Annotated in this window: 52 protein-coding genes and 1 pseudogene (1 of these 53 only partly in view); 31 read left to right on the forward strand and 22 right to left on the reverse strand. The window is 37.2% G+C overall.

Annotation, left to right across the window (positions count from 1 at the left end; translation table 11 throughout):
• Nucleotides 1-79: 79 nt before the first annotated feature.
• Entirely contained in the window at nucleotides 80-418 is a 339-nt protein-coding gene (locus ABLB96_RS09585; protein WP_348898278.1) for a hypothetical protein, read from the forward strand.
• Between the two features lie 810 nt (nucleotides 419-1,228).
• Nucleotides 1,229-1,783, forward strand: coding sequence for a TetR family transcriptional regulator (locus ABLB96_RS09590; RefSeq protein ID WP_348898279.1), 555 nt, complete (start codon nucleotides 1,229-1,231; stop codon nucleotides 1,781-1,783).
• Nucleotides 1,784-1,848: 65 nt separating this feature from the next.
• Here the strand turns inward: ABLB96_RS09590 and ABLB96_RS09595 are convergent, their stop codons facing one another.
• From ABLB96_RS09595 to sbnA, 7 genes are all read right to left on the reverse strand, one after another.
• Nucleotides 1,849-4,083 (reverse strand): TonB-dependent receptor, encoded by a 2,235-nt coding sequence (locus ABLB96_RS09595; protein WP_348898280.1) that lies wholly within the window; start codon nucleotides 4,081-4,083, stop codon nucleotides 1,849-1,851.
• Between the two features lie 152 nt (nucleotides 4,084-4,235).
• Nucleotides 4,236-5,009, reverse strand: coding sequence for an aldolase/citrate lyase family protein (locus ABLB96_RS09600; RefSeq protein WP_348898281.1), 774 nt, complete (start codon nucleotides 5,007-5,009; stop codon nucleotides 4,236-4,238).
• A complete protein-coding gene (locus ABLB96_RS09605) occupies nucleotides 5,002-8,529 on the reverse strand; it encodes an IucA/IucC family protein (protein ID WP_348898282.1) in 3,528 nt (1,175 codons plus the stop codon). Before ABLB96_RS09605 ends, ABLB96_RS09600 begins: the two co-directional genes overlap by 8 nt.
• Complete coding sequence (locus tag ABLB96_RS09610; protein WP_348898283.1) at nucleotides 8,526-9,731, reverse strand: MFS transporter; 1,206 nt, start codon at nucleotides 9,729-9,731, stop codon at nucleotides 8,526-8,528. Before ABLB96_RS09610 ends, ABLB96_RS09605 begins: the two co-directional genes overlap by 4 nt.
• 3 nt (nucleotides 9,732-9,734) lie before the next feature.
• The gene (locus ABLB96_RS09615; protein WP_348898291.1) at nucleotides 9,735-11,375 is read right to left on the reverse strand and encodes an IucA/IucC family protein; all 1,641 of its coding nucleotides are present in this window, start codon (nucleotides 11,373-11,375) and stop codon (nucleotides 9,735-9,737) included.
• Nucleotides 11,376-11,446: 71 nt separating this feature from the next.
• Entirely contained in the window at nucleotides 11,447-12,460 is a 1,014-nt protein-coding gene (gene sbnB / locus ABLB96_RS09620) for a 2,3-diaminopropionate biosynthesis protein SbnB (protein ID WP_003652251.1), read from the reverse strand.
• 21 nt (nucleotides 12,461-12,481) lie between these two features.
• On the reverse strand, nucleotides 12,482-13,486 hold the full coding sequence (sbnA, locus tag ABLB96_RS09625; RefSeq protein ID WP_348898284.1) for a 2,3-diaminopropionate biosynthesis protein SbnA: 1,005 nt from the start codon (nucleotides 13,484-13,486) through the stop codon (nucleotides 12,482-12,484).
• A gap of 607 nt (nucleotides 13,487-14,093) precedes the next feature.
• On the opposite strand from sbnA, the gene ABLB96_RS09630 reads away from it, so the two are divergent.
• The 7 genes and pseudogenes from ABLB96_RS09630 to ABLB96_RS09660 all read left to right on the forward strand — a co-directional run bounded on the left by ABLB96_RS09630 (nucleotide 14,094) and on the right by ABLB96_RS09660 (nucleotide 18,603).
• Complete coding sequence (locus ABLB96_RS09630) at nucleotides 14,094-15,329, forward strand: mechanosensitive ion channel domain-containing protein (RefSeq protein WP_348898285.1); 1,236 nt, start codon at nucleotides 14,094-14,096, stop codon at nucleotides 15,327-15,329.
• Nucleotides 15,330-15,635: 306 nt separating this feature from the next.
• A complete protein-coding gene (locus tag ABLB96_RS09635) occupies nucleotides 15,636-15,887 on the forward strand; it encodes a hypothetical protein (protein WP_348898286.1) in 252 nt (83 codons plus the stop codon).
• A 411-nt stretch (nucleotides 15,888-16,298) separates the two neighbouring features.
• Nucleotides 16,299-16,768: pseudogene (locus ABLB96_RS09640) on the forward strand (hypothetical protein).
• 161 nt (nucleotides 16,769-16,929) lie between these two features.
• Nucleotides 16,930-17,304 (forward strand): hypothetical protein, encoded by a 375-nt coding sequence (locus ABLB96_RS09645; RefSeq protein ID WP_369029290.1) that lies wholly within the window; start codon nucleotides 16,930-16,932, stop codon nucleotides 17,302-17,304.
• A 185-nt stretch (nucleotides 17,305-17,489) separates the two neighbouring features.
• On the forward strand, nucleotides 17,490-17,768 hold the full coding sequence (locus ABLB96_RS09650) for a hypothetical protein (protein WP_348898292.1): 279 nt from the start codon (nucleotides 17,490-17,492) through the stop codon (nucleotides 17,766-17,768).
• Between the two features lie 177 nt (nucleotides 17,769-17,945).
• Nucleotides 17,946-18,329 carry a hypothetical protein gene (locus tag ABLB96_RS09655; RefSeq protein ID WP_348898288.1) on the forward strand — a complete coding sequence of 128 codons (384 nt, stop codon included), beginning with the start codon at nucleotides 17,946-17,948 and terminating at the stop codon, nucleotides 18,327-18,329.
• Between the two features lie 142 nt (nucleotides 18,330-18,471).
• Nucleotides 18,472-18,603, forward strand: a complete 132-nt coding sequence (locus ABLB96_RS09660) for a hypothetical protein (protein WP_263613965.1) — start codon at nucleotides 18,472-18,474, stop codon at nucleotides 18,601-18,603.
• Between the two features lie 61 nt (nucleotides 18,604-18,664).
• Here ABLB96_RS09660 and ABLB96_RS09665 read toward each other — a convergent pair whose 3' ends face one another.
• Nucleotides 18,665-19,369 (reverse strand): hypothetical protein, encoded by a 705-nt coding sequence (locus ABLB96_RS09665; protein WP_348898289.1) that lies wholly within the window; start codon nucleotides 19,367-19,369, stop codon nucleotides 18,665-18,667.
• Nucleotides 19,370-19,749: 380 nt separating this feature from the next.
• Between ABLB96_RS09665 and ABLB96_RS09670 the strand changes: the two genes are divergently transcribed.
• Complete coding sequence (locus ABLB96_RS09670) at nucleotides 19,750-20,181, forward strand: DNA breaking-rejoining protein (RefSeq protein WP_348898290.1); 432 nt, start codon at nucleotides 19,750-19,752, stop codon at nucleotides 20,179-20,181.
• A 68-nt stretch (nucleotides 20,182-20,249) separates the two neighbouring features.
• On the opposite strand, the gene ABLB96_RS09675 is transcribed toward ABLB96_RS09670, so the two are convergent.
• Complete coding sequence (locus ABLB96_RS09675) at nucleotides 20,250-21,833, reverse strand: ATP-binding cassette domain-containing protein (protein WP_348898152.1); 1,584 nt, start codon at nucleotides 21,831-21,833, stop codon at nucleotides 20,250-20,252.
• 265 nt (nucleotides 21,834-22,098) lie between these two features.
• A complete protein-coding gene (locus ABLB96_RS09680) occupies nucleotides 22,099-22,542 on the reverse strand; it encodes a universal stress protein (protein ID WP_348898153.1) in 444 nt (147 codons plus the stop codon).
• 286 nt (nucleotides 22,543-22,828) lie between these two features.
• Between ABLB96_RS09680 and ABLB96_RS09685 the strand changes: the two genes are divergently transcribed.
• The 6 genes from ABLB96_RS09685 to ABLB96_RS09710 all read left to right on the forward strand — a co-directional run bounded on the left by ABLB96_RS09685 (nucleotide 22,829) and on the right by ABLB96_RS09710 (nucleotide 28,170).
• Complete coding sequence (locus ABLB96_RS09685) at nucleotides 22,829-23,056, forward strand: hypothetical protein (protein ID WP_272339353.1); 228 nt, start codon at nucleotides 22,829-22,831, stop codon at nucleotides 23,054-23,056.
• A gap of 176 nt (nucleotides 23,057-23,232) precedes the next feature.
• The gene (locus ABLB96_RS09690; protein WP_348898154.1) at nucleotides 23,233-23,406 is read left to right on the forward strand and encodes a hypothetical protein; all 174 of its coding nucleotides are present in this window, start codon (nucleotides 23,233-23,235) and stop codon (nucleotides 23,404-23,406) included.
• A gap of 267 nt (nucleotides 23,407-23,673) precedes the next feature.
• Nucleotides 23,674-24,117 (forward strand): RDD family protein, encoded by a 444-nt coding sequence (locus ABLB96_RS09695; protein ID WP_348898155.1) that lies wholly within the window; start codon nucleotides 23,674-23,676, stop codon nucleotides 24,115-24,117.
• A gap of 301 nt (nucleotides 24,118-24,418) precedes the next feature.
• A complete protein-coding gene (locus tag ABLB96_RS09700) occupies nucleotides 24,419-24,577 on the forward strand; it encodes a hypothetical protein (protein ID WP_348898156.1) in 159 nt (52 codons plus the stop codon).
• A 101-nt stretch (nucleotides 24,578-24,678) separates the two neighbouring features.
• Nucleotides 24,679-27,435, forward strand: a complete 2,757-nt coding sequence (gene mgtA, locus ABLB96_RS09705; protein WP_348898157.1) for a magnesium-translocating P-type ATPase — start codon at nucleotides 24,679-24,681, stop codon at nucleotides 27,433-27,435.
• Between the two features lie 15 nt (nucleotides 27,436-27,450).
• Nucleotides 27,451-28,170, forward strand: a complete 720-nt coding sequence (locus ABLB96_RS09710; RefSeq protein WP_348898158.1) for an MgtC/SapB family protein — start codon at nucleotides 27,451-27,453, stop codon at nucleotides 28,168-28,170.
• Between the two features lie 74 nt (nucleotides 28,171-28,244).
• On the opposite strand, the gene ABLB96_RS09715 is transcribed toward ABLB96_RS09710, so the two are convergent.
• On the reverse strand, nucleotides 28,245-29,417 hold the full coding sequence (locus tag ABLB96_RS09715; RefSeq protein ID WP_348898159.1) for a benzoate/H(+) symporter BenE family transporter: 1,173 nt from the start codon (nucleotides 29,415-29,417) through the stop codon (nucleotides 28,245-28,247).
• Between the two features lie 187 nt (nucleotides 29,418-29,604).
• Between ABLB96_RS09715 and ABLB96_RS09720 the strand changes: the two genes are divergently transcribed.
• Nucleotides 29,605-30,078, forward strand: a complete 474-nt coding sequence (locus tag ABLB96_RS09720; protein WP_348898160.1) for an Lrp/AsnC family transcriptional regulator — start codon at nucleotides 29,605-29,607, stop codon at nucleotides 30,076-30,078.
• 52 nt (nucleotides 30,079-30,130) lie between these two features.
• Here the strand turns inward: ABLB96_RS09720 and leuE are convergent, their stop codons facing one another.
• From leuE to ABLB96_RS09735, 3 genes are all read right to left on the reverse strand, one after another.
• Entirely contained in the window at nucleotides 30,131-30,781 is a 651-nt protein-coding gene (gene leuE / locus ABLB96_RS09725; RefSeq protein WP_348898161.1) for a leucine efflux protein LeuE, read from the reverse strand.
• 73 nt (nucleotides 30,782-30,854) lie between these two features.
• Nucleotides 30,855-31,844 (reverse strand): transaldolase, encoded by a 990-nt coding sequence (gene tal, locus ABLB96_RS09730; RefSeq protein WP_348898162.1) that lies wholly within the window; start codon nucleotides 31,842-31,844, stop codon nucleotides 30,855-30,857.
• A 129-nt stretch (nucleotides 31,845-31,973) separates the two neighbouring features.
• Entirely contained in the window at nucleotides 31,974-32,867 is an 894-nt protein-coding gene (locus tag ABLB96_RS09735; protein ID WP_348898163.1) for a LysR family transcriptional regulator, read from the reverse strand.
• A gap of 90 nt (nucleotides 32,868-32,957) precedes the next feature.
• On the opposite strand from ABLB96_RS09735, the gene aceI reads away from it, so the two are divergent.
• The gene (gene aceI, locus ABLB96_RS09740; RefSeq protein ID WP_005135057.1) at nucleotides 32,958-33,392 is read left to right on the forward strand and encodes a chlorhexidine efflux PACE transporter AceI; all 435 of its coding nucleotides are present in this window, start codon (nucleotides 32,958-32,960) and stop codon (nucleotides 33,390-33,392) included.
• Nucleotides 33,393-33,455: 63 nt separating this feature from the next.
• Here the strand turns inward: aceI and ABLB96_RS09745 are convergent, their stop codons facing one another.
• Nucleotides 33,456-35,024 carry an acetyl-CoA C-acetyltransferase gene (locus ABLB96_RS09745; protein WP_348898164.1) on the reverse strand — a complete coding sequence of 523 codons (1,569 nt, stop codon included), beginning with the start codon at nucleotides 35,022-35,024 and terminating at the stop codon, nucleotides 33,456-33,458.
• A gap of 235 nt (nucleotides 35,025-35,259) precedes the next feature.
• On the opposite strand from ABLB96_RS09745, the gene ABLB96_RS09750 reads away from it, so the two are divergent.
• From ABLB96_RS09750 to ABLB96_RS09760, 3 genes are all read left to right on the forward strand, one after another.
• Nucleotides 35,260-36,651, forward strand: coding sequence for a 3-oxoacyl-ACP reductase (locus ABLB96_RS09750; protein WP_348898165.1), 1,392 nt, complete (start codon nucleotides 35,260-35,262; stop codon nucleotides 36,649-36,651).
• 74 nt (nucleotides 36,652-36,725) lie between these two features.
• Nucleotides 36,726-37,580 (forward strand): MaoC/PaaZ C-terminal domain-containing protein, encoded by an 855-nt coding sequence (locus ABLB96_RS09755; protein ID WP_348898166.1) that lies wholly within the window; start codon nucleotides 36,726-36,728, stop codon nucleotides 37,578-37,580.
• A gap of 71 nt (nucleotides 37,581-37,651) precedes the next feature.
• On the forward strand, nucleotides 37,652-38,911 hold the full coding sequence (locus ABLB96_RS09760) for a serine hydrolase domain-containing protein (RefSeq protein ID WP_348898167.1): 1,260 nt from the start codon (nucleotides 37,652-37,654) through the stop codon (nucleotides 38,909-38,911).
• A gap of 47 nt (nucleotides 38,912-38,958) precedes the next feature.
• On the opposite strand, the gene ABLB96_RS09765 is transcribed toward ABLB96_RS09760, so the two are convergent.
• A complete protein-coding gene (locus tag ABLB96_RS09765) occupies nucleotides 38,959-39,537 on the reverse strand; it encodes a TetR family transcriptional regulator (RefSeq protein ID WP_348898168.1) in 579 nt (192 codons plus the stop codon).
• A gap of 126 nt (nucleotides 39,538-39,663) precedes the next feature.
• Between ABLB96_RS09765 and amvA the strand changes: the two genes are divergently transcribed.
• The 3 genes from amvA (at nucleotide 39,664) to ABLB96_RS09780 (ending at nucleotide 46,028) form a co-directional block, all read left to right on the forward strand.
• Nucleotides 39,664-41,142: a multidrug efflux MFS transporter AmvA gene (amvA, locus tag ABLB96_RS09770; protein ID WP_348898169.1), complete on the forward strand. Its 1,479-nt coding sequence runs from the start codon at nucleotides 39,664-39,666 to the stop codon at nucleotides 41,140-41,142.
• 173 nt (nucleotides 41,143-41,315) lie between these two features.
• On the forward strand, nucleotides 41,316-43,475 hold the full coding sequence (locus ABLB96_RS09775) for a DNA polymerase III subunit gamma/tau (RefSeq protein ID WP_369029298.1): 2,160 nt from the start codon (nucleotides 41,316-41,318) through the stop codon (nucleotides 43,473-43,475).
• Between the two features lie 324 nt (nucleotides 43,476-43,799).
• Entirely contained in the window at nucleotides 43,800-46,028 is a 2,229-nt protein-coding gene (locus ABLB96_RS09780; RefSeq protein WP_348898171.1) for a phosphocholine-specific phospholipase C, read from the forward strand.
• 48 nt (nucleotides 46,029-46,076) lie between these two features.
• Here the strand turns inward: ABLB96_RS09780 and ABLB96_RS09785 are convergent, their stop codons facing one another.
• Nucleotides 46,077-46,511, reverse strand: coding sequence for a thioesterase family protein (locus tag ABLB96_RS09785; RefSeq protein WP_348898172.1), 435 nt, complete (start codon nucleotides 46,509-46,511; stop codon nucleotides 46,077-46,079).
• A complete protein-coding gene (locus ABLB96_RS09790; RefSeq protein WP_348898173.1) occupies nucleotides 46,511-47,668 on the reverse strand; it encodes an iron-containing alcohol dehydrogenase in 1,158 nt (385 codons plus the stop codon). The genes ABLB96_RS09785 and ABLB96_RS09790 overlap by 1 nt, the downstream gene beginning before the upstream one ends.
• A gap of 302 nt (nucleotides 47,669-47,970) precedes the next feature.
• On the opposite strand from ABLB96_RS09790, the gene ABLB96_RS09795 reads away from it, so the two are divergent.
• Together ABLB96_RS09795 and ABLB96_RS09800 are read left to right on the forward strand one after the other, a co-directional pair.
• Nucleotides 47,971-48,330: a YcgJ family protein gene (locus ABLB96_RS09795; RefSeq protein WP_348898174.1), complete on the forward strand. Its 360-nt coding sequence runs from the start codon at nucleotides 47,971-47,973 to the stop codon at nucleotides 48,328-48,330.
• 417 nt (nucleotides 48,331-48,747) lie between these two features.
• Entirely contained in the window at nucleotides 48,748-49,521 is a 774-nt protein-coding gene (locus tag ABLB96_RS09800; RefSeq protein ID WP_348898175.1) for a DUF4882 family protein, read from the forward strand.
• A gap of 87 nt (nucleotides 49,522-49,608) precedes the next feature.
• Here the strand turns inward: ABLB96_RS09800 and ABLB96_RS09805 are convergent, their stop codons facing one another.
• The gene (locus ABLB96_RS09805; protein WP_348898176.1) at nucleotides 49,609-50,082 is read right to left on the reverse strand and encodes a helix-turn-helix domain-containing protein; all 474 of its coding nucleotides are present in this window, start codon (nucleotides 50,080-50,082) and stop codon (nucleotides 49,609-49,611) included.
• Nucleotides 50,083-50,144: 62 nt separating this feature from the next.
• On the opposite strand from ABLB96_RS09805, the gene ABLB96_RS09810 reads away from it, so the two are divergent.
• The 5 genes from ABLB96_RS09810 (at nucleotide 50,145) to ABLB96_RS09830 (ending at nucleotide 54,458) form a co-directional block, all read left to right on the forward strand.
• On the forward strand, nucleotides 50,145-50,372 hold the full coding sequence (locus tag ABLB96_RS09810) for a tautomerase family protein (protein WP_348898177.1): 228 nt from the start codon (nucleotides 50,145-50,147) through the stop codon (nucleotides 50,370-50,372).
• Nucleotides 50,373-50,743: 371 nt separating this feature from the next.
• Entirely contained in the window at nucleotides 50,744-51,247 is a 504-nt protein-coding gene (locus tag ABLB96_RS09815; RefSeq protein WP_348898178.1) for a low molecular weight protein-tyrosine-phosphatase, read from the forward strand.
• 19 nt (nucleotides 51,248-51,266) lie between these two features.
• A complete protein-coding gene (murB, locus tag ABLB96_RS09820; protein WP_348898179.1) occupies nucleotides 51,267-52,301 on the forward strand; it encodes a UDP-N-acetylmuramate dehydrogenase in 1,035 nt (344 codons plus the stop codon).
• A gap of 4 nt (nucleotides 52,302-52,305) precedes the next feature.
• The gene (locus ABLB96_RS09825) at nucleotides 52,306-53,430 is read left to right on the forward strand and encodes a YdcF family protein (protein WP_348898180.1); all 1,125 of its coding nucleotides are present in this window, start codon (nucleotides 52,306-52,308) and stop codon (nucleotides 53,428-53,430) included.
• Complete coding sequence (locus ABLB96_RS09830; protein ID WP_348898181.1) at nucleotides 53,430-54,458, forward strand: alpha/beta hydrolase; 1,029 nt, start codon at nucleotides 53,430-53,432, stop codon at nucleotides 54,456-54,458. Before ABLB96_RS09825 ends, ABLB96_RS09830 begins: the two co-directional genes overlap by 1 nt.
• Nucleotides 54,459-54,516: 58 nt before the next feature.
• On the opposite strand, the gene ABLB96_RS09835 is transcribed toward ABLB96_RS09830, so the two are convergent.
• The 3 genes from ABLB96_RS09835 to ABLB96_RS09845 all read right to left on the reverse strand — a co-directional run.
• On the reverse strand, nucleotides 54,517-55,020 hold the full coding sequence (locus ABLB96_RS09835; protein WP_348898184.1) for a hypothetical protein: 504 nt from the start codon (nucleotides 55,018-55,020) through the stop codon (nucleotides 54,517-54,519).
• A 61-nt stretch (nucleotides 55,021-55,081) separates the two neighbouring features.
• Entirely contained in the window at nucleotides 55,082-56,137 is a 1,056-nt protein-coding gene (locus ABLB96_RS09840) for a linear amide C-N hydrolase (protein WP_348898182.1), read from the reverse strand.
• Nucleotides 56,138-56,348: 211 nt separating this feature from the next.
• Nucleotides 56,349-57,671, reverse strand: the 3' portion of a protein-coding gene (locus tag ABLB96_RS09845; RefSeq protein ID WP_348898183.1) for an FMN-binding glutamate synthase family protein. Its footprint extends 351 nt past the window's final position; 1,323 of the gene's 1,674 nt are visible here — the last part of the coding sequence; its start codon lies off the right edge, out of view; its stop codon occupies nucleotides 56,349-56,351.

Raw genomic sequence — 57,671 nt, forward strand, 5'->3', positions numbered from 1 at the left:
TAGACACTTGTAGATAATTATTATTTAATACGCCCGCAAAATTATCACTAATACTTTTAATAACTTTATCGGGGAAACAATGCGTAATATTTTAGTAACAGCTTTTACTTTATTGGTAGGAACATCAGTTTATGCTAATCAAGAATCTAAAAATCTTTTAGAGGAAACAAAATGCGAGAAAATCCTTGAACTACATGGCTTTTTAAGTCGTGCTCAACTTGATTGTAATTATCACTATTATTCAGAAGAGTTAAAGCATGCAGCTGCAAAATGTACTAAAAATGATCTAGGTGATAAATACGGTAGAGAACTCATGAAATTTGGTATGAATCATTTTGAAGAGCTTAAGAAAGACGATACCCAAGGTCAATTCTGTAGTAAGGTTTTAAAAGACTTTCCAAGTTATATTAAAAAATAAGATGGAATCTTAAACACCTTCTGCAAGTCAGCCGATAAAATGGATTTAATTATTCATTTTATCGGTGAATCAAAATATATAACTATCAGTACAATCCGAAACTAAACCTTAAGAAGCTGCCCCATATAAAAACTATCTAATTGGGGAGCTATCATAATGAAGTAAAATTTTAAGTTTTACTTATATTTTTAAATTTCCAAGAATAAAAGATAAGGTAAGGGATGAATAAAATAGTTTACTAAATTTTTTAATGCTTTATTTCTCGCCAATATCACATTGACACCCCAAATCTCTCCGATTATCCTTTGCGGGCTAGCCTACATTGCTAGCGGGTTTTAGCAGACCCTCAGCCAAAGTACACGAAAAAGTAGTAACTTTTTTGTGGAAATCCCTGCGTGCCCCCCTTTACGGTGGAACGGAAGGGGGACACCTCCGGGTGTGCTGGATTCTTTGGCTCCAGTCTGCTAACCCTCTTTCGTTTCATCACCATTATTTAGCAGTAATGTGGTGAAACTTCTTTATAGCCAAAGGAGTCCGCTATGCGTACTAATTCTTCTCAATTTTTGGCCTTTGCCAAACTCTCTCTACCCATACCACCTAACTGGTCTTTAAAACAGTTTAATCGACTCTAGGTTTTTTATGCCTTAAGAATCGTTACGACTAAAAAATCATAGCAACAATAAACCCGAGATAGGCGAGCACACCTTTATTGTGCTGATTTTGCATGCCTGTTTTTAGCGCTCAATTTAAGAGTGGCGGCATGTCTATCTCTTTTAGATACAACAAAAAATTATTTTAAACGGTACAAATATGCGACCTTTAGTACTTTCTACACGTGCTTTTAAAGTTGTGAATCAGGCGATTCATCTATTCCACCATCACGGGTTCCATTTGGTGGGTGTTGATAGAATTATTAATGAGTCTGAAATTACAAAAATGACGTTTTATCATTACTTTCAGTCCAAAGCGCGGTTTATCGAAATCTGTCTGCTCGTACAAAAAGAGCGACTCCAAGACAAAGTCACTGCAATGGTTGAATACGACCACAACACAAGCGTGACGGATAAACTCAATAAACTTTATGAATTACATACTGACTTAGAAGGGCTGTATTACCTGTTGTTTAAAGCTATTTTTGAGACTAAAAATACCTATCCCAACGCTTATCAAATTGCCATTAAATATAGAACTTGGCTAACCAATGAAATTTATAGCCAGCTAAGAATACTGAAAGCGGATGTTTCATTTGATGATGCCAAACTACTGCTGCATATAATTGAAGGCACTATTATCCAAAGGCTCAGTCATAACGATGTAGACGAAAAAGACAAACAGCTAGAGTGTTTTTTAGCAATACTTTCATAGAAATACTCTAAAAATAAAAGCCCCGAAGTTGGGGCTTTTACTGTATAGGTTTTTAACTAAAGTGCTTACCACTTATGGCTATAAGTCACTTTAAGCGTTATACCATTTGCAAGTAAGTGGCTGGTGTTATCGTTCGTTCTTAATAATTGGCTATAAAGCGGGTAGTACTTGCGGTTAAACATGTTTTCTAAACCAATGGTCATGGTGTCTTTCTTGTTCAGCGCAAAACTACTGATTAAATCTGCTGTGGTATAAGATTTTACATCGTAGCGACCGAAACTATTTACACCATTTAAGCGGTAATCTTCTGAACCGAAGTAAGTTGCTTGTAATCGGTTCGTCCAAGTTTCAGTTGGACTGTAAGAGATATAACCCGTGAGTTTTAATGGCGGAATACGGAAGCCCGTCATGTCTTGTTCACCACCATTTTGGGGTTTTTCACGGCCTTTCATCCATGTAACGCTACCACCAGTTCCCCAAACATTTGCATCATCAAGATAATCAAGCGTTGCTTCAACCCCAGTAACTTTTTCTTTGGTTCTTGCTAGTACTAAACCATTGTTGAATGATTGCACTGCGCCCAAGTCAGATGTTGAACGGAACACCGCTAAACTTGAAGAAATGTTATTAAAGTTACCTTTCCAACCGAGTTCATAATTATCAACCTTAACAGGCTCTAAGAATGACGAACCAAGGTTAAAACCTGTCCCTGCATTACGAATAATTAAACCGACATCAGGTAACTGAAAACCTTGGTTAAACGATGCATAAATCGAGTGTTGGTCGTTTGGTGAGAAAGTCACATTGGCATTGTATAACCACGCACTTGCTTTTACTTTTCCACCCGGAACCGTGTAAGGGTTGGTTTTGCCTAATTGTGATAAGGGAACGAAGCTATCAATTTGTGCATAGCTGTCTTCATAGCGTGTACCAGCTTCTGCTGACCATTGGTCGTTAAATCGGTGTTTTAACTGTACAAAGCCACCCACACTTTGCGTGGTGAGCTCAGGTAAATAAATCAGTTTGCCGATTTTTACAAACTCTAAACCACCAGATTGATCATAAATTTTTTGATCGAAAATATCTAAAGGCATTTCGCTTTTTTCTCGGCTAAAATCGCCACCCCAAACCAATGAGGTATCACCTAAAAACTCAAGAGGAGTAGTAACCGTTAAGCGACTACCGAGTACATTATTTTCTTGATAGATCTGGTCGACTTGTTTTCCGCGGTTCGCGTTTGAACGGGCATCAAACGGTGAAAAACGGGTAAAGAAGTCGCGGTAATAAATTTGAGCATCAACCTTATTACCAAAAAAGTCTTTATGGTTATAGGTTAAATTGTAGATCTGGTTTTCATTTTTATTTTGGTCTTTGAGCTTTAAGCCTTTAATCGCTTTGGCTGGTACAGTTCCAGCAGGGCTATTCTTAACACTTGGGTCAGATGCATAATCTGAGTCTTGTTCAGCATTATAGTAGTTTGCAGCAAACTGTAGATATTGGTTGTCATCAATGTGGTAACCAAGCTTACCGCCGATGCTATAACCATTTGAGTCGTAAAGGTCGCCTTGACTTGGTTCGGGTGCAACGCGGTTACCACTTGCATCGTACGGGCTACCAATACGTTGATAACCAAAGTCGAGCGCATAGTCAAAGGCGTTAAAACTGCCCGTAAAATATTGGTGAATATCGCCACTTAAAGCGTTAGAACGCAGATTTGTGAGAGGTGTTTGAAGTCCAACGACGGTTTTAGCCGTAGGTTCACCGCCCGCAGCTTTTGTGGTAATTGAAATAATACCGCCTGCAGCACCACCACCATAAATTGCGTTACTACCTCGAATCACTTCAATGTTGGCAATACTTTCAGGGTCAATTGCTGAAAGTCCTCTCGCTGTATCACGAGTGAGGTTCATTGGCACACCATCAACCAAAATAAGTGCATTACGGCCACGCAAGGTTTGACCATAGTCGGTAATGGTTCGGCTTGAGTCAGACAGGCCCGGTACGGCTTTGGCTAAAACAGTCGCAATGTTGCCAGACGATCCATTTTTTAAAAGCTCAATTTGTTTTTCATCGAGTTTGGTGACTTGCTTGGCAGACGTAGAAAGTTCATCTGCACGTGTAGCGGCAATTGTAATAGTAGGGAGGGCTTCAGGTTTCTTTTCTGTTTCTGTGGTGTCAGAAGTTGAAGCTGCAAATGCTGAGTTTGAAAGAAAAATAGCTCCACCAAGTGAAAGAAGTGGAATGATATTTTTAACTTCAGACTTCCTCGTAAAAAGTTTATTACTTTTTTTATTTCCCATTGTCTCGCCCTGAGAGTGATTTTAAATTGACAGAATTATAAATGAGAATCATTGTAATTAACAATATTATTAATTGCTTTAAAATAATATATTTGAAATTTATTCAATGGATTAGGGGAATGGGTTTTTATTCCCCTAAAAGATTTGAACAGTTATGAAATGTCTTTAAAGGCATTTAGATGGTTTTGATGGGCACGGCGAATAATACTTCGGTCATCACCGAGTACAAAAAGCTGAACAGATTGCTGTTTCCAAGCCGCAATATCTTCTGGTTGTCGGGGAATGGCACAGAAATGCTTTTGACTATTTTTAGTCTTTATATACATCTCTTGAACTTTTTCTTTCACTTTTGGATGGCTGGTTTGCCATGGCATTCCCATAGATTGAGAAAGGTCGGCAGCACCTTCAAGAATAATATCAATGCCTTCGACTTTTAAGATTTCATCTAGCTGTTCTAGTCCTTCTAAGCTTTCAATCATGGCAACCACAACCGTTTCATTTGCCGCTTGTTCAACAAAACTTGCTAAATCGTCCATGCCATATCGATTTAACCTTGTCGAATTTAGTCCTCTTTGCCCAAGCGGCATATAGTGACAATAGTTCACGGCTTCTTGTGCTTGCTGAGCATTTTCAATACGTGGAAACACAATGCCCGTTACCCCTGCATCGAGCAGAGGTAGTACGAGGTGGTTGGCGCTTAAAGGCACTCTTACAAACACATCGAGGTTCATGGTTCTAGCAGCTAAAATCATGGACTCGACTTGAGACGTACTAAATAAAGTATGTTCCAAGTCGATAATAATAAAGTCATAGCCCGCAAGTGCCAGTTGTTCAACATTAATCGGAGAAGCTACGGAACAAAATATTCCGTAGAGCGTCTCGCCATGTGCTATTCGTTTCTTAAAAGAAATCGAATGCTTATTCATATTCGATTTCCTTAATCAGGCTAAGCGGGTTTGGTGTAGTTTGTACTCTTAAGCGAATTTCCGGAAGGAAGCGGCGGCTTGCAAGCTGTTCAATGTCGATGGTGTCATCTGTAAAGTTAAACAATTCATATCGTTCGCTAAATTCTGGATGAGCTTCTTTATGTTGATTGATGATAGTTCTTAACATGGTCCAGAATTTGATTTCATCGAAGTCATAATGTTCATTTAAGAAAATCGCTAACTCGGCTAGATTTACAAACCACAGCGCATCTTGAGTAAAGTCTCTTAACTCATTTGGAGAGTGGGTTTCCAAGAACGAGTTCGGATTAATTTTGGCATGTTCCTTTGGTGCATCTTGCAAGTTAGGTAAAAGCTCTGGCTCACGTAAAAGATGACGGCTAAAACGGATTCCATCGTGGAAATCTTTCAAGGCAGCTTTAACGGGTAAGCCATTTTTATGAATCAGTACCATGTTTTGTGCATGTGACTCTAAAGCAAGACCGTGGCACCATAAAATATGCATGATAGGTAAATAAGCATTGGTGAGTAGTTTTTCTAACCAGAACTCGATACCGTACTCTTGAATCCACTCATCAATGAGAGGTTTTTGGTCGATATCGAGTTGCATCAAGCCCGTGACTGGCGTTGCCGATTCGCCTTCTTTTAAGTAGCTGTAAATACTTTCGCGCCAAATGCAGGCAAGTGCGCCGTATTGAACAGGCAGCGCAATTTGTTGGTTAACCGAAAGACCGCCAATCTCTCTTAAAATAACAGGCTTGCGCTGTTTTTCTAAAATAGGGTCTTGCTCAACAATGTTATACAGCCAGTCACTCATTTTTGCCGCATTTTGAACGGTATGTGGTGCTAATACACGAGAGGTCGAAGTATTAACCAAATTCATTGCCAACTTGAGAGAAAGCGCCGAGATATCACTAATATTTGATAAAGTTCGAATCGACTGCTGCGGTAAATAAGTCGGACCTTCAATATCTAACGGAATGATCAGTTGGTTGCTGATTGCATCTTGATAATACAGTTCAATAATTTTATCCCACTGCCACGGATGAATTGGGGTAAGGATATAATCTTTAAAATCTACATTTTTCTCTTTCAATTGACCGTTAATGGCTTGTAAATCTTTTTCTGAAAAATGCTGTTTATAAAGTTGCTCTAAATTAATCGTTTCGCTTAAAACCAGTTTGCATAAACTGTTATGAGTCGCTGCCCATTGAACCGTAAATCCTTCAGAAAGCTCGGGTGCATATTTTTGGTTTTCTTTTAAATCGAAGCCAATACGAGACTTAAAACTTGGGTGATATAAATGGGCGTTGGTAATTCGTGCTTCTTGTTCTAGGTAAGACAAGGTTCTTAAAGGTTGAACAGGTGCTTGGCTCAAAGTCTGCGCATGTTTAACGTAAGTTAAATTCAGCTCATCATTAAAGTTTTGCCATTTAACTGGGTCAGCTTCAATAATATTTTTGAGGTCAGCAAGTAGCGTTTTTAAGTTAGGGTGAGTTTCAGCGTCTAACGTAATATCAGAACGAACTAAGCTTGAAGGATCTAATTTAATTCGTTTAAAACTAAAGTGTCGTTTGGCCGCGCAGGTATAAAAAACAGTATCGGAAATATAGAATTTGATCTGACCTTTAGAAAACTCATATTTAAAAGTATTTTCAAAAATGAGCGCTTCTAATAATTGACTCATCACGCGATTTTCCGTGAGGGTTTTATAATTGGTTTGCTGAGTCGGTTGAAGAGGGCAAAGGTCTTCTGCACCGCGATATTTATAAATAGGGTTTTCAACTTCAATCCAGATCGGATTGCCACCGCTGTGGTAGAGCGTATTTAACATATTTGCCTTGATTGGTAATGTGTGTGAATGAATTAATAAATCGCGGTATTGCTGACCTTTGGCGCTAAAGTTTTCTTGTGTGAGCGTAAGGCGAGTGGCTTGCCAAAGTTCGGCTTCTTCAATGGCCGTAACGCGTGCAATTGCACTGATGAGATGAGCAATGTGATTGATCACGAGGTAATATTTTAAAAAGGTCCATGCATCTTTTTGAGAGAACCAAACAGTACTATCTTCAGAAATGGATGAGTCGTCTTCTATCATTTTTGGAACAATGCTAATGCCTTCCATGTCTCGAAGAATAAGGCGATGCGGATAGCCATTTTTAAATTCCATTAAGCTGTTTTGCATGTGCGCTTCTACGCTAATGCCTTTGTTTGCAAACAACTCAACTAATGGAATAAGCGAAACTTTAACGTACTGTTTCCACCAAAAAGTAATGAAGTCTTTCGCATCTTTCGATTGCAAATTTTGATTCGGTGCTGCTTGTTGAATAAAGCTTAAAAGTGGGATTTCATGGTTTTCATTTTCTTCAACTAAGCCACCGAGCATTCTGGTATTTTCTAATACTTTAGGTGTAAGTCCCGCTCTATAAATAATGCCAAATGAACTCTCAAGCTCAGGTATTTTGACTGTTTTTGCCTCTAACTCTGGCAGAATCACAAGGTCTGGATATTGCTCATTAATCTTGTGATTAATAATAATTTTGCTCGCATCAATCGCGCGTTCCATTTCATCCATTGGGTTATTACGAATGAAACTGGTAATTCGTACATCAATAGAGAGTTTTAAGAACAGGTTCGATTGAGGTAACCACACCGTGCGAACGGATGAGGTTGGCCATACGGTTTGACCTAAGGCTCCCAGATAGATCACGTCTTGGCTATCTAAATGTTTTTTTAAAGACGGATGTTGAAGTAAGAAATTGGCTTGCCACGGGTGGGTTGGCATTAACTCATAATTTGCTAAGCTCTCTTGCAAATGCTCTTTTGCAGCTTCTAAAACTTCATTTTCAATATGGTGAGAAGGTTCGGTTTCGCTGACCAGCTTTTCGATTAAAGAAGAATGAACCGCAAAGTAGTGGAGTTGGAAACTTGCGCCTAACTCAGGGCTATACTTTTTCATGTCTTCTTTAGAAAAACCTAAGTTGGCTTTAGAGGTCACATGAAAAGGGTGCCCATATAACATGCCTTGTTCAGTAGCCTGAAAACCGCTTAACGCTTTAGTTGATGTTTGGGAAGGCTTATTTTTTAAAAAGAATTTTGTGTTCTCGATACTATTGGCAATATCGGAGTACAGATTCTTATTTTGGTTTTTGTCTTTAAATAAGCTATTCAGTTCATCTGTAATCAGCTTCACTAACTGTTTAGGATCCGTGAGTGAGTCAAATGTATGGTCGCTTAAGTTTTGTAGGATAAAACCACGTTGATATCTATGGTAACCGGTGGTCGATAAGTGCTGAACTGCGCCATAAACAACTGTGTTAGATGCATTAAATGTATAAGCAAAATATAGTGTGTCTGGTTGCTCCGCATATAGGGTGAATAAAGGCGAGTCTTGAGAGGGAATAATATGCTCCTCAAGATTCACTTTAAGTTCACGAAAGAACGTGTTCAGGTACTGTTCGAAAAGTTTATAAGACCATGCATCTGTTGTAATAATTGAGTTCATTCTTGTGCCTCTTTTAAAATTGTATCCATTAAGAATCTGTTCAAAATCACCACTAATCCCGCACTGATAAAAAATAGTGAGGTGCAAATTAATGCTGCGGTGATATTGAAAAATGAGTAGGTGAGCGTGATGGTGATTGGGCCAATAAGCTGTCCTAAGACAAAGGCACTATTCGAAATGCCAATCACTTTTCCTTGGCTTTGAGCGCCAGCTTTTAGAGAAATGGTGTGTAGAATCGAAGGAATAAGGGCTGCAAAGCAAAAGCCTTGTATGAGTCGTAATACAAGAATGAGCCAGATATTCGAAACCCAGATCAATGCAAAAATCGTGATACCGCAAATTAAAGATGCGTAAACGAAGTTATTAAAAGAATCTCCTTTATCATCATTTCGTTTTCCCCAATAGGTCGCCGCAATAAAGGCTGCTCCCCATGAAAGCGCATGAATGGTGCCAGTTAAACTTGCAGCAGATAACGATGAATGAGTGCTTTGGCTTATTTCACTAATGTATAAAACGAAGCAAGACACTAAACCAAAGCCGCCCGCTTGAACCAAAATGCCAGCGCTTAACCATGAAAAAATCGTTCTATCAAAGAAAGCGGGAAGCTTGGATTTCTCTTTGGTTTTTTGCGCCTCGGTTTTAACGGGATTGGTTAGTACAAATGACGCAATCACAATGAGTGTCATCACAACAAATGCTGTTGCGTTGAGTAATAGTTCAACCCGCCATTGATCCATAAATATCCCGCCGAGCACGGGACCACATAGGCAAGCGAGCGCAACACTACTTTGTAGTTGCCCAAAAGCAGCACCTCGTTGTTGCTCATTAGAAAGATATGAAACATAAGCATTCAAAATCACTGAGAGACCGCAAAACCCAAGTAGAATTCGCGCGAAAATAAATAGATATAAATGCTGGGCGCTCGCCATAAGCAGGATTGAAATACAGAACCCAACCAGAGAAAGTAACAAGGCTTTTTTATGGCCGAATGTGTCAGATAGATGGCCCACAATCGGTGCTGTAAACAAACTGCCAATGGCAGGAGCTGCGAGTGCCAAACCTGCCCATATAGTGGGAGCACTCATATGCGCCGTCAGTTTTTCCATATAAAGCGGCATGATCGGAATAAGCACCATGAGCCCAAAAGTGGAAAAAAACTGACAGAGCAAAATAATGAAATGATCTAGGCGAGATGAGCGCATGATTTAGATGTCCATGGTCTCATAGCTAGAAACAGATAAGCTGTGATAAGGGTTTGGCGTGTTTCCGATTTTACTTGGCATACCTGTAGAGTCGCTTTCTTGCGCAAGTAAAGGCGTCAGTAACTGTTTGAATGGCCAAGTCTTATTGTCAAAAAGATAGGTTTGAATTTGCGATTTTGTTTGCTCTGAAATCGGTTGGGTTTCTACAAAATCATGAATAGTGTCTTGCACCATTTCCCAAAAATCGCTTTCTGTACGATCCGTATATTTCAAGGTCGCTAAAGCAATCGGATAAAGGTTAATTTGAATCCCTAAGGTAATGAAGTAGTTAAATAAGTCTTCATTTTTAGTAAAGATAAGATTATTCGGTGTGCTTGTATCAATGGTATAGATCGGAGGTGTAAAACCGCTTTCTTCAATGGCTGTGGTACATATTCTTAAGGTATCGTGGTCACGTAAAATAAAGCATTTCAACTTATTATTTTCATAACACACCATGGTATTTTGCCCGTGACATTCAGGCATAATACCTTTTGCCCAAAGCGTTAAGAATGTTTGAATAAAATAAACACTTAAGTCTTTTAATAATGTCCATTTATCTCCTTCAATGCCCAATGTTTCCCAAGGGTCAACATAGGTACAGCTTAAAGCTGACATGGTGATAGGCGTGACGTTTTTATCTTGGCAAAAGTCAGGTAAATGTCGAACTTGGCAACCGATTACTCCTAAATTTTTTACAATCGGCTCTCGTTTACCCAGTACCCACCAGTGCGTTTCATTACTCAAAAAGAGACGATTTTTTAATAAAGAAGTTTGATTAATAACGTCATTTAAAAAATCATAAGCCGTATGACCATTCATTAAATAACGGCCTGGCATAGAGCGGATTGCGCCTAATGTTTTGGCATTAGTCGAGAGTTTTAAATGCAGAGTAGGGTTTGTGTTATGAATAAGGGTTCTTAAAGAAGACGTCGGTAAACCAATGGTTGTGACATGGTTCAGGTCAATACCGCCATACTTATTTTCATCAAATTTTAAATAGCGATGTTGAGTCTCTAACAAAGGTAGGGCTAAGTAGTCATCTGAAAGCTCAGCCATTTTGTCAGCAATCAGACTTTCCTCAACTTTTGATAACAGAAGTTCTTTATGAGGAATTGACTCCATATTATTGATCACGTCATCTTTCTTAAAAGCCCACCAATACACCTCAATTTCTTTTTGAGTTGTAAGTGGTGCAAGTTCACCTTTTGAATGAGCAAACGGATGAAATGGACGGTCAGCTACCAGCGAGAGCAATTCACTTTTAATTAAAGGTGAAGAAAATGAAAGGGCAGACTGTAAAATTTGAGGAATTTTTTCAGCCGTTACTAAGTTGTCGAGCCAATAATTAACAGCTTTTTGATGGTGTGGTGAAGGCCACCAATTTGCTTGGGTTAAATAGTTAAAAACTTCAGAAATAGAAATTTTAGACGTCGCATGGTTTACGAGGTTATGAAGTAAAACGTCGGGTTGAGTGACATAGAAAGGATTTACACCATCTACTTTTAAACAACTGAAATAGAGCTCCAACTCATCATTGAGAGTAATTGCCAGATAAGGCTTTTTATAGGAAATATAATCTCTAAAATCTCCGTAATTCTCCATGTAGAGAGCATCTATCGTTTTTTGTAGTTGGGTGGTGTAAATCCGATCTAACATTTTAGTTATTCCTATTCTTATAAAAGCGGTAGAACCGTGCCAACGTTTTGTTCTTGTGCGGCATTAAAGAACCACTTAGCGCAGACAATGTCATCAATCGCCATGCCCATAGGGTTGAGCAAAATGATTTCATCTTCGTGTTCGCGGCCGTTTTTATGACCAATAATGATGTCGCCAAGTTCAGCATGTAGTTTTTCACGGCTGAATAAGCCATCTTCAACCAGTACGTTGATGACTTTCTTTTCTCGGTTTGATTGGTCCCAGTCATCTACAATCACTTTGTCCACTTTTAAGAAGACTTCAGGTTCAATGTCCATAATTGAAATATTTGAAACAAAGCAGCCTTTTTTAAGCCACTCAAATGGAATGTAAGGCTTATCTGAAACGGTACAGGTAATGAGGACATCAGCTTGCTGAATTGCAGACTTAGCACTGTCATGAATTTCAATTTCTAGATGTGGATATTCTGATAAGAACAACGCTTTGAGTTTTTCAGCCGCTTCAGGGTTCACATCAAATAAATGGATTTTTTTCACTTGAGCATATTGTTCAAGCACAGTCTTAATCTGCATTTGAGCAATTGGACCGCAGCCAATGACGGTAATGTCTGAAAAGTCTTTTTTTGCTAGATATTTAATTGAAACACCCGTAATGGCCGCAGTTCGCATAGCACTGATTAAGCTGCCTTCCATCACTGCAACCGGATAGTTTGTTTCTGAGTCATTTAAAACAATCAGTGCACTGGCACGTGGAATATTGAATTTTTTAGGGTTATGTTGTCTTGAACCAATCCATTTAATTCCGGCAATCGGGTCATTGCCACCTAAATAGCAAGGCATGGCAATAATACGGTCAGCAATATGGTCTGCACCTTGCCAGCGAAGGTACGGTTTTAAAGGTTGTACAAACTGTTTATTTGCATGCAGGGTTAGACCCTCAGTAATCGCTTCAATAAATGAATTACTATGATTTGCGCCCAGATTTAATAAATCTGATTGACTCAAATAACGAAGGGTAGCCAAATTGCTCATGAATATGTCCTAAGGAGAAAGTTAAACAACATTTTGTAAAGTAAGGTTTTCTTGGCGTCGTACATTTCGATTGAAGTGACGCTTCTTGATCATTTCGAACCATTCATCTTCATAAACCAGATCTAAATAACGGTCACCGCGATCGGGTAGTAGTGTTAAGACGCACGATCCATCAGGAATGGTTGGAATCAGTTTTTTGATGGCTGAAATAGATGAGCCGCTCGAACCGCCTGCAAAGATTCCTTCATGTTCAAGAAGTTCTCTGCAACCGAGTGCCGACTCATAGTCATCAACATAAATGACATCATCAATTTCATTGGGGGAGAGTAGCGGTGGGACTGTACTTGCCCCAATGCCAGGAATTTCGCGTGGACCAGACGTTCCACCGAACAATACGGAGCCGACAATATCGACTGCGATGACTTTTAATTCTGGAAATCTTTCTTTAAGACGACGAGAGACGCCCATAATCGTGCCGGAGGTGCTTGCTCCAATCACGAGGTAATCAATCTTGCGATCAATTTGATTTAAGATTTCTTCTGCTTCACCAAAGTAATGGCTTTTCCAGTTGTTTGGATTTGCATACTGGTTAATCCAAACAGCATTTGGTAGTTGTTGGCAGAGCCGTTTTACAGTGTCAATTCGGGTTTTTAAATAACCGCCGTTTTGGTCTTTCTCAGAAACCATTTCGATATTGGCTTTATAAAGCTTCAGCATTTGTAAGTTTGCTGAGGCAATTTTCGGGTCAATAACGGCAGTAAATTTTAATCCATATATTTTGCAAGCCATTGCAAGTGCAATCGCTAAGTTCCCTGAAGAGCTTTCAACAATGTGACTATCTTTATTGATCACTCCAGATTTCAGGCCTTCTTGTAGCATGAATAATGCTGGACGGTCTTTAATACTTCCTCCTGGGTTTAACAATTCCATTTTCGCAATCACTGAGACTGATTGATGCGTGAATAGCCTTGATAGTTGTAATAGTGGCGTTTTACCTATGCATTCGAGAATATTTTCATGGATCATGGCAGATCTTCTCAGGTTTTTATGTGTTGTAAATGATAATTATTATTAATTAAATTATTATTACGATTTATGCCAAGATTGTTGCGGTTTGTAAATCAAAAGCATAGTGAGTTATAGGAATTTTCACTAAATTTTTTCGTCTAATTGTTTGAATAACAAAATGTATATTTTACTAAGAATTAAATTAATAAAGTTTTTACATATAAGCAGATAGGCAGAAACTTACTAACTTATAAAAATTGATCACAACGAAAAAAAGATTAATTTGGCTTAGAAAATGAGATAAATAGTTTATGAGTAACGTTTTTTGAACAAGAAACTCTCTCTTAAAGACAAGTTTATTGAAACAAAAAAGCTGCAATTGAATAAAACGAAAACGCCTGATGAGTGAGCCAATAGGTGAAAACTGCATTGAACTATTCGTTTTACCTTTTAAAAAAGGAGCTTTACTTATTGCCTATTTGAATTGAATAAATTGGAATTAATCTAATTTAGCGATTAAGTATTATAGACGTGTTGTATTTATGACGACATATGTAAACAAGTCTAATCTATACAACATGAACACTTTAAAATTATTGAAAATAAAGTTTTAAGGTGTAGAGGTTTGGATTCTTTTAAGTTTTACCGTGATCTTCAAGCTGACTTAAGCAATTATCCTTTGCTAGAAATGTTAGTTTCACTCACAATTTTGATTTTATTTGCTGCGTTGGCAAATTTTATTGCTAAGCGAATTATTGTTCGGGGTATTCGTCACTTAGTGACTAAAATCAAGTCACTCAACCAGTCTGTATTTGCTCAGCATAGTGTTATTAAGCGATTTGCCAACATTGTACCTGCAATTGTCATTATGAATGGGATTACCACCGTTCCGCATCTATCTGAAAAAGCAATTGCTTTGGTGCAGATGGGTGCTCAAGCATTTATTTTCCTGACCATTGCACTCACTATTAGTGAATTATTAAATATATTTAACTTAATCTATCAGCGTAATCCAAAATCGAGAAACAAGCCGATTAAAGGTTATTTGCAACTTGTTAAACTCATCATTTTTGTTGTTTGTGGATTAATGATTTTGGGTACATTCCTTAAAAAGGATGTATTTACCTTACTGGCTGGCTTCGGTGCAATGGCCGCGGTGCTAATGTTAGTTTTCCAAAATACGATTTTGTCATTGGTCGCGAGTGTACAAATTGCCTCTTATGACATGGTACGTATAGGGGACTGGATTGAAATGCCGACACTCAATGCCGATGGTGATGTGATTGATATTTCATTACATACTGTGACAGTCCAGAACTTTGATAAAACCTACACGACTATTCCTACCAATAAACTGGTTACCGATACCTTTAAAAACTGGCGTGGTATGAGCAATGCTGGATGCCGTCGCATGAAGCGTTCGCTTTATATTGATCAGACTAGCGTGCACTTCATGTCTGAAGAAGAGCAGCAAAAACTCAAAGACTTCCTGTTACTAGATCAGTACCTCGATGCGAAGCAATCTGAAATTGAAGAGTTCAATAAACATTTAGGTAACCAGTCACGTTATAACAAAAGACGTTTAACTAATATCGGAACTTTTAGAGCCTATGTTGAGTTCTACTTACGCCAGCATAAAGGTATTGCTCAGAACCAAACCCTTATTGTTCGTCAGTTACAACCGACGAGTGAAGGTCTTCCATTAGAAATCTATGCCTTTACCAATACCACGGCATGGGTTTCGTATGAAGCAATTCAGTCAGATATTTTCGATCATCTTATTGCGATTTTGCCTGAGTTTGGTCTAAGAGTGTACCAAGCACCGTCTGGTCATGACTTTCAAAAACTAACAGTCGAATAATCAACTGGCAGAATGCTATCTTCCTTGAATTTTCAAATAGATAGCATTCTTTTAATATTTTTATACATTAATTTATAATTATTCTTGGAAAATTATTATTAAATAGCGGTATAAATTTACTATAAAGGTTATACGCGTTTTATAACTTTGAAAGATTAATTTTTAGCCAAACTCGATTTAAAATCTTTAGGAGTAGGGTTTAAGTAACAAATTTGACACTTTGAACAAAGAAAATACTAAATGTTTAAGAATAACAAACAATAAAGTTGCTTTACTAAAATTTGTTAGGTGAGTTGGAGTGTTTGAATGGCTACAGCAATAGAGAACAGAGCTAGACAACTTAAAAACGCAAAACGTGGAGGATATGCGCCAACCATTGCCAAAGACGTAAACAAACATAAGGTACAAAAAATAAGGAGAGCTCTAGACGAAGCCCGGCGATATGTGAGTGAATTAGATGATGAAACAGTTATTTTTGACGATCAAGACGCAAGGCAAAAGGCTGAAGGAGCCAAAGCAATTATTGAAATGTTTGAAGCAGCGCTAAGTAGTGCGTGAGTCACTTCAAACTAAAGCATAAACTATAAGAAGACCTTGCTGATGACGTGGTTAAACATTTAGTTTCTAGACTAAACAATCTCGTTATTCAGCAAGGCAGTAAAAAAAATACTTCAAATATGGCTATATTCTCTTTTTAGATAAGACCTCACTTAAAATCTAAGTCAAATAATATTATTGATGAGATTAATTTTTTAGAAAATTATTACCAACTATGAGATATTCCCGCACTTAAAATGCGACAGATTTTGCATTTTATTCAATTGCTGCGGCCTATTATGGAAGTAAGTTGCATAACTCTCTTACTGCTTACATTTGGCAATTCAACACTTACATGTTGCAATGATATATCCATCATACTTTCCTAAAAATCTGATTTACCACCAAGGTCAGAATAAGAGGGAAGGAACCATGCCAAAATTTTTATTAATCGCCGAGAAGGTCTATAAAAAATTTGAAGAAGATAAATTATTCTCTGACAATCTGATTGAACAACTGAATAATTTAGTCAGCATTATTCGAAAAGAGATAAAAGGCACCCCCTGTAAACTCAAATACAATTTTATAGATTTTGAAGAATGCCTAAGTAAACCCTTAAATGAATGCACAATTAAACTCGATATGAGCTTAATGCCTAAATATAAAAATAAGGGTGAATATATTATGTGGTTAGCGAGCTTTATTGAAAGGATCACAATTGGAGGACAATCAAAACTTCCCCCACTTTCTAGTATCGTACCCCTGATTTTAGTGTAAAAAAAGATAGTGAATTGATATCTGAAAATAAAAAGAAAGTATCGGAAGAAAATGTGAAGTTAATTGAAAATTACTTTAATTCGGAGGAGTACAAGAAAAATAATAAAAAAATAAATCTGATTTAAACGATATAAAAGTGTGTGTCCACCGCACTTTTATAATCGCTGGAAAATTTCAGCAACCGCCTTCTGGGGCGGTTTTCTTTTATATGATTAATTTACTTTATTTGATCGCGGTAGTCTTATAATATGCATTTTTAAAATAGCATCAGCGAAAATTAAACATTATGAAATTAAAAATTTTTATCTTGGGTTTACTTGCTTGTGCCAATTGTATGGCCGCATCAAAGTTAAGTTTTGAAGAAGAATATTATGGTTTTTTAGAAAAAATCCATACAATACAATCGCAAAGAGATAATTTTATAAAGAAAAATGCGAATAAAAATTTAAATAACTCTCAAAAGAAGAAGTTAGATTCAATAGAATGTACCTATATGCAGTCTGAATTAAAATATGATGAATTTCTTGTCGCTCGATTTAAGGAATATAAAGCCTTTATGAAAAAATCTGGTCAAGAAGTATCGAGTGATAAAGAATTAATTAAAACGGATATTGAGTCTTTAAAAGAAGAAATAAACAGTCCTGATGGGAAGTGTAAATAAGAAGAAGCACCGATAAAGGTGCTTTTTTATGAGAAATTTCTGATCAGAATAAATGAAAGTAAATTATTGTATTTTTAACACCATATACATACTTAAACAATTAGAACCAAAAAACTTCCATCATTTATGTGAATAGCATGTTAAGTTTTTCTACACATATAGAAAAATCAGGAAAGGATTTAAACATGAAATGTTCATATCAAGATTTGGATGGAAATAGAGTGGAAGTGACTTGTGAAAGTTATATACACATACCATCAGGTGCAGTTGGAAATAAAGCAGGATGGAATAATCGGTCGCAGGACCTAATACATATCACCGAAGATTTTAGCTTTTTTAAAAAAACCGAAGCTGATTCAATACCACTATATCGCTTTGCTGTAGATAATAATTACAATGTTTTTAATAGTGATGAGCTACCGGCTTTGGCTCAAATTGGTACTGATTGGAAAATTCTCGATTAATAATTTTTGAATTGTTGTGTAGTCACACCAGCCAATTCTCAAATATTTTGTAAATTTATCAAATAGTAAATATTTAATTAAACTCAATAAATGTATTATAGATTAGTAAAGTTAAACATAGTCTAAATAATTGTAGGCCGTTTTAGACTAATGATTGAATATATAGAGAGAAAGGATATGAAGCGTCTTATAGCATTATTTTTATTACCTTATGCTACAGGTACATTCGCTCAAGAACCGTTCGAAGTGACTAAAAGCTGTTTTATCGTGAATGGAAAAAATAGTACTGAGACTTGCTTACTTTCTACTACAAATAACTCAACTTCTAACTTTGAAAGATTGACTTTCCCAAATAGCAAAGTATTTATCAAAGAATCAATGATTTGTGCAAATGAAGATTCATGCGTGTCTGTGGGAAATAATTTATATACCTTAAAAGATGCAACTGTATATTATCGGGATTTAAAAACCAAAAAAATTATTGAAACTCCTGAAAAGGATTCATGGACGTGTTTTAAGCAACCACATGATAAGTTAGATTTTTGTGTTTCTTACAATTAATTAGATGTTCTAAATCTTCAAGATACTTTGTCATTTTACATTTCGATGCGAACAGTACAAAAAAGTCTATAAACCTATGCTGATCGTAATATGGATAGCCAGTATTTATGGGTGAATCAATTGACATTGTATGAGGTAAGATATGACTAAAATTATAGCTACCCTAGGTTTAGCAGCAATCGTTTCAATCTCTGTTGCAGCTTGTCAAGGTGAGAACGATACCAAGCAGCAAGATAAAACCACCACACCACACTCATTAGATAAAGACTCATAAAGTCTAAAAGCCCATCACATGATGGGCTTTTTCTAATAAGTTTTGATATTTTTTAATGACGTTATTTAGAAAAAAGTGGGTTAGTCATGAACACAAGGCCAACTGAGAAAAATGAGTCATCTTTAGTTTGATTTAATCGATTACCATAACTTGCATTGAACTGAACATTTTCTTTGTACAACATATATTTAATGCCGGTTTGATAAAATGAATCATTGCGATCATTTCCATAAACTTCAGCAGTAATCGTTAAAGGTTTAGTAATCAATGTTTCTGTTCCCACACCCCATGTGGTTTGCTCACGGTGAGTGGTATGTTCTCTTAGCCAACCAACATTGGTATGTAATAAGAAACGGTCATCTAACATAGAAATACTTAAGGGAACATTCACAGTCCAGTCTTTTTCAGAAGTGTGATTGTTATTAATTTGAGTAGAAAATGAAATGCCGAGTCCCCAGTTATTGGTTTCAAGCGGTTTTAAAAGAGTCTTTCCTTGAACTGTCGTATAAGTAGCATTTTCCGTTTCATCAGAAAAATGACGTCCCAGACCTACACCAAATTCAAAATTGCCACCGATATTGCATGAAGGGATGACCCAATATTCTTTATTGCTGGGGTTGTTTTGCATCCATGAATCGAGTTGACAAGAGTGGGGCGAAACTAAAGAGGCATCATCAACCACCATTGGTCGCCCAGCATAACTTGAAACAAATACTAAGTAAGCACCTAAAAAGACAACTGATTTTTTAAAATTAAGAAATAGCATTGATCTGACCCCAATACATCAAGGAGCACATGCAAGCATTTGCTAGTCTTTAAAAGAAATGATTAATAAGAAACAAAACAAGGAGGCGACTCTCTAAAATCCACAAGAGAGCCAGAGCTTTAGTGGATACTTAGATATAAGTCGATGATTTAATCCTATCAATCGAGCAAGTACTCACAATGAAGCCCCTAAAAATTCGTTGGGCGGATTCTAAGGTGGTTTTATTGAACTGGCAAGTTAAAGTTTAATGACATTTGCTTTTGCTTAAGGAGGAAGTGGTTTACAAACCCAAACGCTACTTATCAAAACTATACATAATGTAAAATTTGATAAAAATTATATTGAATATAATTATTTAAAAATAATTTTGAGGATTAAAAATGAAAAAAATCATAAAAACTCTATTATTATCTGGTTTGATTTCATCTCTACCATTATCTGTAATTGCTAGGAATATTGAAAATAAAGTAACTTTTTTACAAGGGTCTGATCAAACATCTTTAACGGGAAAGCTTCAGGGTTATAGTGACATTAGATATCGAATCTCTGCAAAAAGCGGTCAAGTTTTAAAATTTAATATTAATAGTTATAGTAACTTAGCTTATATTAATATTTTTTCTCCAGGCCAAAAGCCAGGTAAAGATAAGCCGTTATTAATTGGTTCAACTATGGGGTCTACAGGGCAAGTCATATTACCGGTCGATGGTGATTATATTATTCAGGTTTATCAAATGCGAAATACTGTTCGAAATAATAGAATCGTATCTTTTAGTTTGAATCTTCAAATATTAGATAATAAAAATATAAAATAATAATTAAGAAGTTTATATAAAAGCTCTAAATTTAAGAGCTTTTATATAATGATAAAAATAAAATAGTTTTATACTAAATAAATTGACTCATCAATTCCGCATTTTTCTACAAAAGTTAAATCGTGAGAGACTAATAGGACTGCGCCTTCATAACTGGAAATAGCTTGTGCAAATAGTTCTCTCGATTCAATGTCTAGATGGTTTTCTGGCTCATCAAGCAATAAAAGTTCAGGCATAGGCTGAGCATGGCTTAAACCTAATAAAGCCACTTTCAACTTCTCACCGCCACTGAGCTGAGCTAAAGGATAGGTGCCTTTATCACCACGAATTCTAAGTTGACCTAATAGGTTTCTCCACTCTAACTCAGAGATATTGGGGTTAATATGCCTTAGGTTTTCAACAGCAGATTTATTCTCTAGCAAAAAGCTAAAATTTTGGTCTAGATAAAAGCAATTTACAAACAACTTAATTGCATCTATAGGAGTTACTATGGATTGATTAATTTGTTTAAGCAAAGTTGATTTCCCAATACCATTGCGGCCAGCCAAATGAATTTTTTGACCTGCTTTTAAAGCTAAATTGATAGGTTGTTGTGTCCCATAACTTAGCTTCAAGTCCTGAATTCTAAGAATTTCTCCTGATCGTTTTTGAAATGACGGAAATATAAACTGCTGTGGCTTAACGGTTTCAAGGAGTAATTTCTTATCTTTTAAGTCTTGCTGGCTATGTTCAATTTGACGTTGATGCTGAGACTGAATTGCACCAAAGCTTTGTCCAGCCTGTTCTTTTTTAAAATCTAGCAAAATTTTAGCTTGTGAGTTCGATTCACGAAGTTTATTTCCAGCACGCTCACGTTTTTGTGCTTTCATTAAGACTTCATGTTGCTTTTGCTTCATGTGCTTAACTTCGCGTTGATGTTGCTGTACTGACTGCTCTAACGCTTCAATTTGAGACTGATATTCCTCATGAAATTTTTCATAATTTCCTGTTGTGTGGTGCAAGCCATGTTCATTTAAGTAATAAATATGATCTACTTCATTTAACAAGGCGAGCTCGTGACTAATAATAAGCGCGCCTGCTGGATGTTTCTTTAAATGAGTCATTAACCATTCTCTAGCCTCTTGATCGAGATGGTTACTTGGTTCATCAAGTAGTAGGTAGTGATCTGTCTTTAAAAATAATGTCGCTAAAGCTAACTTGGTTTTTTGTCCTTCGCTTAGCTGCGAAACAGGAAAGTCTAATTCGGTTGGTAAGTGGGCAGATCGCAATAACGCCTCCCAAACATTGGGCAGGTCCCATTTACCATCTAACAAATCATAATCATCAAACTCAGCGTTACCTTGTTCAACTCTTCTGAAAGCTTGGTATAAATGATCGATCTCTAATGCTTCTGCAATTGTGGAGCAGTGAAGACGGTTTAACTGAGATAAATATGCATGCTTGCTATGCCAAGTGATCTGGCCATTTATATGTATTTCTCCTGTTGGCGAAATCTCTTGAAGCAATTGCATCAGGAGTGATTTACCTTGACCATTACGGCCAATTAAAGCGGATACTTGGTGGCAATCAAGTGAAAAATTTAGCTCTTTAAACATCACTTTCGAGGGAAATTCTAAAGTGAGTTGTGATATTACACATGCCTGCTGAGTCATAAAAAAACCTCATAAATACAGGATGTACAAAATAGGAAGGTTAAGCTTTAAATAAAGACGTTAAGTCACAAAAAAATAGTCTATTTTGCACATCAAAAAAATAAAAAAATGATGAGAAAAAAAGACTTACTTCATTGGCGTGACTCACAAAAACAGAAAAATTGATGACAGTATTCTATAACAGTTTTTAATCTGTGTAAAACTTATGCATTTTGATGAAGAAAAGCCTAATCTAATGATTAGGCTTTTACTTAAAATGAAGAGTTTACTCTTTTACAACCAATACTTGGATTTTGGTATTGTTTAGAACATCTTGCGCAAAGCTACCCAAAATAAGTTTTTGAAAACCTTTACGGCCATGAGAACCAATAACAATCAGATCTGATCCTAATTCTTCAACTGCTTTAAGAATGCCATCAGATGAGATTTCACCTTGAATAATTTGTGTTTCGGCATCGACACCTTCTCCTGCACATAAGGCTTTTACCTTAGCAAGTGTTTTTTCTGCATTAGCGCGAGCTTCCACAAAATAATCTTTTACAACAGGGGAGATATAATAAAAATCGACACCACTAAACGGGTCTACTGCAACAAGACTAATCGCTGTAAGTTTACTGCCAAAAGCTTTAGCAAGGTGTGCAGCTTGTTTTGCTGCTGCCAATGAAATTTCTGAACCATCTACTGGGACAATAATATGTTGGTAATTCATAAAGTTATTCCTCTTATTTACAATTGTTATATGTATGAAGCTTTTCTTACTTTAAGAGTATCATATTTGTTTAAAGGTAGAAATCAATTCAATTAAGTAGAATTGAAATTAAATTACAAATAACTATACAATTGATTATTAAATATTTTTTAGACCAAGAATACTAAATATATTTAATCTTAAAAAAAGCTTTATTTTTAGTTCAAGCTTACAAAAAATTACCTTTCATATTTTTGTCATACATAAAACGTATAACAAAATTATATAGCGAGGGGGAATGAATCAGATGGCAGATTTAACAGTAAAAAAAGTAAGTAAGCTTATTGAAGAATTTCGCCAAACAGGTAAAGAACCGGAAAAGTTGGTGATCGGATATAAAACTTATGCACGACTGATGGCAGATGACAAATTTGCTGAAAAAGTTGTCCCTTCACTTGAAAACTCAAAAGACCGTTTATATAAAAATCTAAAAATAAAACTTATCACTGAAAAGCATTATTTTGAAGTCAAATAACTAATAAATGTAACATTTATCACGTTTATTCTTTTTTATTAACATTTAGCAAGATTAATTAACATATTGTTTTTGAGTTAATACAAATAAGGTGTGTATTCAACATTTGAGAACAGTATTTATTGCTAAAAACGCTAGAATGAGTTGATTTTATCGTAAATGGTTGAATAAACTGAATGTTTAAGTTAATTATAGTTTTATTTTATCTCATCGCTATTCTAGGTTTTTTATCTATACTTGGTGGTATATTAACACTCAGTATATTTCTGATTATTATTGGTTTAGGACTCATCTGCGCTGCATTATTATTGAAAAAAGAATTTAAGATTGATGTTATGTTTTGGAAATAATTGGCTGTTATATATCACTAATTTAATAAAAATAATTAAATCACCTCATGTCGAGTGAGGTGTTATAAAATATTTAAAAACGAAATATATTATTTTAATTTAAACTGCTGTTTATAAATTGCATAAATCTTTATTACAATTCTAAATAAAACAAAAAATTAAAAGTAAGTTTAAGTATTTAAAAATAAAAAGATTTCCTTTAGGATGAAAATATATGGATTGATCTCTTTGGTATTAGACAAACAATAACAAAAGTGAGGTGTGCACATGACTTATAAATACGAGTATGCAGGGTTTTGGGTTAGATTTGGTGCAATGATTATTGATAGCCTTATTCTTTTTTTAGCGATTATTCCAGCCGCATGGATTTTTTACCGTGGCGATTACGATCTGATATTTGCTACAGGCTTGAGTACTAAACCTCAAAACTATGGGTTTGACCTCATCATAAATTATGTTTTTCCATTTTTGTATACCGTTTTATGTTGGATCTATTTGGCAGGTACGCCAGGAAAGCGCTTAATGCGCTTAAAAGTTCTGGATGAGAAAACAGGGAATAAGTTAACTTTTATGCAATCTCTCATTCGGTATATTGGCTATATCCCATCTATTTTAGTGTTTTGTTTAGGGCTTTTTTGGGTGGCTTTTGATGCCAAAAAACAAGGTTGGCATGACAAAATGGCGAAAACAGTGGTGGTCAGAGAGCTCTAGAATCGAGTTAATTTTTTAGCAATAAAAAATTACAAAAAAAGTCTTGTGTGTTGCAAGGTAAGACCTATACTTGCCGCGAGTTTATTTAATGGAGATCCTAAATGGGTAGTTGTTCGAGGTTCGAGTTTAATTATCAATTAAACCAAAGCCACTGCTGAGCAAGATAACCTTTAGGAGGAGCTATCTTGCAATGAGATAGCTTTGTAAAAATTATATTAAGCCCATACAAATTACTTTATTTGTAATCATGTACTTCCAGCACTTATCTGTTTAGTTTCTCGCTAGAAATGGGGAGAAGCCAATGTTTTTATATGCTTCCAAATACTGTTATGACCAAGATGTTTCAGTTCTGGTAAAAAAGCCAGCTCCTGCTATTCAAAGTATTCGAACAATGTGTGATCGCGTGCCATTTCGTCAGCGTTGGTTCGGCTTTGGATTAATTTTCTCTTCTTCATCGTAAGTTTACGAAAACCAATTCCTTTCTCAGTTTAAAAACTAAAAAAGACTTTATTTTTTAATAAGGTCGAGAGCCTTATACGCCTAAAAATGGAGGATTTCGTGATGAAATTCTGGCAACGACTCTTCACAGCATTTTTACAAAGATTTCATTTGATGCGCTTTTTCGGTCGTAATCGATCCTTTAAAGAGCTGCATCAATCTAGCTATGCTCAAGAAATTAGCAAAAATTTATCTATGCGTTTGCTTAATGCATCAAAAGCCCAAACAAGTGATTTATTAAATCAATTTGATACTCATTTTACGGGGCTTACAGAAGAGCAAGCGCATACACAGCAAATGCAAGTGGGTCTCAATGAGATTACCCATGAAAAACCATTAACTTGGTGGCAACATCTTTGGTATTGCTATCGCAATCCGTTCAATATTTTACTCAGCCTTTTGGCACTAATTGCTTTCTTTACCGATGATTTAACCGGTTCAACTATTATTAGTGTCATGGTAATTCTTTCAACACTTCTTCGTTATTGGCAAGAGGCAAAATCGAATCAAGCTGCTGACGCTTTAAAGGCAATGGTGAGTAATACTGCTACTGTATTACGTCATCAGCTAAGTGCTGAAGATTTAGAGCTTATGCACCAGCGCTATGGTATCGATACTAAAAATCAAACGAATAGCCAGTTTGAAATGCCAATTCAGTATTTGGTGCCTGGCGATGTGATTTTATTATCTGCAGGTGACATGATTCCTGCTGATTGCAGAATTTTAAATGCCAAAGATTTGTTTGTATCTCAAGCTGCAATGACTGGCGAATCAATGCCGGTTGAAAAGTTTCCTTTGCAGAAAAATCTTGAAGAAACTAGCGCTTTAGAACTAGATAATATTGTATTTATGGGAACCAATATTGTTTCTGGTTCAGCTCAGGCAGTTGTGTTAAGTACTGGTATCCAAACATATTTTGGTGCTCTTGCTCATCGAGTTACAGCTACTGATCGAAGCACGACAGCGTTTCAAATGGGTGTTAACAAAGTAAGTTGGTTACTCATTCGCTTCATGTTGGTTATGGCACCTGTTGTACTTTTCATTAATGGTTTTACCAAAGGTGATTGGACAGAGGCATTTTTATTCGCACTATCAGTGGCTGTTGGTCTCACACCTGAAATGTTACCGATGATTGTCACTTCAACGTTGGCAAAGGGTGCAGTTTTCTTATCTAAAAAGAAAGTAATTGTTAAGCGTCTAGATGCTATTCAAAACTTTGGTGCAATGGATGTTTTATGTACAGATAAAACTGGAACATTAACTCAAGATAAAATCTTTTTATCTCAACATATTGATGTTAATGGTGAAAAGTCAGATTTTGTACTCATGCAGGCATTTTTAAATAGTTATTATCAAACAGGTTTGAAAAACTTGCTTGACGTAGCTGTATTAGAAGCTGTTGATGATCAGATCAAAACTCAAAAGCTGCGCTATAAAAAATTAGATGAAGTTCCTTTTGATTTTGATCGCCGCCGTATGTCAGTCGTGGTACAAACGCCTCAAGAAAAAGTGCGTATGATTACCAAAGGCGCTGTTGAGGAAATGTTAAAGGTTTGCCGTTATGTTGAGGTAAATGGCAAAGTAGAACCTCTCACAAAACAACGTGAAGTGGCAATTGAGGCACTGACTCAACGTTATAACCGAGATGGCTTACGTGTTGTGGCTGTAGCTTATCGTGAGTTTGACAATAACCAAGAGAATTATTCAGTTGTTGATGAAAGTGATTTAATTTTAATTGGTTATGTTGCATTTCTTGATCCACCTAAAGAGTCAGCAAGAGAAGCTGTACAAAGTTTGCATGCTCATGGTGTAACTGTAAAAGTGCTTACTGGTGATAATGAGTTTGTAACTCAAAAAGTATGCCGAGAAATTGGTCTTAATTTTGATCAGGTTTTATTGGGTGGTGTAATTGAAACATTAACCGATGAACAGCTCAAAAGAGCGGTAGAGCAATACAACATTTTTGCCAAGTTAAGTCCTGTGCATAAAGAACGTATTGTTGAGCAGTTAAAAGCAAATGGTCATGTGGTCGGTTTCTTAGGCGACGGTATTAATGATGCTGCGGCTATACGTACTGCTGATATTGGTATTTCAGTAGATACCGCAGTAGATATTGCTAAAGAGTCAGCAGATTTAATCTTGCTTGAAAAAAGCTTGATGGTGCTTGAAAAAGGTGTGATTGAAGGCCGTAGAACTTTTGCCAATATGCTTAAATATATCAAAATGACGGCCAGTTCAAATTTCGGTAACGTTTTTTCGGTATTAATAGCAAGTGCTTTTATTCCATTTTTACCAATGTTGCCTATTCACTTGCTTATTCAAAACTTACTTTATGATGTTTCACAAATTGTGATTCCATTTGATAACGTTGATGAAGAGTTAATTGCAAAACCACAGCGTTGGCAGCCTGAAGAAGTGGGTCGTTTCATGGTGGTGTTTGGACCGATCAGCTCAATTTTTGACATTATCACGTTTTGTCTGATGTGGTTTGTGTTTTCCGCAAATACGCCTGAACATCAAACTTTATTCCAATCTGGTTGGTTTGTTGTAGGTTTACTGACTCAAACGTTGATTGTTCATATGATCCGTACTGCTAAAATTCCATTTATTCAAAGTCGTGCTGCAACACCATTATTGGTGATGACGGTTGTGATTATGTGTATTGGTATTTTCTTACCAATGGGACCATTAGCAAGTTATTTAAAACTACAAGCTTTACCATTAAGTTATTTCTTATATTTGCCTTTAATTTTAATTGCTTATATGTGTATTACTCAATGGGTGAAAAAAATCTATATCCGCCGTTACGGCTGGCAATAAGAACATAGGTGCAAGATGAAGTTGCAATTTCTACAACATACAGACTTATCTAACATTATTGATACTTTAATTAGTCTCTCGGTCGCTTTTGTTTTGGGAGCATTAATTGGGTTTGAAAGTCAGTATAGGCAGCGTACTGCAGGGCTTCGAACTAATGTTCTGGTCGCTGTTGGCGCAGCAATTTTTGTAGATGTTGCAACGAATCTTACTGGAGCAGATGGAGCTGTTCGAGTCATTGCTTATGTGGTTTCAGGTATTGGTTTCTTGGGTGCAGGTGTCATTATGCGCCAAGAAGGCAATATTCATGGCTTAAATACGGCCGCTACTTTGTGGTGTTCAGCGGCTGTGGGGGCTGCTGCCGGTTCTGATTTAATTATTGAGGCAATATTAGCAACAGCATTTATTTTATCTGCCAATACATTGTTAAGACCGATTGTACATATCATTGACCGCCGTCCGTTAGACGATGACACAGAGGTTTTGCATGTCATTTACATTATATGTGACAGAAGTCAAAGCAAAGTGGTTATGGATGAGTTAAACCTAACGTTGAAACACCATAACTATCCTCCAAAGGATATTGATGTCACACCGTTTGGGGAAAAAGAGGTCGAAATAGAAGCGACATTGATTGCAACTTCAATTGAGGCAGAAGAAGCACAGCACATCATTAACCACTTAAATGCCATGCCACAAATACGACAAGCTTTTTGGGATAAAAACGCAATTAATTAATTTTATAAGACTTTGCACTTAACTGTTTATAAAGTTTTTTAAATGGTTAAGCGCAAAGTCTTTATTTTTAAGTTTTATTTTTTTGCTTTAAATCTAAGTACAACAAATACAATAATACCTACGACAAGTCCCCAAAATGCTGAACCAATACCGAAAAATTGAATACCCGAAGCACTGCATAAAAAAGTAAATAATGCAGCTTCACGGTCTTCAACAGGGCCAAAAGCAAGCGCAATGTTGTGGCTGATCGTACCTAGTAATGCAATACCTGCTAAAGCAACAATAAAAATATGAGGAAAAGACATCAGCAAACTGGTCAGTGTCGCTGCAAATAATCCCATCAATGTATAGAAAAAACCAGAGCTTATGCCAGCAATATAGCGTTTACTTGGGTCAGGATGAGCCTGATCGTCAAGGCATACAGCCGCACTAATCGCAGCAATATTTACACTGTAACAACCAAAAGGCGCAAGCAAAACTTGGGTTAAACCAGTCCAGCCTATCAGTTGGTTAACATGTGGCTTATAGCCATAACTTTTAATCATGGCAATACCGGGTAAATACTGCGAAGCCATACTAATGACAAATAGTGGTAGCGTTAAGCCTAAAAGTGCTGACCAGCTAAAGACAGGACTAATCCAGACTGGTCTAGCTAAAGACCACTCAAGTGTAGGCATATGAAATTCTAAAAAGACAGGGCATAGCACAACACCAGCAAGTGCGGTGAATACGATGCTATAACGCGGCCATAATCTTTTTGTAATCACATAAATGACAAGTAAAGATAGAACAAATTCCCAGTCATTTTGCAAACTTACGAAAAGTGAAATACCAAACTTAAGTAAAACTCCGGCAAGCATGGCACTGGTTAAGCTTTGCGGTATATATGAAAGCGCTTTTTGAAATATACCTGAAAAGCCTAAAATGGCAGTAAGTACGCCACCGACTAAAAAAGCGCCTATAGCTTCATTTATACTATAGCCACCGCCTGTAGCCATAATTAAAGCAAGACCTGCGGTTGACCATGCAGTTGCTACAGGATATTTAAATTTCCATGAAAGGATGAGTCCTGATAGACCAATACCCAAACCTAATGCCCAAAACCAAGAGGTGATTTGTTCAGGCGAAGCACCTAAAGCTTGAGCTGCCTGAATCACTAAAATGGCTGAAACACTAATACCAATAAGAAAGGTAATAAAACCAGCAAATACGGCTGGAATAGAAAAATCTTGAAGAATCTTTTGCATGGCTAAATGTTCTAAATCCCTGAAAAATTAATATGTTTCTGCCTACATGTTCAGCCAGATAAATCTAACAATTTTTTTTAAGAAGGTGCTTTCTATTTTTTAACAAAAAATGAAATAATATTTTTTAAATATTTAGAAATGCTATAATTTATCCCATAAAAAATAATGAAATCGGGATATTGTTTTTATGGATGAGCAAGCAGAAAATTTATCACCACTTGAACTCAAAATTATGCGCTGTTTACAAGAAAACGGACGCTTAAGTAATGCTGAACTAGCGAAACTTGTGGGGATTAGTACCTCGTCTTGTTGGAATCATACTCAACGCCTTTTTAAAATTGGGGCAATCTTAGATGTACGTGCCCGAATTAATCCGGCTATGGTGCAGCGTGAAACCATCGTCTTGGTAGGGGTGGTTTTAGATCGTTCAACACCTGATAGTTTTCAGGCATTTGAACAAGCAGCAGGTGATCTGGAGAATGTTTTAGAGTGTTATCTGGTGGCAGGGGAAGTCGATTATTTTTTAAAAATTCGCGTTAAAGATTTGGCTGCTTTTAACCGATTTCATAGTGAAAAAATTATTGCGTTACCGGGAGTAAGGCAAGTTAGAACATTTTTTGTGCTGAATGAAGTGAAAACTGATGGCATGCTGGCTTTTTAATTGCTCAGCATGTTTTCAACTTTTAATATGAGGTTTTACAGGGCTGACATAATTAAATCGTTGAGGTGGCTAGCTTCAAACCAAATCCAAAAAATAAAATGCCAACTAAAAAGATTCCGCTTGCTGCAATTTTATGGTTTTGTTTAAAAAAAGTTGAAAGCTTAATACCTGAAAAAATAAGAGCTGTTAAATAGCTAAAACTGATTATCTGTAAAATAACTGCTAAAACTAAAAAACTTAAAGCTGGGTAAGCATAATCTGGTTCAATAAACTGAACAAAGAAAGATAGGAAAAATAAAATCGCTTTAGGGTTGAGTAGACTAATACTGAGTGCAGTTTTATAAGGATGAATTTTATCTAATGTGGGTAAGTCGGCCATTTCGGGTTGTGGTTGATTACGTAGTTTCCAGCGCTGAATACTACCTTGTAAAAGCTTAAAACCTAAATAAGATAAATAAAGAGCACCGATGAGTTTAAGTACAATAAAAACCCAGGGGAAAGCTTTTAATAAAGAGGCTGCACCAAGCACGGTACAGAGCATTAAAATAAGATCACCGGTAAAAATACCGAGTGCACCCATATATCCGGTTTTAATACCATAGCGTGAAGCAATTGACATCACATAAAGGGAATTGGGTCCGGGTAATAACACAATTAGGAATGTACCAATAATATATGTTGTTAAATCTGTTATGCCGAACACGAGAAACCCAATAAAAAACCGATTTTTGTCATGATAACAAAAATCGGCAATTTTGTATGAAAAGTGCAGTTTTTTAAGATTTTATTTCTGCATCAATTCCAAATGATTGACGTAACAAAAGGCTTAATTGATCTCGCGCTTTAATAAAGCCATCAACACCACCTTGTAAGAGTTGGAAAGCCATTAAGTCATGATTAAGTTCGTCTTTAAAACTTTGCTCATTTTGCGTAGGTCTAACAACTGCTTCTGCCTGTTTTGCTTGAGTTGCATCGAGCGCTGCATTTACGGTACGCGTATCTTGTTCAAGTTGGGTCAGTAGTCCAGGAGATATCGTAAGCAAATCACATCCTGCAAGACCCAGTACTTGGTCGATGCTACGGAAACTCGCACCCATGACTTGAGTTGGAATATTTTGCTGTTTGTAGTAAGTGTAGATTTTCTTAACTGAAACTACGCCCGGATCTTTTTCAATTGGGTAAGCATCTACACCTTCAGCTTTTTTGTACCAGTCTAAAATACGACCTACAAATGGAGAAATTAAAGTAACTTTTGCATCTGCACAAGCTTGCGCTTGGTGTAAACCGAAAAGCAGAGTGAGGTTACAAGCAATCCCTTCAGCTTCAAGCACTTTAGCAGCTTGAATACCCTCCCAAGTTGACGCGATTTTAATTAAAATACGTGACTGATCAATACCATAACCTTTGTAAAGTTCACATAATTCATGCGCTTTTTGAATGGTTGCTTCGGTGTCATATGAAAGAGCAGCATCTACTTCTGTCGAAACACGGCCTTCAATCAATTTTAAAATTTCTACGCCAAACTTTACAGTTAAAATATCAATGGTTCTTTCAATGAGCTCATCGCTTTTATAGCCTTCTTCTTTGGCTTGATAATAAGCATCTTCAATGAGCTCTTTACTTTCTGGTTGTTCTGCTGCCGCGGTAATCAATGAAGGATTCGTTGTCGCATCTAATGGACGAAATTTACGAATAGCATCAAGGTCGCTACTGTCAGCAACAACGGTCGTTAATGTTTTTAATTGGTCAAGTGCTGTATGAGTCATTGATATTCAACATCTTCAGTAATAAATCTTATGTTTTATTTATAGCACAAAGTCTATTCATGCTGTCGATATATCAATTGTTATATTTCAAAGAAAAACGTTTAGGTTCTGCATCTAAATTGAAATGATTTAAGGGGCCTGTTGCATTCGCTTATTACGAATATGGTCAATGAGGAATCGTGCAGCAGCACCAAGTTCACTCTCGCGGCTCCAGACCAAGTCTACGTAGTATTCAAAGCGAGGGGTAAAATCAAATACATCCAAGGGTTGAAGCTTATTTTTTAACTCAGGGTTTTCTTTAAACATTTCCTGCGGAAGTACGCCCCAACCTAAATTGCGTAAAATCATTAAACAAGCAGAGTGGTGGTTGTCTGTACGCCAATAATGCTTTGAAAATAATAATTCAGGTTTTAGCGTCTCATCTCGACTTGCGACCACAATTTGTCTTGTACCTAAAATCTGCTCATAAGAAACATGTTCTTGATGTGCGAGAGGATGAGTTTTTGCAATTACAGGAATTAAAGCCTCACGTTTTAACTCGACAAACTGTTCTCTATTGTCTAGATGCTCACGTTCAAACATGAGTGCCAGTTGAGCAGAGCCATCTAGTAACATGTGAAGTGCATCTTCTTGAGGGGCAGACACAATATTAATTTGTAGGTCCGGGAAGCGACTTTCTAACAGACAGACATAGTCGGTCCAATTGGTATGTAAGAGTTCTGATACCACAACAATTGTTAGATTAGGTTCTAGACCGGTACTTAATGCATGCGCGTGCTGTTTCCATTGATTCATTTCAATTAAAAGCTGCGCCGTTTTTTCATACAGTACTCGTGCCTCAGCAGTAGGCGTAGGTTCACGGCCTTTACGTTCAAATAAAGTCAGGTTCAAATCAATTTCTAAATTGGCAATAGACATACTTACAGCAGAAGGAACTTTTCCAAGTTTGCGTGCTGCTGCTGAAAAGGAGCCAGTTTCAATCACGGCCTGAAACATGAGCAATTGTTCTTGATTAATATTCATCTGTCAAAAAAATTGAAAGAACCTGATTGGATTAATCAATATTATAAAAATAAAATGCACATTATCCAAGTAATTATTGAGTATTTAAAAATGTTGATTTCCAAGAGAAGACTCATTCATGCAATCAGTTATGAAGGAATTTTATTGGTCATCATTGCGATTGCATTAAGTTTTATTTTTAACATGCCTATGGAAGTGACCGGAACACTCGGTGTGTTTATGGCAGTGGTTTCAGTTTTCTGGAATATGATTTTTAACCATTATTTCGAAAAAGTAGAACATAAATATAATTGGGAAAGAACGATCCCTGTACGGATCTTACATGCGATTGGGTTTGAGGGTGGTTTGCTGATTGCGACTGTACCGATGATTGCATATATGATGCAGATGACCGTCATTGATGCATTTATTTTAGATATTGGCTTAACCTTATGTATTTTGGTTTATACCTTTATCTTCCAGTGGTGTTATGACCATATTGAAGATAAGTTTTTCCCAAATGCTAAAGCTGCATCACTTCATTAATTAGCTATATTGAAATGAAATAAGCACCCAAACGGGTGCTTATTTTTTAGGTGTATATAGAAATTATTTCTCTACAATCGCAACCACACCTTCACCACCTGCTGTACAAATCGAGATTAATGCACGGCCTGAACCTTTTTCATTAATCAATTTAGCAGCAGTTGCTAAGATACGGCCACCAGTTGCAGCAAATGGGTGACCTGCGCCTAAAGATGAACCATTTACGTTAAGTTTAGAGCGATCGATTGAACCTAAAGGTGCATCTAAACCAAGACGTTCTTTACAGAATTTTTCATCTTCCCAAGCTTTTAATGTCGACAATACTTGAGATGCAAATGCTTCATGAATTTCGTAGAAATCAAAATCTTGAAGTTTGAGGTTAGCACGCTTAAGCATACGAGGTACTGCATAAGCAGGAGCCATCAATAAGCCTTCTTTAGGACCATTTTTACCAATGAAGTCAACAGCCGCTGTTTCAGAGAAAGAAAGGTAAGCTAAAACTTCATGACCGTTTTCTTTTGCCCATTCTTCAGAAGCAAGCAATACAACAGAAGCACCGTCAGTTAACGGCGTTGAGTTACCAGCTGTCATTGTTGCAGTTTCGCCTTTACCGAAAACTGGTTTTAATTTAGCTAGTTTTTCAACTGTGCTGTCTGGACGTAAGTTGTTGTCACGGTTAAGACCTAAGAATGGCGTAATGAGGTCATCAAAGAAACCACGGTCATAAGCAGCCGCAAGTTTTTGATGGCTGCTAGCAGCTAACTCATCTTGCGCTTCACGAGTGATACCCCATTCTAAGGCAGTAATCGCTTGGTGCTCACCCATTGAAAGGCCAGTACGTGGTTCACCGTTGCTTGGAGCATCAAGGAGCTTTTTGAAATCAATTTTTGTTAAAGCTTTAAGACGGTCTTTCGCAGTTTTTGCAACATTGAGTTCAAGTAAAACTTTACGTAAACCATCACCTACAGCGATAGGAGCATCAGACGTGGTGTCTACACCACCTGCAATACCGACATCGATTTGACCAAGCGCAATTTTGTTGGCAACAACAAATGCTGCTTGTAAACCTGTACCACAAGCAATTTGAATATCATAAGCAGGAGTCTCTGGTGCAAGATCTGTGCTTAATACAACTTCACGAGTCATGTTGAAGTCACGGCTGTGTTTTAAAACGGCACCCGCAACGACTTCCCCAATACGCTTGCCTTGTAAGTTAAAACGTTCAACCAAACCATTCAATGCTGCTGTCAGCATGTCAGAGTTAGACGCTTTGAAGTAAGCCGTATTTGAACGTGCAAATGGAATACGGTTGCCACCAAGGATTGCAACGCGGCGAACAGTGTTTTGACTCATGGTTTTATCCTGTTGAACAGAAGTTTTGGTTTTTGTTGCTTTTGGTGCTGCAGCTACATTAGAAGATGTAGACGGGGTTGCAGTAGCGGCGCTCTTGTTACGAGGGCTACGTGCTGGTGCAGTCGTTGAACGATTACGTGTCGTTTTTGGAGTATTAGTTGCTGCTTTAGGAGTTGTGCTGTTACGCTTAGCCGTGTTAGAAGCCGACTTTGATGTATTTGACACTTTTTCCTGAGCAGAATTCTCGACTGCTGGATTTTCTTGAGTTGTTTTGCTCATAAGGCTTTTCCAAGCATATTAACGATATTCTTGTAAGCTACCTTAACACAATTCAAATAGACCTGTATTGACTAGAATGACATTGTAGATAGCATTCAGGTCAAGACATCCAAAGATGAACTCAAGTATGATTTGGAGTAACTCTAATGAACGACTACTTTCATATTGTTTCTATCCATCTCATAACATAATGAAACCTGTCGTAGAAAATTCATTTCTTTGAGAGATAATAACCATGACTGATCAATACCAAGCATTTACACAATCTCCAATTGGTAAATTTGTTGTTAAAAATTTGGGTTTACCATCACCTGTTGTATTAGAGCGTTTTGAAAGTGCTCAGCCAGTAGTGAATGGAGCAGTATTGGTTGGCGCGGCGCCATCAAGTGTATTGTCAGGTGCAATTGCACAAGTACTTAGCAATATTCATGCAGATAGCTATGTAGGTAATAATGTTGATTTACAACAAGCCGCTGCAAAAGTAGGTTTAAATTTACGTCCATTCAATGCTGGTGACAAAGAGTCAAAATTCAAGGCAGTTGTATTTGATGCTTCTGGTATTCAAAACTCGGAACAGTTAAACGAACTTTATAAATTCTTTAATCCGATTGCACGTCAAGTTGCGACTTCTGGCCGTGTGATTGTGATTGGTACTACACCTGAAACTGCAAAAACTGTAAAACAGGCGATTGCTCAGCGTGCACTTGAAGGCTTTATCAAATCAGTAGGTAAAGAGTTTAAAAAAGGCATTACTGCTCAAGTTGTTTATGTAGATGAAGGTGCTTCTGCGAACCTTGAATCAACATTACGTTTCTTGCTTTCTCCGCGTTCAGCGTATGTCTCTGGTCAAGTAATTCGCGTTTCTAAAGCAGATGTTGTTGATGTCGATTGGGCAAAACCACTTGCTGGTAAAACTGCGTTAGTAACTGGTGCAAGCCGTGGTATTGGTGAAGCAATTGCACATGTATTGGCACGCGATGGTGCGCATGTAATTTGTTTAGATGTACCACAGCAACAAGCTGACCTTGACCGTGTAGCTGCTGACATTGGCGGCTCTACCTTGGCAATTGATATTACAGCTGCCGATGCAGGTGAAAAAATTAAAGCTGCTGCGGCAAAACAAGGCGGGTTAGATATTATTGTACATAACGCAGGTATTACACGTGACAAAACTTTGGCAAACATGAAGCCAGAGCTTTGGGACTTGGTAATTAACATTAACTTATCTGCTGCTGAACGTGTAAATGACTACTTGTTAGAAAACGATGGTCTAAATGCAAATGGCCGCATTGTTTGCGTATCATCAATTAGTGGTATTGCGGGTAACCTCGGTCAAACGAACTATGCAGCATCTAAAGCTGGTGTAATTGGTTTGGTGAAATTTACTGCGCCTATTTTAAAAAATGGTATTACCATAAACGCAGTCGCACCTGGCTTTATCGAGACACAAATGACTGCTGCAATTCCGTTTGCAATTCGTGAAGCTGGCCGTCGTATGAACTCAATGCAACAAGGCGGTTTACCTGTTGATGTCGCAGAAACAATTGCATGGTTTGCATCAACTGCTTCTACAGGTGTAAATGGTAACGTTGTACGTGTATGTGGCCAAAGCTTGTTAGGCGCTTAAGCACTATTAAATAAATAGGGGTGCTTGAGCATCCCTTTTTTATTCAATAATCTATAAATTATAAAAGGTTAGGTATGAATACTCGTCATTTTAGCCAGCTACCAAAAGCGGCATTGGCTTACCCAAAAGTGGTGCAGGGTTTAATTTTCAAAAAGTATCAAGGTCCAAAAATCTTACCGCAAGTTGAATATGTGGTAGATCGTCTTGAAATTGATCAGAGCCATCTTAAAGCTTATAACGAAGTATGTGGCTTTAAAAATAATGGCTTCGTACCTGCAATTTATTTGGCTGTGCTTTCTCAAAGTTTGCAAATGCACATGATGACAGCAGAAGCATTTCCATTTCCGATTTTAGGTTTAGTCCATATCCGTAATCAGATTAAACAGACTCGACCGATTGGTGTGACTGAAAAATTAACTTTGTCATGTAAATTCGGTGAGCTTAAACCGCATGATAAATGGGTTCAGTTTGACTTTATTACCACGGTAAAAGTTGGCAATGAAGTGGTGATGGAAGGCTTAACAACGTATTTATCTCGCCAAAAAGTCGAGAAAAGAGTGGGTGAGAAAGCCAAAGAAGAACAAGCGCCTGCTTATGTTCCAAAGGCTGAGTGGAATATTTTAGAAAACACAGGTCGCCGTTATGCGAAAGTGTCTGGTGATTTTAATTTAATTCATATTCATGCTATTACTGCAAAAGCATTTGGCTTTAAGCAAGCTATTGCGCATGGTATGTGGAGCAAGGCTAAAGCGCTAGCGAACCTTGAATTACCAAATGCTTATGAAGCAGATGTGTGGTTTAAACTACCAATATTCTTACCATCAAAAGTTGAGTTTTTAACTGCTAATACAGATAAAAAGACGGATTTCTTGATTCGTAATGCGAAATCACAAAAACCGCATGTTGTAGGAACAGTAAAAGCATTATAAAAATATCAGCAGCCTGAACAGATGTTTGGGCTGTTTTTAAGCAAAATAACAAAAAATGCAAGGAACTTCATGTGATTAAAGAGATTTTACTGGCCGATACCCATAACTATCATGGTATTCTAGATGAACGTTTTATTGATTTAGCTCACCAGTTTAGCCGTCTCCAAGATGCTAGAACAGGGCAAGGTGGAGCTGCATTAGCGGTTTATTTTAGAGGTCAGAAAGTTGTAGATATCTATACAGGTCTAAAATCACAAAATGAAGCTTGGCAACCTGACACTTTGGCAGTGTGCTATTCCACAGGTAAAGGCGTACTTGCAACTTTAGCGCATATTTTAGTAAGTGAAGGTTTTTTAGAATACGACAAACCGATTGCGACCTATTGGCCTGAGTTTGCTCAAAATGGTAAAGAGCAAATAACTTTACGTCATGTGCTGAGCCATCAAAGTGGTATGTTTGATATTCGAAATATTATTGAAAGTGCGAGGGAAATGCTCGACTGGTCACATATGCTAAATGTGATGGCCGCAACTAAACCAAGATTCGTTGCAGGACAGGGCAATGCTTATCAAGCCTTAACATTTGGTTGGCTTGTAGGCGGAGTACTTGAAAAAGCGACTGGTCAATCTCTCGATCAGCTCATGCAAAAATATGTGGTTGAACCGTTACAGTTAGATGGTGCTTATTTTGGAACGCCTTCAAGCGAGTTGGACCGTGTAGCACGTTTAATTACGCAACCTAAGCCGGAAAAACCAGCGTCGACTCAAGCTGAAAAACCTAACAAACCTCAGCCCCGTAAGAGTTCACTCTCTGAAAAAATGATTACGTGGACGGGGCAAGACCCGCAAGATTTTCAGGATGCCATGATTCCAAAAGGAATGAAAAAATTTAGTTTCTTTAGTGATGAAGGGTTACAAGCTGTTATTCCGGCAGCAAACGGCACATTTACTGCAAATAGTCTTGCTAAAATTTATGCGATGCTAGCAAATCATGGACAGTGGGATGGACGACAACTCATTCGTCCAGAAATATTTAAAGAACTTAGCACCATTCAAAGTTATGCACGTGATCGTGTTATGCCTATACCTATGAATTGGCGCTTAGGATATCACCGTATTATTACTATGGGTAAACGGGCTAAAAATGGCTTTGGACATATTGGCTACAATGGTTCGGGTGCATGGTGTGATCCAGAACGTGATCTTAGTTTTGCCTATACTCACAACTTCCAGATTGGTTCAATCACAGGTGATTATCGTTTATGGGGGCTTACTCAAGAAACTTTACGTTGCGCCGACCAAATTTTAAAAGGTCGTAAAGGCTGGTTCTAATTTTGGTACTTTAGGGCTGGTGTTTTAATCAATGCCAGCTTTTATATTTATAATAATTCTAGGCGAATAATTACTTCGGTATGGCGTTTAAAGTCATTTTCAGCTAAACCTTGTAAACCGAGTTGATAGATTCCTTCTAGGCCGCACACAAAAGCAATGAGTCGCCATGCAATATCGGTTGAATTAGATAAATTGTTAAATTCACCTTCTTTCTTACCACGTTCAATCGCTTGCACAATCGTTTCATGCCAATTCTGCATGGCGAGGTTATAAGCCTTTTGTATTTCGAGATCCTGTTCTATCAAGAGCTCTGCTTCATTCCATAATCGTAAGTAGGGCTGAAGTCTGTCTATGTTTTCTGCACCTAACAAGATGAAGAGTCTTTGAAATTGGGTATCGGTTTGTAAGGTTTGTTCAATTTCATCTAACTGTTCCATCAGCTTTAAAAAAGCTTCCGCTTTTAAATGAGATGCCGAAGAAAAATGATGATGAACTTGTCCGGTAGAGGTTTGTGCTTCTGTTGCGATTCTACGTACCGTCATGGCTGTAAAACCTTCAGCCAAAGCAACTTGCATGGCAGCTTGCAAAATCATTTCTCTGCGTTGATCGCGATTAAGATAGGCCATGTTTCTTTCACCTGACTGAATTCGACACAAACTACATTAAAATCTAAAGTTGGACAAGTGTCCAATTGTGTATATAATAACCATGATTTGAACGCGTGTCCAATTTTTGGATATTAGAAGAATGTTATGCAAAAGAAATGGTTAATCCTGACAATTATTGTCCTTATTTATTTACCAGTTACAATCGATGCAACGGTGATGCATGTTGCAACGCCGACTTTAAGTGAAGCATTAAATTTAACTGCCAATCAGCTTTTATGGATTATTGATATCTATTCACTGATTATGGCGGGCTTGATCTTACCGATGGGTGCACTCGGTGACCGTATTGGCTTTAAAAAATTATTATTTATTGGAACCGCTGTTTTTGGTGTAGGTTCTTTAGCTGCTGCTTTTTCTCCAACTGCCTATGCTCTAATTGCTTCCCGCGCCGTTTTAGGGTTAGGGGCGGCTATGCTTATTCCAGCTACTTTATCCGGTATTCGTAATGCCTTTACCGAAGAAAAGCAGAGAAATTTTGCACTTGGCCTTTGGTCTACAGTGGGTGGTGGCGGTGCGGCTTTCGGTCCATTGGTGGGTGGTTTTGTACTAGAACATTTCCATTGGGGTGCCGTATTCCTCATTAACATCCCGATTATTTTAGTAGTTTTAGTTATGATTGCGATGATCATTCCTAAACAACAAGAGAAAACTGATCAACCCATTAATTTAGGGCAAGCTTTAATTTTGGTTGTAGCCATTTTAAGCCTCATCTATTCAATCAAATCGGCTATGTATAACTTTTCGGTGCTCACGGTCATCATGTTTGTGGTAGGTATAAGCACATTAATTCACTTCATTCGAAGCCAAAAAAGAAGTAAGACTCCAATGATTGATTTGGAGTTGTTTAAACATCCAGTGATTTCGACCAGTATTGTTATGGCTGTAGTTTCCATGATTGCTCTGGTGGGCTTTGAGCTGCTTTTATCTCAAGAATTGCAATTTGTACATAGTTTTTCTCCTTTACAGGCAGCCATGTTTATCATTCCATTCATGATTGCAATTAGTTTAGGTGGCCCTTTAGCAGGGATCTGTTTAAATAAATGGGGGCTTAGACTCGTATCTACTGTTGGTATTTTAATTAGTGGATTTAGTCTATGGGGACTTGCTCAGCTTAACTTCTCGACCGATCACTTTTTGGCGTGGACGTGTATGGTCTTTTTAGGCTTTAGCATTGAAATTGCTTTACTAGCCTCGACGGCTGCAATTATGTCATCTGTACCCCCTCAAAAGGCAAGTGCAGCAGGTGCGATTGAAGGTATGGCTTATGAGCTTGGTGCTGGTTTGGGCGTTGCTATATTTGGATTAATGCTGTCTTGGTTTTATAGCCGCTCTATTATTTTGCCTGAAGGGCTTCCGTCGAACTTAATTGAAAAAGCGAGTATCTCGATTGGTGAAACCATGCAATTAGCAACTAACCTTGAAAAACCTTTAGGAGGGCAATTAATTGCAGTTGCACAGCAAGCTTTTAGCTATGCACATAGTTGGGTGCTTACTCTCTCAGCTATTTGTTTCTTCCTTTTAACTGCGTTTGTTTGGTTCAGTTTTCCGAAAAAAACAAATTAAAATGTTTTACGGTATTTAAAGTTTCGGTAGAAAGACTTTTTCTCTGAAACTTTAAAATCACTGATTGTGTAGCCAAAGGGTGTAGTTCGCGGTTTATCTGTACGGATATGAGCTTTATACGTTCACACGCTTTTAAAAACAAAGTATGCTTATGCCTGTAACAAGGAGCATACATGTATCAAGTACTTGCTAGAAAATACCGTCCACGTAATTTCAATGAGTTAGTGGGGCAAAACCATGTTTCTCGTGCATTAAGTAGTGCATTGGAACGCGGCCGCCTTCATCATGCTTATTTATTTACAGGAACGCGTGGTGTAGGTAAAACTACAATTGCACGTATTTTAGCCAAGTGTTTGAATTGTGAAACGGGTGTGACCTCCACACCATGTGAAGTTTGTGCAACATGTAAGGCGGTAAATGAAGGTCGTTTTATCGACCTGATTGAAATCGATGCTGCTTCAAGAACAAAAGTAGAAGATACACGTGAACTTCTAGACAACGTGCCGTATGCGCCAACGCAAGGCCGGTTTAAAGTTTACCTGATCGATGAAGTACATATGTTATCTACGCATTCTTTTAATGCGTTATTAAAAACACTAGAAGAACCACCAGAACACGTTAAGTTCCTATTCGCAACAACTGATCCACAAAAGCTACCGATTACGGTTATTTCACGTTGTTTGCAATTTACTTTACGACCTTTAGCTGTAGATGAAATTACCAAGCACCTTGGCGCTATTCTTGAAAAAGAACAAATTAATGCCGACCAAGATGCAATTTGGCAAATTGCTGAATCTGCGCAAGGTTCATTGCGTGATGCATTATCTTTAACTGACCAAGCGATTGCTTACGGACAGGGTTCAGTACATCACCAAGATGTTAAAGAAATGCTTGGCTTGATCGATCGTACGATTATTTATGATTTGATTTTAGCGATTCATCAAAACCAACGTGAGAAAGTAAGCCAGCTTTTATTGCAATTTAGACACCAAGCACTAGATGTCTCACTTGTACTTGATCAGTTGATTTCGACATTGCATGAATTGGCAATTTTACAATATCTACCCGATTTGAGTTTGAAATATAGCGATGAAATCAATCGCAAAATCATGCAACTGTCTAAGCTGATTTCTGCTCAAGATTTACAGCTTTATTATCAAATCGCATGTAAAGGACGTTCAGACTTACAACTTGCCGTGACACAAGAGCAAGGTTTTGAAATGTGCGTTTTACGCTTATTGGCCTTTCGTCCTCTATCGCCAAATGAAATTGTAGTGTCAGAGCCTGTTCAACACAATGGGCAGGCCATGTTGGGGTTAAATCAACAAGTTCAGCAACCAGCTCAAGAGATTACTCCCGTAAGTACTGTTCAGTCAGTTGAAGTTATTAGCCAACCCGCTATGGTTGAACCTGAACCTGAACCTGAACCTGAACCTGAACCTGAACCTGAACCTGAACCTGAACCTGAACCTGAACCTGAACCTGAACCTGAACCTGAACCTGAACCTGAACCTGAACCTGAACCTGAACCTGAACCTGAACCGCAGTCTAATCAGGATTTAATGGTATTTGATCCAAATCATCATGAGTTGATCGGGCTTGAGTCAGTACCTGTTCAAGAAACGATTAGTGTTCTAGAGGAAGATTTCATTCCTGTACCAGAGCAAAAGGCAGTACATGTTCAGGCTGAAACCCAAGCCAAACAAACTGAACCTGAGTCAACATTTACTGCTGAGCCGCAAGGTTTATTTGAATCATCGAGTGCTGAATTTTCTCTTGGTCAAGATGCGCCTATAACTCATGATTTGGTTTCTGCACCTGTTATTGAGCAGCAACCATTGGTGAAAGCCGAGGTGGTTGTTGAAACAGCAACAGTTGTAAAAGAGTCTGATGCAACTGATAACGGGCAGCTCATGCCTCAGGATATTTTGAAGCTTTCTCCCCAAGTTTTAGAAGGTGAGTGGACACTTGAAAAATGGGAATACTGGTTTAGAAACAGTCAGCTTTCTCCGGCTGTCCAAGAACTTGCGCAGCATGGTGTGATGACTGGGGAAATTGGCGGTAACACGGTTTTCCATATTCCTCAAGAATATGAAAATATGTTGACCCAATTACAGCAAGGTCTAATTGATGCTTTAAAGCAACAATGGGCAGATACACAGTTTACGGTTGAATATGGTGCCGTTAACACATCTACACCGTACGTTATGCAAAGCATGCGTAAAGAAAAAGCTTTCCATAGAGCGACAGAGCTATTACAGCAACAACCTGTTATTAAAAGTCTGATTGATACTTTTGATGGCGAACTACAAAATATTCAATTAAAGCCATAAATTCACTTAAGTTTTAATCTAGTGAGAAATGTGAGAATAATAGAATTTTCATATTTTTCACTGGATTGAAATATTCAGGTCACGCCACTGTCATTGTACTTTTCTATGTTAGCCATTTTAGGTTTTTAAATGGACTAATATCGTCATGAAAAGGCAATGCACAGGAATAACTTCTTTTAAATATTCTTATTTTTTATTAATCGGTGCGATTCTGCTGAGTGGTTGTAACGACTCATCAAATGATAATTCGAATACACCAGAAACAGGTAAAAAGCCTGTCATGCGCTGTGCCCCTTAAACTTAAATAATAAAAAGAACCTCATTATGATTACACGTCGTAAATTTTTAAATTACTCTTTAAATATGGGTTTTGGTGCTGCGGCATTAGCAGCTTTTCCGTCTAGTATTCAAAAAGCTTTAGCAATTCCTGCAAATAATAAAACTGGCACCATTCAGGATGTCGAGCACGTTATTATCTTAATGCAAGAAAATCGATCTTTTGACCATTACTTTGGTACGTTAAAAGGGGTTCGAGGCTTCGCTGACCGTTTTACAATTCCTATGCCAAATGGCCGTCGTGTCTGGGAGCAGCTTAGACGTAATGGACAAGTTTTAACGCCGTTTCATTTAGATGGTACAGCCAATAATGCACAGCGTGCAAATGGTACACCGCATACGTGGAATGACAGTCAGTTGGCTTGGGACAATGGCCGTATGGCGAATTGGCCAACTTATAAGACCGACATATCTATGGGTTATTTTAAAGAAAAAGAAATTCCATATCAGTTTGCGCTTGCAAATGCCTTTACGATTTGTGATGCCTACCATTGTTCTATGCATACAGGAACCGACGCAAACCGATCTTTTCATTTAACTGGTACTAATGGGGCAACACCAACCAAGCGTTCATTTGTAAACAATGAGTGGGATTGGATTGATGGTAACCCTGCCACGGCAGATCGTGGTTATACATGGAAGACTTATGCTGAGCGTTTAGAAGAAGCAGGTGTAAGCTGGATTTGTTATCAAAATATGCCAGACGAATGGGGTGATAACATGCTCGGGGCATTTCGTACGTTTAGAAAGGCGAACATTGCATCTGGCTATCCTGTTGCAAGCGGTGGTGAACCCAATAAACCTTATGCCGATACAGGACAAAAGCTACCATATAAGGCCTATGATGCTGCAACGGATAATGCCAAAAATCCACTTTATAAGGGCATTGCAAATACCTTACCAGGCAATAAACCCGAAGAGTACCTCGATGCTTTTAAGCGAGACATTCGTGAGGGTAAATTGCCACAAGTCTCTTGGATTAATGCGCCATCAATTTACTGCGAACATCCGGACCCTTCAAGCCCAGTTCAAGGAGCTTGGTTTATTCAAGAAATTATTGATGCTTTAACTGCTGTACCAGAGGTTTGGAGTAAAACTGCTCTAATTATCAATTTCGATGAAAATGATGGTTACTTTGACCACGTACCGTCACCATCTGCACCATCACGACTTGCAAATGGTCAATACGCTGGCAAATCGACATTAAGTAGTGCTGATATGCAGGATGAATATTTTGACCATGCTGCACCTGAAGGAAGCCATTCTCAGCCTAAGCCAGATGGGCGTGTTTATGGCCCAGGCCCACGTGTTCCTTTATATGTTATTTCTCCATGGAGCCGCGGTGGTTGGGTGAATTCACAAGTGTTTGACCATACGTCTGTACTCATGTTTTTAGAAAAACGTTTTGGTGTGAAAGAGCCAAATATTAGTCCATACCGCCGTGCAGTATGTGGTGATTTAACCAGTGCATTTAACTTTAAAACCCCAAATGCAGATGTTTTACCACAGCTTAATGGCAAACAAACACGTGTGCAGGCAGATGCGCTAAGGGTAAATCAAGAAGCTTTGCCTGCTGTTCCTGTACCAACTGATATTAAATTACCAATTCAGCAAAGTGGCATACGTCTGTCACGTGCGCTACCTTACGAGTTGCACACCAGCGCGCGCTGTAATGCTGATGGCAAAGTGCAATTGATATTCTCTAATACAGGTACGCAAGCAGCAGTTTTTCATGTTTATGACAAGCTTAACTTAGACCGTATACCAAAGCGTTATATTGTCGAGCCGAATAAAACTTTAGACGATGAATGGGATGCTTTAAAAGATAACCTAGGTCGTTATGACTTATGGGTACTTGGTCCAAATGGCTACCATCGTCATTTTAAGGGGGATACTCAACGTATTGTTGATAATGGTGTTAAACCTGAAATTCGAGTGTGTTATGACATTGCTAATGGCGATGTTTATGTAGAACTTATGAATGAAGGAACCAAGGATACAATATTGACGGTAAAACCTTGTGCATACCGAAAAGATGAGCCGTTACAACTTACCGTAAAAGCCGGACAAATTGTTAAGCAGCATTGGGCTTTGGCTGACGTAGGGCATTGGTATGATTTTGAAATCACGAGTCAAAGTGATCCATATTATTATCGACGTTTTGCTGGCCGAGTCGAAACAGGGGAAGATTCTTTTAGTGATCCTGCAATGACTTAAGTTTGAATGAGGCAAAAAGAACAAATTATTTTCTTTTTGCCTCATTTTTTATAATAAAAATTTCTCTAAAACTTCACGAACTGTCTCAGAAATAGGTACAGTCTTACGCGTTTCGCGATCAACAAACACATGCACAAAATGTCCTTGAGCTGAGGCTTGATCTTGACCTTGTTTAAAGATTGCCAATTCATAACGTACTGAAGTTGTACCAATTTTACCAATTGCAACGCCCACCTGAATAATTTCAGGAAATGATAGCTCCTGAAAAAAGCTACAAGCTGAATCAACCACTAAGCCAATTGATGTTGCTTCATGAATATCAAAACCTGTTTTTTGAATCAGTAAAGCATTAGCAGCTGTATCGAAGTAACTATAGTAAGTCACATTATTCACATGACCATAAATATCGTTATCTGCCCAACGCGTTTGAATATCTAAGAAGAACTTAAATTGATCTCGGGTTTTTAAAACGGGTTTAGTCATCAATAAATCGCCTGATAAATTGCCAAAGCAGCCGCTTCTGTCATGTCACGTGGGTTATTTTGTAGCAAGCGAGTTTGCAACATGGCATCTTGAGCAAGTCTAGGTAAGCTCGACTCATCAATGCCCAAATCTCTAAGTTTTAACGTCAAACCACTACGATCTAAATGGTTTTGCATATGGTCAATAAACAAATCACACAAGCCATCGGTGCTGCCATTACTATATGGATCAAGCCATTGCATAAGCTCTGCATAGTATTTTTTTGCATCGGGTGCATTAAATTTTAATACTTCAACCAACACTAAAGCATTGGTATGACCATGCGACAAATGAAAATGACCGCCCAGTGGGTAAGCTAAAGCATGTACAGCAGCAACAGGAGAGTTTGCAAAGGCTTGACCTGCAAGCATTGAACCGAACAGCATGTTTTGCCTTGCTTCTAAATCATTACCGTTTTTAAGAACTTTCGGTAAGTTTTTGTTTAGTAACTTCAAAGCATGTTTGGCTAAAATATCGGTATAAACATTTTTTTTGTGCTTAGAGGTATACGCCTCAATAGCATGTACCATCGCATCAATACCTGTTGCAGCAGTAATGTGGGCTGGAAGGTTTTGAGTAAAGGTAGCATCAAGAATTGCTATGTCAGCGTAAAGAACTGGCGAGACAATCCCCATTTTTGTAGTCTCGCCGGTAGTCACAATTGATATAGGTGTTACTTCTGAGCCTGTGCCTGCTGTCGTTGGAATTAAAATAAGTGGAAGGCGAGAGGTTGTTACTTGGTTTACACCATACATCTCTTGCAAACTTTGAGTTTGGTTGGGGTGTGCGAGCAGCGCGATTACTTTTGCCACATCTAAAGAACTTCCACCACCAAAACCAATAATCGCATCTACATTTTGCTGTTTTGCATAGTTGGCTGCATCTAAAACGACTTGTTCTGGTGGATCAGCCTGAACATCTGCATAAACGACATATTCAATATTGAGGCTATCTAAAATTTGAAGGATAGGGCGGTGTAATTGATTTTTGATCATGCCTGCATCGGTGACCAATAATAATTTACGGTAAGCTTTTGATGACAAAACATTTTGTAATTCTTGTATAGAGCCTAAGCCAGAGATGATATTTGGAACGGTTTGAAATTGAAAATGGCTCATATACATTATTTCCTTATTCTTGAACATTATTGTTGAACGGTTCTATAAGATTCAATCTTCAAATAACTTAGCATAAGACACCTTAAAATAAAGTAGTTCTGGCGTGATTATGTTGAGTGTTGTATGAGATAAGCACTATTTTTTTGTGGTCGGAGTAGGGTAGTAGACCAGAATAGCGTAAGTAATTTAAACCTCCCTTGTAAGGTGGGCTTTTTGTTATTTATAGGCTTGTGTAGATTTTCGAGCGGCGTACTAATTTATATAATGCCTTAACAATTTATAATTTTATTCGGTTTTAAAAAATGAAAATTTCTAAAACTTTACTGAGTGTTATTGGATGTACTTGCTTTATGCTTAGTTCCACAGCAATGGCGAAAACCAACTCTGGCGTATATTCACCTCAAAAGGGCATAATTTGTGACAAGTATATTTGTGCTGACAAAAAAGGTGTCTCTAAAAAACTGACCGCTAAATACTTAGGTACTTATAAAGCGAACAAGGCCTTCTCTCAAGGTGATTTTGATACTTCTGCATTTACGCTTTCAAATGGTGTGTTCTGCGATACTAAAACGAAACTATGCCATGTTGATCGATACTTTGAGAATGGTCATCGTAGCAAAATTGATAGAACCATGACTGATAAACTTTTTAAAAATAAATGATTTTTGTCCTAATTCTACTTAAAAGCCCATAATATTTGGGCTTTTAAGTAGGTAATATGAGATAAATAGATTACTAATTAAAAACTATCTAAGCTCTGAAAAATAAGTTTTTACTTAGGTTTTCTGAATATATCAATAAAAACTAGTTTGATAAGTTGTATTACTGGCATTTAAAAAATTTATGGGTTTGCAATTATAATGACTATAACATTTGTTTTAATTGCAGTAGACTCCTAGCCTGCCAAATCCTTAATCATTATAGTGGATAGTAAGGCAAAACGATTATCGAATTAATTAGATAAACAGAGATTTTATTCAAAATAGTTAACTACCTGATGTCTGTCACTTATCGGATTTAATAAAAATATTTAGATACTTGTTTATACTAAGTGTTCAAAATAAAAACAGGATAATGATGTGAAAAAGATAATTCTAGCGACAATAATGAGCTTTGGTGGAATAGGGAGTACTTTTGCAGAATGTACTTATAACTTTGATGCAACGCTAACTCAATTACAATCTTTAGGTAATACTTCTATTCAGAAGTTTCCAAATATTACAGGAAATAAGTTTTCTTATAAGACATCTCAACAAAGTCCAATTTATGCGGCTTATAGTCAGGACTATCTTACAAGAGTATTAGCCGCAAATGATTCTCAGGCTTCGCTTTATACACGTGGTGACAAAATTATACCCACAACAGGAATTATAGCTTTTGAATATAAAATTAAAGTTCCTACACTAGGCAATACTGGTTATGTAAATATTTTCCCAACTCTTGCAGCAGGTATTATGCAGAATGGTAAGGCTGTGAATTTTTTAGTTGCGTACCAACATGGGCCTACGGTTAATAACTTTTATATTAAAACTACATCAAATGATAGCGCGGTAGTTTCTGATCTTTTTAACTTAGCTCCGGAAGTTACTTCTGATGGTTATCAAAAAATCGGTATCTATATTAATCAGAATTCTAATCAAGTTGGTTTAGTTTTTAATGGGGTTAACAAAGGTTATTTTGCTACTTTCCCATCCAAACTAGATAACTTATATTTTTCATTAACCTCTAATTTTTATGATTTAGCCGTAACTGATGTAAATAAAGATGTTTCGATTGAGTTTCTACTTGATCAATCAAAAATTACACAAACTTATCCGACTGGTACTAAAGATATTTGTGGAGTAGCTTTGTAAAAAGTCTGTTAAATTTAAAAAAATTCTCATCAGCCACTTTCGAGTGGCTTTTTTACAGTTAAACGAAAGTGAGATGAACAGAACAAATTATTCCTTATTTCTGCGAGGAATGAGTTTCAGTTCCAGATTATTAAGATCTATGATTTGATTAGATGAATCAACAAGCTTTAATTTTAGTTGATCATCTGAATTCTTCTTAAAAACTTTCACGACATCTTTATCTGCTTCAATAAAATTACTACCAGATTCAAGCATGGCAAGCAAAACAATATTTAGACTTTTACCTTTTTTGGTAAGTAAGTATTCTTTGCGCTCTCGTACACCCACTTCTTTATAAATTGATAGTTCAAATATTTCTAATTGAATGAGGTGTTTTAGACGATTAGATAAAATTTGCTTCGATATACCTGTATTTTCTAGAAAATCATTAAATTTCGTTACGCCATAAAAAGCCTCTCTTAACAATAGAATTGTCCATTTATCATTCAATATTTCAGTAATTTTGAAGATTCCGCATACATCTGCTGAAAACTTTTGATCTGGAATAATTTGATTTGACATCAGTGAGAGCTCCAACTAGTATAAGTCTATAATTTAGACCTAGCGTTAATTCAGGTAGTATTATGCCATTTATAAATATACAAACTATAGAAGGTTTACTCGATAAAGAGAGTAAAGCTGAGATTTTCAAACGAATAACAGATTTATTTGTAGAAATAGAAGGAAAGGGGAATCCTGCTTTTCAAGAGCATGTCTGGATTCGAATTGATGAATATCCACCTGAGCAGTGGCAATTAGGCAGCTTAAGGCCAACGAAGGAAATGATTGAGTTTATGACTTCAGCTAAATGATTGACTTAAAGCCCTACCAATTAGGGCTTTTATAATTGAGTATAGTTTTAATTAAAATATTTAAGCAAAGGTTTCTTTTTTCCGAATCATTACATGTTGTAATTCAATTATCATTCCTGAAATGACACTATTTAATTACTGATCAAATGATAATGTTAGTCACTTTACCTTTATCGCCTGATTTATCAACTTTTAATCTATTGATAAACATTATTTTCCTTTTCAAGCCAGGTGAGTTTTGACAAAATGCAACTTGTCACAATGGTCAATTCAAACCTGACAATCATTGATAGTTTAGTCAGGGTTTTGCAAGATTTTTGCGTGCAAAATACTTATTTATATGTAATTCAAGTGGTTGGAATAAATTTCTAATGGAAATGCAGTATAAGGTGTTATGTGTCTGTTTAGGAAATATCTGCCGTTCTCCCACGGCTGAAGTTGTTTTCAGACATTATTGTGATAAACATCAACTCAATGTCATTGTCGATTCAGCTGGAACAAGCAATTATCATCCAAATAAAGCACCTGATCAGCGTAGCCAGTTGCATGCTAAAAAAAGAGGCTATGACTTATCATCTTTACGTGCCAGACAACTTTCAACTCAAGACTTTTTAGATTTTGACTTGATTTTGGCTATGGATCATCAGAACTTTGAAGATATTCATGATTTGTTACAAAGCGCTATCTTTCAGTTTGGTAGCCATCAAATTCGAGCCAAAGTAGCATTAATGAGTGAACATGATCCTCAGTATCCAAAACAAGCTCTGCCTGATCCTTACTATGGTGGTGATGATGGCTTCGAGCGAGTACTTGACCAATGTGAATCAAGTACTCTGGCATGGATTAATGTCTTAAAAAAACAATTGAATGTTTAAGAATAGGTTTATCAATACAATGCAAATTCAAAATCAAGTACAGCTTAAGCCATTCAATACGTTGAGTTTAGATGTAACAGCTTCTCATTATACTAAGATCACTTCTGTTGAAGATATTAAAGAAGCTTTAGATTTTGCTAAAGCGCATGAGCTAAATGTACTTGTATTATCTGGGGGTAGTAATATGTTGCTGCCACAACAGATTAATGCGCTCGTGATTCATCTTGATATTCAAGGTATAGAAGTTTTATCTGAAGATCAGGATTTTGTTCGAGTTAAAGTTGGTGCAGGACAGATTTGGCACGATTTTGTTTTATATAGTACACAGCAGAACTGGTTTGGTTTACAGAATTTAGCCCTTATTCCAGGTTTAGTTGGTGCTTCACCTGTACAGAACATCGGTGCTTATGGTGTTGAAGTCGGTGAATTTATTGAGTCAGTAGAAGTCTATGACCGAAAACTGGAACAGACACAAGCTATTTGGGCCTCTGATTGCCATTTTGCTTATCGCCATAGTATTTTTAAAGATGATCCTGCGCGCTACATCATTACGCATGTCACCTTTAAATTACTCAAACAACCTCATTTAAAACTGAATTATGGTGATTTAAAGCAAGCAGTTGGAGACAATCTAACTGCCGAAAATTTACAAAATCAAGTTATCCATATTCGTCAAAGTAAATTGCCGGATCCCAAAGAATATCCGAATGTTGGAAGTTTCTTTAAAAATCCAATTGTAAATGCTCAAGAATTTGAACGTTTAATCACACAATTTTCAACAATTCCACATTATCCTCAAGCTAACGGTAACGTTAAAATTGCAGCGGGTTGGTTAATTGATCAGGCGGGCTGGAAAGGAAAACAGTTGGGTGTAGTGGGGATGTTCCACAAACAAGCGTTGGTTTTGGTGAATTATGCCAATGCAACTCTTGCTGATGTAAAGAAAACTTATCAGGCTGTACAACATGATGTTGATCAGCGTTTCCATGTTATGTTAGAACCAGAGCCTGTTCTTTATAACAGTTTAGGTTTAATTGAAAATCATACGGAATAGTTTTATGCCAAAAGTACACTTAATGGTACGTTTTGTACAAGTAGTTACTCTGCTATTTGTACTATTGGGCTGTTTCGTTGTTTTTTTATATTCGCCATTTTATTCAAAACTTATTGTAGCTGGGCTTAACTATTTTGTTCCAGTAGATGTAAATGAAGTGGCTGCAGAAAGCCAACGGAAAGCCGCATTAAGTGAACATGATAATTTAGAGCCTGGTTCAAATCTATGGATTGCTCATCAGGCTTATTTAAAGCTGACAGAAGATGCTTTACGTGAAAAAAAGACAGCTGATTTAGGTTATATACAAGAAAACTATAAGGCTTTGCAGCAAATTATTCTTCTACAAGAAAAGGAAGAAGAGCTAGAAGATGAAACGGCAGCTGTCAGTGTTCCTTTGGTTGCTAAAAATTCAGAAATTGATGCTGCTGATGAAGCAAGTGGTCCTATTGATGAGGCGCTTTTTATTAATAGTTCTGAAAATAAAGCTCTGACAGAACAATATACAGAGTTTTTAGCAAGAAAACCTATCGTGCCAGAACACCAAAATGCTGCGAGTGAGCCTGAACAAAAAATTGAGTATGTTCGTAAAAATCCTTTGCCGACGCAGCCTAAAAAGTTATCGGAACCTTATGCAATTGTAGTGTTAGGTGGTGGTTTAACTTTAGATAAAAATGGCAAAGATATAGTAGTTAATAGTTATACACGTTTAAGACTAGAAAAAACCTTAGAAGTTGAAAAGCAAAATCATCTACCTATTGTGCTGAGTGGTGTGGAAGCACCTTATATGCAAGCATGGTTAAAAGTGCGTGGTGTAGATGCAAAACTATTAGAAAATCGTAGTATGAATACCTGTGAAAATACTCGCTTCAGTTCATTATTACTTCAAAAGAAAGGGGGCGCACCTACAGTGATGTTGGTCACAGATGAATACCATATGCCGCGCACGCGTCGCCTATTTGCGTTGAATGGTATAGAGACGATTCCAGTTATTGCTCCAATGCCAACACCGCTTACACGTTGGCAACCGAGTATACAAAACTACGATCATAGTCGTCGTGCAAATTATGAATTACTTGCGACAATTCGTGACATGCTATTTGGTTCAAGTGATTGTCGAGAGGTGCCTTAATGTCTGAGATTCCATTTCTCAATCCTGCCGCATTAAAACAATTAGATTTACCGGTTCCTAACCGTGATCTCACTCCGCAAGTTTTAAGTCCGCTCAATTTAAATACATTAGAAGAGCCTTCTCGTGAACTTTTGGCATATCGTAAATTATATGGTTTGCATTTACTCGACTGTGATCATTGGCAAGGCTATGTTCAAATGCCTTTATTTCGTCTACATGTGCAAGTTTTTAAACCTAAACTAGACAAAATACAAGGAACCGTATGTTTATTGCATGGTTATCTGGAACATAGTGGAATTTATCAGCCAATCATTCGGGAAATCCTTGAGCAGGGCTTTAGTGTGATTACCTATGATTTGCCGGGCCATGGTTTAAGTAACGGTTCACCAGCAAGCATTCAAAATTTTGATCACTATCAGCAAGTTTTAATGGCAGTTTATCAGTATGTAAAACATGCAGATCAATTACCTAAGCCGTGGGTCGGTATAGGGCAGAGTACGGGTGGAGCAATTTGGATGCATCACTTGCTTGAATATGCAGAAAAAAGACAAGATCCGATTGTTGATAGAGTTTTGCTGCTTTCACCTTTAATTCGACCAGCTAAAACAGCATGGTGGCATAATCCGGTAGGGCTAGGCATTATTCGCCGTATTAAACGTCAGGTTCCTCGACATTTTAGACGTAATAACCATAATCCTGAATTTTTACGATTTATTCGTTTAAAAGATCCATTACAGCCACGTATGATGGGCATGGACTGGATTTTGGCAATGTCAAAATGGATGCAGGAAATGGAAGAACGACCACCTTGTCGTATTCCTGTTTGGTTAGCGCAGGGTGCACTCGATCAAACGGTAGACTGGCGTTATAACATTGAGTTCATTCGTCGTAAATTTAGACTTCAAACTTTATTAATGTTGGAAGAAGGCTCCCATCAATTAATTAATGAACGTGCAGATATACGTGCAGCCCTAACTGGTTTAATTCCCGCTTTTTTACATGCAAAGCCTAAATATTTTTACTATTAAAAATAATGCATCTATCTTCTAGTAGGAGATAGATGCGAGGTATTAGATAAAAGCTACTTTATTTTGCATTTTGATAGAGTTGTACAAAGTTTTGATAAACGGATGATTGCTTTTGCGGGGTATACATATTGCGCTCAATGATACCTTTGTCTGTTTTAACTAAAACGTTAATGTTTTTAGCATTTTTAAATTCTTGTAAGAATTGACTTGGAATAATAAAGTACGTGGTCGAGTGCTTAGGAACAAAGCGACTCACATTAGTTTTCTCAGTAGCTTGAGCTGGTTTATAACTAAATTGTTTGCCATCAATGTCAAATACTAATGAATTAATATCATAGAAGTTATAACTACTACTTAAATGAACATCGACACGAACTTGATTTTTCTGTTTTTCATTCCATTTAACCAATAAGCTTGGACAAAGTTCTGTAGGTAAGCAATTGAGCTGTCCAGCTGTTTTTAACTCTGTTGTGGCGGTTTGAGTATTAGATTGATAAGAGGTCGTACTACACGCTGTTGTAAGTAAACAAGCTCCTAATAAAAATAGCGTTTTTTTCATAATTTAATTCCTATAAAAGTGGAGTTAATCGTATTTATCTTCGTAGTCAGCAGTCTTTGATTTTTTAAAGAGTTTTTGGACTTAAAAAAGTAAATGGTTTTGCAATTTTAAAGTCTGAGGTCGCATCACCCGCATAGATATGGCTTTGATCAGGGCCTAAATCAAGTCTACGTGTTTGACCATCTTTAAAATTTATTTTCTTCAAGTCGACCCAAAATATATTTGGAGATAAAGCTGATTCAAAAAAATAAAGCATCTGTTTATGGTCTGCAACAGTTCTCCAGCGAGTCGAAGAAATATTAGGCTCTTCATGTGTATTTAATCCATAGGGAACAGATGCATTGCGTATAACACTAAATACAGATGCTTGAGCTTGTTTCATATCATCGTTTTTTGGAATCGCATTAATATAAAACGAAGCGCGGGCAAAACGATCAGAGGCACGGTTTGTACCAGGAAGCATAACGGTACCACCAATTTGTTTCCAATATTCAGCAAGTGCAAGCTGTTTATCAAATGTAGGAGAGTTGGTCATAACTTGATAACTGCGGCTGTGATGAATCACTTGTTTTCCGCCAATATATTCAATAATTGCGCTATCACCTGTTTTGTCGGAAATAGATAAATGTAGTGTCGTTAGTCTCGTTTCACCCGGAACGCTATCTGTCACGATTGTATAGGGTTCTTTCTCGAGAGCTTTAACAGCTTCATCAACAGTTGCGAAATTATCAAGTACATATTGTGCCCAAGCGGCAATGCTGAGTAGCGGTTTATTAGATTTTTTAACATCGGGATATTGGGACTCGACTAACCATAAGACATTAGCAACTAAGCCAGCCTCGTTCATTCCATCGGTCGTTGAGACTTCATAACCCGTTGCAATAACGCTGCCATATTTAGACGTCCATTTTATTGAGTTGGATCCTGCACTTCCATCACGAGCAATGCCACTCGGTAAAATCCATAAATTTGTACCTGTATCAACCTTCCAGTCCATTGAACGAGCAGTAATAATATGCTGGTTATTACCTAAATATACAGCGCGTGTACATGCGGTTGCATAGCTAGTTAAACCTATTGCAAAAGCCATAAAAGATGGAATAAATGCTTTTTTAAACATGATTGGACACCTTCTTGTTATATCATTTTAAAAATATTTATTTAGTAAATTTAAAAATTTGTACAATATTTATACTTTTATATTATGTGAAAAATAGATTAAATACAAATCAATATCAGTATGTAATTTAAATAAAAATCACACATTAATTTAAAAAATAGAAGGGCATCACAATATAATTGCAATGCCCAGATTATAAAATTAATATGAATTAAAAGTGATTGGCATCAGCCATATTCCACATACGATAATAGAAATTATCATCATCACTATTAAGCTCGGATTGTAAAAGTTCGCCTTCTTTTAAGAAAAAATGCAATTGAGCATAGTTCTTAATTTCACGGTCATTTACTCGTTGAGCCAAATGGTGGGCTTTAATATCTGAAGGGTGGCGTAAACCTGCTGCAGCTATCATTTCTGATAAAGCATGTAACGTATTTTTATGGAAGTTAAATACACGTTCTGATTTGGTCGGTACATCAATCGCTTTTTGACGGTCTTTATCTTGGGTTGCTACACCTACAGGACATTGGTTGGTATGACAACTTTGAGCCTGAATACATCCAACTGCAAACATAAAACCACGTGCCGAGTTAACCCAGTCTGCACCTAATGCAAACGTGCTAGCAATATCAAATGCACTAATGATTTTACCGCTCGCACCAATCTTAATTTGATCTCTTAAACCCGCACCCACAAGAGTATTGTGAACAAAACGTAGGCCTTCACGTAATGGTGTGCCAATATAGTCACTAAATTCGATTGGTGCTGCGCCAGTACCACCTTCAGAACCATCGACAACAATAAAGTCTGGCACAATTTTTGTTTCAAGCATTGCCTTTACAATGCTCATAAACTGCCAAGGTTGGCCAATACACAACTTAAAACCAACAGGTTTACCACCAGATAATGTGCGTAACTTTTGTAAAAAGTGCATCATTTCAATTGGGGTTGAAAAACTTGAATGTTTTGCAGGAGAAATACAGTCGTGGTCACGCGAAACACCACGAATTTCGGCAATTTCAGCAGTAATTTTATGTTTAGGTAAAATACCACCATGGCCCGGTTTAGCTCCTTGCGAAAGCTTAAGCTCAATCATCTTGATTTGTGGTAATTGAGATTGCTTAGCAAATTTTTGCTCGTCAAATTTTCCATCTAAGGTTCGGCAGCCGAAATAGCCACTGGCAATTTGCCAAACAATATCACCGCCATTTTCTAAATGATAAGGGCTTAAACTCCCTTCACCCGTATCGTGATAGAACCCGCCTAATTGTGCTCCTTTGTTTAAAGCGCGTATTGCATTGGCACTTAAACTACCAAAGCTCATAGCAGAAATATTCATAATAGATGCGCTATAGGGCTGAAGACATTGAGCATTACCAATTTGAATACGGAAACTCTTAGGATCTGCTGGTGGGCATGGACTGATAGAGTGAACAATAAAACGATAATCTTCTTGATATACATCAATGATTGACCCAAAAGGCTTATCGGCGTTTTCATTTTTAGCGCGTTGATAAACCAAACTTCTTTG

The organism is Acinetobacter sp. XH1741 (assembly GCF_041021895.1).
In the GTDB taxonomy this organism is placed as follows: domain Bacteria; phylum Pseudomonadota; class Gammaproteobacteria; order Pseudomonadales; family Moraxellaceae; genus Acinetobacter.

Excerpts from the sequence above, each read along its gene's own strand:
- ABLB96_RS09700 (WP_348898156.1), top strand. The coding sequence starts at position 24,419 with ATGTTTTTATATGCTTCCAAATACTGTTATGACCAAGATGTTTCAGTT.
- tal (WP_348898162.1), bottom strand. The coding sequence starts at position 31,844 with ATGACTCATACAGCACTTGACCAATTAAAAACATTAACGACCGTTGTT.
- ABLB96_RS09590 (WP_348898279.1), top strand. The coding sequence starts at position 1,229 with ATGCGACCTTTAGTACTTTCTACACGTGCTTTTAAAGTTGTGAATCAG.
- ABLB96_RS09650 (WP_348898292.1), top strand. The coding sequence starts at position 17,490 with ATGAAATGTTCATATCAAGATTTGGATGGAAATAGAGTGGAAGTGACT.
- ABLB96_RS09595 (WP_348898280.1), bottom strand. The coding sequence starts at position 4,083 with ATGGGAAATAAAAAAAGTAATAAACTTTTTACGAGGAAGTCTGAAGTT.
- ABLB96_RS09810 (WP_348898177.1), top strand. The coding sequence starts at position 50,145 with ATGCCATTTATAAATATACAAACTATAGAAGGTTTACTCGATAAAGAG.
- ABLB96_RS09680 (WP_348898153.1), bottom strand. The coding sequence starts at position 22,542 with ATGAATTACCAACATATTATTGTCCCAGTAGATGGTTCAGAAATTTCA.
- ABLB96_RS09720 (WP_348898160.1), top strand. The coding sequence starts at position 29,605 with ATGGATGAGCAAGCAGAAAATTTATCACCACTTGAACTCAAAATTATG.
- ABLB96_RS09785 (WP_348898172.1), bottom strand. The coding sequence starts at position 46,511 with ATGACTAAACCCGTTTTAAAAACCCGAGATCAATTTAAGTTCTTCTTA.
- ABLB96_RS09615 (WP_348898291.1), bottom strand. The coding sequence starts at position 11,375 with ATGGAGAATTACGGAGATTTTAGAGATTATATTTCCTATAAAAAGCCT.
- ABLB96_RS09695 (WP_348898155.1), top strand. The coding sequence starts at position 23,674 with ATGACTTATAAATACGAGTATGCAGGGTTTTGGGTTAGATTTGGTGCA.
- ABLB96_RS09610 (WP_348898283.1), bottom strand. The coding sequence starts at position 9,731 with ATGCGCTCATCTCGCCTAGATCATTTCATTATTTTGCTCTGTCAGTTT.
- ABLB96_RS09830 (WP_348898181.1), top strand. The coding sequence starts at position 53,430 with ATGTCTGAGATTCCATTTCTCAATCCTGCCGCATTAAAACAATTAGAT.
- ABLB96_RS09645 (WP_369029290.1), top strand. The coding sequence starts at position 16,930 with ATGAAATTAAAAATTTTTATCTTGGGTTTACTTGCTTGTGCCAATTGT.
- ABLB96_RS09795 (WP_348898174.1), top strand. The coding sequence starts at position 47,971 with ATGAAAATTTCTAAAACTTTACTGAGTGTTATTGGATGTACTTGCTTT.
- sbnB (WP_003652251.1), bottom strand. The coding sequence starts at position 12,460 with ATGAGCAATTTGGCTACCCTTCGTTATTTGAGTCAATCAGATTTATTA.
- ABLB96_RS09660 (WP_263613965.1), top strand. The coding sequence starts at position 18,472 with ATGACTAAAATTATAGCTACCCTAGGTTTAGCAGCAATCGTTTCAATC.
- ABLB96_RS09745 (WP_348898164.1), bottom strand. The coding sequence starts at position 35,024 with ATGAGCAAAACAACTCAAGAAAATCCAGCAGTCGAGAATTCTGCTCAG.
- ABLB96_RS09780 (WP_348898171.1), top strand. The coding sequence starts at position 43,800 with ATGATTACACGTCGTAAATTTTTAAATTACTCTTTAAATATGGGTTTT.
- ABLB96_RS09685 (WP_272339353.1), top strand. The coding sequence starts at position 22,829 with ATGGCAGATTTAACAGTAAAAAAAGTAAGTAAGCTTATTGAAGAATTT.
- ABLB96_RS09790 (WP_348898173.1), bottom strand. The coding sequence starts at position 47,668 with ATGAGCCATTTTCAATTTCAAACCGTTCCAAATATCATCTCTGGCTTA.
- ABLB96_RS09815 (WP_348898178.1), top strand. The coding sequence starts at position 50,744 with ATGGAAATGCAGTATAAGGTGTTATGTGTCTGTTTAGGAAATATCTGC.
- ABLB96_RS09840 (WP_348898182.1), bottom strand. The coding sequence starts at position 56,137 with ATGTTTAAAAAAGCATTTATTCCATCTTTTATGGCTTTTGCAATAGGT.
- aceI (WP_005135057.1), top strand. The coding sequence starts at position 32,958 with ATGTTGATTTCCAAGAGAAGACTCATTCATGCAATCAGTTATGAAGGA.
- ABLB96_RS09600 (WP_348898281.1), bottom strand. The coding sequence starts at position 5,009 with ATGAATAAGCATTCGATTTCTTTTAAGAAACGAATAGCACATGGCGAG.
- ABLB96_RS09675 (WP_348898152.1), bottom strand. The coding sequence starts at position 21,833 with ATGACTCAGCAGGCATGTGTAATATCACAACTCACTTTAGAATTTCCC.
- ABLB96_RS09655 (WP_348898288.1), top strand. The coding sequence starts at position 17,946 with ATGAAGCGTCTTATAGCATTATTTTTATTACCTTATGCTACAGGTACA.
- ABLB96_RS09710 (WP_348898158.1), top strand. The coding sequence starts at position 27,451 with ATGAAGTTGCAATTTCTACAACATACAGACTTATCTAACATTATTGAT.
- murB (WP_348898179.1), top strand. The coding sequence starts at position 51,267 with ATGCAAATTCAAAATCAAGTACAGCTTAAGCCATTCAATACGTTGAGT.
- ABLB96_RS09690 (WP_348898154.1), top strand. The coding sequence starts at position 23,233 with ATGTTTAAGTTAATTATAGTTTTATTTTATCTCATCGCTATTCTAGGT.
- ABLB96_RS09715 (WP_348898159.1), bottom strand. The coding sequence starts at position 29,417 with ATGCAAAAGATTCTTCAAGATTTTTCTATTCCAGCCGTATTTGCTGGT.
- ABLB96_RS09750 (WP_348898165.1), top strand. The coding sequence starts at position 35,260 with ATGACTGATCAATACCAAGCATTTACACAATCTCCAATTGGTAAATTT.
- ABLB96_RS09805 (WP_348898176.1), bottom strand. The coding sequence starts at position 50,082 with ATGTCAAATCAAATTATTCCAGATCAAAAGTTTTCAGCAGATGTATGC.
- ABLB96_RS09585 (WP_348898278.1), top strand. The coding sequence starts at position 80 with ATGCGTAATATTTTAGTAACAGCTTTTACTTTATTGGTAGGAACATCA.
- ABLB96_RS09605 (WP_348898282.1), bottom strand. The coding sequence starts at position 8,529 with ATGAACTCAATTATTACAACAGATGCATGGTCTTATAAACTTTTCGAA.
- ABLB96_RS09775 (WP_369029298.1), top strand. The coding sequence starts at position 41,316 with ATGTATCAAGTACTTGCTAGAAAATACCGTCCACGTAATTTCAATGAG.
- ABLB96_RS09765 (WP_348898168.1), bottom strand. The coding sequence starts at position 39,537 with ATGGCCTATCTTAATCGCGATCAACGCAGAGAAATGATTTTGCAAGCT.
- amvA (WP_348898169.1), top strand. The coding sequence starts at position 39,664 with ATGCAAAAGAAATGGTTAATCCTGACAATTATTGTCCTTATTTATTTA.
- ABLB96_RS09735 (WP_348898163.1), bottom strand. The coding sequence starts at position 32,867 with ATGAATATTAATCAAGAACAATTGCTCATGTTTCAGGCCGTGATTGAA.
- ABLB96_RS09635 (WP_348898286.1), top strand. The coding sequence starts at position 15,636 with ATGGCTACAGCAATAGAGAACAGAGCTAGACAACTTAAAAACGCAAAA.
- mgtA (WP_348898157.1), top strand. The coding sequence starts at position 24,679 with ATGAAATTCTGGCAACGACTCTTCACAGCATTTTTACAAAGATTTCAT.
- sbnA (WP_348898284.1), bottom strand. The coding sequence starts at position 13,486 with ATGATCCATGAAAATATTCTCGAATGCATAGGTAAAACGCCACTATTA.
- ABLB96_RS09670 (WP_348898290.1), top strand. The coding sequence starts at position 19,750 with ATGAAAAAAATCATAAAAACTCTATTATTATCTGGTTTGATTTCATCT.
- ABLB96_RS09665 (WP_348898289.1), bottom strand. The coding sequence starts at position 19,369 with ATGCTATTTCTTAATTTTAAAAAATCAGTTGTCTTTTTAGGTGCTTAC.
- ABLB96_RS09755 (WP_348898166.1), top strand. The coding sequence starts at position 36,726 with ATGAATACTCGTCATTTTAGCCAGCTACCAAAAGCGGCATTGGCTTAC.
- ABLB96_RS09825 (WP_348898180.1), top strand. The coding sequence starts at position 52,306 with ATGCCAAAAGTACACTTAATGGTACGTTTTGTACAAGTAGTTACTCTG.